The sequence below is a fragment of the Ensifer sp. CCNWLY38 genome, assembly GCF_037120565.1.
In the GTDB taxonomy this organism is placed as follows: Bacteria; Pseudomonadota; Alphaproteobacteria; order Rhizobiales; family Rhizobiaceae; genus Ensifer; species Ensifer adhaerens_H.
This window is the reverse complement of record NZ_JBBBBO010000001.1, coordinates 1-56,824: the sequence shown is the minus strand read 5'-3', so window position 1 is coordinate 56,824 and position 56,824 is coordinate 1. Positions and strand designations below refer to the sequence as shown.

Annotated in this window: 49 protein-coding genes and 1 tRNA gene; 28 read left to right on the top strand and 22 right to left on the bottom strand. The window is 61.6% G+C overall.

What is annotated here, in order from left to right; genetic code table 11:
* Window positions 1–116 precede the first annotated feature (116 nt).
* From V7S54_RS00255 to V7S54_RS00245, 3 genes are all read left to right on the top strand, one after another.
* Complete coding sequence (locus V7S54_RS00255; protein WP_065372494.1) at window positions 117–785, top strand: SH3 domain-containing protein; 669 nt, start codon at window positions 117–119, stop codon at window positions 783–785.
* A gap of 151 nt (window positions 786–936) precedes the next feature.
* Window positions 937–1,218 (top strand): hypothetical protein, encoded by a 282-nt coding sequence (locus tag V7S54_RS00250; RefSeq protein WP_065372493.1) that lies wholly within the window; start codon window positions 937–939, stop codon window positions 1,216–1,218.
* Between the two features lie 327 nt (window positions 1,219–1,545).
* A complete protein-coding gene (locus V7S54_RS00245; protein ID WP_176707512.1) occupies window positions 1,546–1,716 on the top strand; it encodes a hypothetical protein in 171 nt (56 codons plus the stop codon).
* A gap of 175 nt (window positions 1,717–1,891) precedes the next feature.
* On the opposite strand, the gene V7S54_RS00240 is transcribed toward V7S54_RS00245, so the two are convergent.
* From V7S54_RS00240 to V7S54_RS00230, 3 genes are all read right to left on the bottom strand, one after another.
* Entirely contained in the window at window positions 1,892–2,437 is a 546-nt protein-coding gene (locus V7S54_RS00240) for a DUF1254 domain-containing protein (protein ID WP_065372492.1), read from the bottom strand.
* On the bottom strand, window positions 2,430–3,017 hold the full coding sequence (locus tag V7S54_RS00235; protein ID WP_058325572.1) for a DUF1214 domain-containing protein: 588 nt from the start codon (window positions 3,015–3,017) through the stop codon (window positions 2,430–2,432). Before V7S54_RS00235 ends, V7S54_RS00240 begins: the two co-directional genes overlap by 8 nt.
* Window positions 3,018–3,164: 147 nt before the next feature.
* On the bottom strand, window positions 3,165–5,366 hold the full coding sequence (locus V7S54_RS00230) for a transglycosylase domain-containing protein (protein ID WP_065372491.1): 2,202 nt from the start codon (window positions 5,364–5,366) through the stop codon (window positions 3,165–3,167).
* A 163-nt stretch (window positions 5,367–5,529) separates the two neighbouring features.
* On the opposite strand from V7S54_RS00230, the gene V7S54_RS00225 reads away from it, so the two are divergent.
* Entirely contained in the window at window positions 5,530–5,997 is a 468-nt protein-coding gene (locus V7S54_RS00225; RefSeq protein ID WP_057251076.1) for a YcgN family cysteine cluster protein, read from the top strand.
* A gap of 85 nt (window positions 5,998–6,082) precedes the next feature.
* On the opposite strand, the gene V7S54_RS00220 is transcribed toward V7S54_RS00225, so the two are convergent.
* Both V7S54_RS00220 and V7S54_RS00215 read right to left on the bottom strand, forming a co-directional pair.
* Window positions 6,083–6,421, bottom strand: a complete 339-nt coding sequence (locus V7S54_RS00220) for an MmcQ/YjbR family DNA-binding protein (protein ID WP_065372490.1) — start codon at window positions 6,419–6,421, stop codon at window positions 6,083–6,085.
* 225 nt (window positions 6,422–6,646) lie between these two features.
* Window positions 6,647–6,787, bottom strand: a complete 141-nt coding sequence (locus tag V7S54_RS00215; RefSeq protein WP_173515957.1) for a hypothetical protein — start codon at window positions 6,785–6,787, stop codon at window positions 6,647–6,649.
* An 839-nt stretch (window positions 6,788–7,626) separates the two neighbouring features.
* On the opposite strand from V7S54_RS00215, the gene feuN reads away from it, so the two are divergent.
* From feuN to V7S54_RS00155, 12 genes are all read left to right on the top strand, one after another.
* Window positions 7,627–7,881: a two-component system FeuPQ modulator FeuN gene (feuN, locus tag V7S54_RS00210; RefSeq protein ID WP_057250394.1), complete on the top strand. Its 255-nt coding sequence runs from the start codon at window positions 7,627–7,629 to the stop codon at window positions 7,879–7,881.
* A gap of 142 nt (window positions 7,882–8,023) precedes the next feature.
* Entirely contained in the window at window positions 8,024–8,695 is a 672-nt protein-coding gene (gene feuP / locus V7S54_RS00205; protein ID WP_034789361.1) for a two-component system response regulator FeuP, read from the top strand.
* Window positions 8,685–10,070 (top strand): ATP-binding protein, encoded by a 1,386-nt coding sequence (locus V7S54_RS00200; RefSeq protein ID WP_065372489.1) that lies wholly within the window; start codon window positions 8,685–8,687, stop codon window positions 10,068–10,070. Before feuP ends, V7S54_RS00200 begins: the two co-directional genes overlap by 11 nt.
* Before the next feature lie 216 nt (window positions 10,071–10,286).
* Complete coding sequence (locus tag V7S54_RS00195) at window positions 10,287–10,730, top strand: hypothetical protein (protein ID WP_065372488.1); 444 nt, start codon at window positions 10,287–10,289, stop codon at window positions 10,728–10,730.
* Window positions 10,731–10,861: 131 nt separating this feature from the next.
* Entirely contained in the window at window positions 10,862–12,004 is a 1,143-nt protein-coding gene (gene ccmI, locus V7S54_RS00190; protein ID WP_065372487.1) for a c-type cytochrome biogenesis protein CcmI, read from the top strand.
* Window positions 12,001–12,453, top strand: coding sequence for a cytochrome c maturation protein CcmE (ccmE, locus tag V7S54_RS00185; RefSeq protein WP_065372486.1), 453 nt, complete (start codon window positions 12,001–12,003; stop codon window positions 12,451–12,453). The genes ccmI and ccmE overlap by 4 nt, the downstream gene beginning before the upstream one ends.
* Entirely contained in the window at window positions 12,450–14,438 is a 1,989-nt protein-coding gene (locus tag V7S54_RS00180) for a heme lyase CcmF/NrfE family subunit (protein ID WP_065372485.1), read from the top strand. Before ccmE ends, V7S54_RS00180 begins: the two co-directional genes overlap by 4 nt.
* Entirely contained in the window at window positions 14,435–14,890 is a 456-nt protein-coding gene (locus tag V7S54_RS00175) for a cytochrome c-type biogenesis protein (RefSeq protein WP_065372484.1), read from the top strand. The genes V7S54_RS00180 and V7S54_RS00175 overlap by 4 nt, the downstream gene beginning before the upstream one ends.
* 340 nt (window positions 14,891–15,230) lie before the next feature.
* Entirely contained in the window at window positions 15,231–16,790 is a 1,560-nt protein-coding gene (locus tag V7S54_RS00170) for a Do family serine endopeptidase (protein ID WP_065372483.1), read from the top strand.
* Between the two features lie 252 nt (window positions 16,791–17,042).
* Complete coding sequence (locus V7S54_RS00165) at window positions 17,043–17,741, top strand: response regulator transcription factor (RefSeq protein ID WP_065372482.1); 699 nt, start codon at window positions 17,043–17,045, stop codon at window positions 17,739–17,741.
* Window positions 17,738–19,144, top strand: a complete 1,407-nt coding sequence (locus tag V7S54_RS00160) for a sensor histidine kinase (RefSeq protein ID WP_065372481.1) — start codon at window positions 17,738–17,740, stop codon at window positions 19,142–19,144. The genes V7S54_RS00165 and V7S54_RS00160 overlap by 4 nt, the downstream gene beginning before the upstream one ends.
* Before the next feature lie 84 nt (window positions 19,145–19,228).
* The gene (locus tag V7S54_RS00155) at window positions 19,229–22,183 is read left to right on the top strand and encodes a bifunctional [glutamine synthetase] adenylyltransferase/[glutamine synthetase]-adenylyl-L-tyrosine phosphorylase (RefSeq protein ID WP_065372480.1); all 2,955 of its coding nucleotides are present in this window, start codon (window positions 19,229–19,231) and stop codon (window positions 22,181–22,183) included.
* Between the two features lie 80 nt (window positions 22,184–22,263).
* Here V7S54_RS00155 and V7S54_RS00150 read toward each other — a convergent pair whose 3' ends face one another.
* Together V7S54_RS00150 and pepN are read right to left on the bottom strand one after the other, a co-directional pair.
* Entirely contained in the window at window positions 22,264–24,594 is a 2,331-nt protein-coding gene (locus V7S54_RS00150; protein ID WP_065372479.1) for a PAS domain-containing sensor histidine kinase, read from the bottom strand.
* Between the two features lie 182 nt (window positions 24,595–24,776).
* Window positions 24,777–27,425, bottom strand: a complete 2,649-nt coding sequence (pepN, locus tag V7S54_RS00145; protein WP_065372478.1) for an aminopeptidase N — start codon at window positions 27,423–27,425, stop codon at window positions 24,777–24,779.
* A 428-nt stretch (window positions 27,426–27,853) separates the two neighbouring features.
* On the opposite strand from pepN, the gene V7S54_RS00140 reads away from it, so the two are divergent.
* Complete coding sequence (locus V7S54_RS00140; protein ID WP_057250367.1) at window positions 27,854–28,792, top strand: DMT family transporter; 939 nt, start codon at window positions 27,854–27,856, stop codon at window positions 28,790–28,792.
* 41 nt (window positions 28,793–28,833) lie between these two features.
* Here V7S54_RS00140 and V7S54_RS00135 read toward each other — a convergent pair whose 3' ends face one another.
* From V7S54_RS00135 to V7S54_RS00115, 5 genes are all read right to left on the bottom strand, one after another.
* Window positions 28,834–30,126 carry an MFS transporter gene (locus V7S54_RS00135; RefSeq protein WP_065372477.1) on the bottom strand — a complete coding sequence of 431 codons (1,293 nt, stop codon included), beginning with the start codon at window positions 30,124–30,126 and terminating at the stop codon, window positions 28,834–28,836.
* Window positions 30,127–30,324: 198 nt separating this feature from the next.
* Window positions 30,325–30,480: a hypothetical protein gene (locus V7S54_RS00130; protein WP_141679267.1), complete on the bottom strand. Its 156-nt coding sequence runs from the start codon at window positions 30,478–30,480 to the stop codon at window positions 30,325–30,327.
* A gap of 79 nt (window positions 30,481–30,559) precedes the next feature.
* On the bottom strand, window positions 30,560–30,736 hold the full coding sequence (locus tag V7S54_RS00125) for a hypothetical protein (protein WP_089043882.1): 177 nt from the start codon (window positions 30,734–30,736) through the stop codon (window positions 30,560–30,562).
* A gap of 176 nt (window positions 30,737–30,912) precedes the next feature.
* Window positions 30,913–31,809 carry a uracil-DNA glycosylase gene (locus V7S54_RS00120; RefSeq protein WP_336407958.1) on the bottom strand — a complete coding sequence of 299 codons (897 nt, stop codon included), beginning with the start codon at window positions 31,807–31,809 and terminating at the stop codon, window positions 30,913–30,915.
* A 97-nt stretch (window positions 31,810–31,906) separates the two neighbouring features.
* Complete coding sequence (locus tag V7S54_RS00115; RefSeq protein ID WP_336407957.1) at window positions 31,907–33,205, bottom strand: Hsp70 family protein; 1,299 nt, start codon at window positions 33,203–33,205, stop codon at window positions 31,907–31,909.
* A gap of 461 nt (window positions 33,206–33,666) precedes the next feature.
* Here V7S54_RS00115 and V7S54_RS00110 point away from each other — a divergent pair, with 461 nt between their 5' ends.
* The 4 genes from V7S54_RS00110 (at window position 33,667) to V7S54_RS00095 (ending at window position 40,341) form a co-directional block, all read left to right on the top strand.
* Window positions 33,667–35,328: an electron transfer flavoprotein-ubiquinone oxidoreductase gene (locus V7S54_RS00110; protein WP_065372475.1), complete on the top strand. Its 1,662-nt coding sequence runs from the start codon at window positions 33,667–33,669 to the stop codon at window positions 35,326–35,328.
* 267 nt (window positions 35,329–35,595) lie between these two features.
* Window positions 35,596–37,986, top strand: a complete 2,391-nt coding sequence (locus V7S54_RS00105; RefSeq protein ID WP_065372474.1) for an arylsulfatase — start codon at window positions 35,596–35,598, stop codon at window positions 37,984–37,986.
* A gap of 357 nt (window positions 37,987–38,343) precedes the next feature.
* The gene (locus V7S54_RS00100; protein ID WP_065372473.1) at window positions 38,344–39,342 is read left to right on the top strand and encodes an ABC transporter substrate-binding protein; all 999 of its coding nucleotides are present in this window, start codon (window positions 38,344–38,346) and stop codon (window positions 39,340–39,342) included.
* A 111-nt stretch (window positions 39,343–39,453) separates the two neighbouring features.
* A complete protein-coding gene (locus V7S54_RS00095) occupies window positions 39,454–40,341 on the top strand; it encodes an ABC transporter permease (protein WP_065372472.1) in 888 nt (295 codons plus the stop codon).
* 80 nt (window positions 40,342–40,421) lie between these two features.
* On the opposite strand, the gene V7S54_RS00090 is transcribed toward V7S54_RS00095, so the two are convergent.
* Entirely contained in the window at window positions 40,422–41,330 is a 909-nt protein-coding gene (locus tag V7S54_RS00090) for a DMT family transporter (RefSeq protein WP_065372471.1), read from the bottom strand.
* A 152-nt stretch (window positions 41,331–41,482) separates the two neighbouring features.
* Here V7S54_RS00090 and V7S54_RS00085 point away from each other — a divergent pair, with 152 nt between their 5' ends.
* Both V7S54_RS00085 and V7S54_RS00080 read left to right on the top strand, forming a co-directional pair.
* Window positions 41,483–41,956, top strand: a complete 474-nt coding sequence (locus V7S54_RS00085; protein ID WP_065372470.1) for an Lrp/AsnC family transcriptional regulator — start codon at window positions 41,483–41,485, stop codon at window positions 41,954–41,956.
* Between the two features lie 146 nt (window positions 41,957–42,102).
* Window positions 42,103–43,026 (top strand): diacylglycerol/lipid kinase family protein, encoded by a 924-nt coding sequence (locus V7S54_RS00080; protein WP_065372469.1) that lies wholly within the window; start codon window positions 42,103–42,105, stop codon window positions 43,024–43,026.
* Here the strand turns inward: V7S54_RS00080 and V7S54_RS00075 are convergent.
* Window positions 42,963–44,492: an ArnT family glycosyltransferase gene (locus tag V7S54_RS00075; RefSeq protein WP_065372468.1), complete on the bottom strand. Its 1,530-nt coding sequence runs from the start codon at window positions 44,490–44,492 to the stop codon at window positions 42,963–42,965. The genes V7S54_RS00080 and V7S54_RS00075 overlap by 64 nt on opposite strands.
* Window positions 44,485–45,462, bottom strand: a complete 978-nt coding sequence (locus V7S54_RS00070) for a glycosyltransferase family 2 protein (RefSeq protein ID WP_065372467.1) — start codon at window positions 45,460–45,462, stop codon at window positions 44,485–44,487. Before V7S54_RS00070 ends, V7S54_RS00075 begins: the two co-directional genes overlap by 8 nt.
* A gap of 133 nt (window positions 45,463–45,595) precedes the next feature.
* Between V7S54_RS00070 and V7S54_RS00065 the strand changes: the two genes are divergently transcribed.
* Window positions 45,596–46,549, top strand: a complete 954-nt coding sequence (locus V7S54_RS00065; protein ID WP_065372466.1) for a lysylphosphatidylglycerol synthase domain-containing protein — start codon at window positions 45,596–45,598, stop codon at window positions 46,547–46,549.
* A gap of 57 nt (window positions 46,550–46,606) precedes the next feature.
* Here the strand turns inward: V7S54_RS00065 and V7S54_RS00060 are convergent, their stop codons facing one another.
* The 4 genes from V7S54_RS00060 to V7S54_RS00045 all read right to left on the bottom strand — a co-directional run bounded on the left by V7S54_RS00060 (window position 46,607) and on the right by V7S54_RS00045 (window position 49,511).
* Complete coding sequence (locus tag V7S54_RS00060; protein ID WP_065372465.1) at window positions 46,607–48,109, bottom strand: AMP nucleosidase; 1,503 nt, start codon at window positions 48,107–48,109, stop codon at window positions 46,607–46,609.
* A gap of 327 nt (window positions 48,110–48,436) precedes the next feature.
* Window positions 48,437–48,613 (bottom strand): hypothetical protein, encoded by a 177-nt coding sequence (locus V7S54_RS00055; protein ID WP_176707511.1) that lies wholly within the window; start codon window positions 48,611–48,613, stop codon window positions 48,437–48,439.
* A gap of 77 nt (window positions 48,614–48,690) precedes the next feature.
* Window positions 48,691–48,864, bottom strand: coding sequence for a hypothetical protein (locus V7S54_RS00050; RefSeq protein ID WP_093232134.1), 174 nt, complete (start codon window positions 48,862–48,864; stop codon window positions 48,691–48,693).
* A gap of 305 nt (window positions 48,865–49,169) precedes the next feature.
* On the bottom strand, window positions 49,170–49,511 hold the full coding sequence (locus V7S54_RS00045) for a DUF2147 domain-containing protein (protein WP_065372463.1): 342 nt from the start codon (window positions 49,509–49,511) through the stop codon (window positions 49,170–49,172).
* A 596-nt stretch (window positions 49,512–50,107) separates the two neighbouring features.
* On the opposite strand from V7S54_RS00045, the gene V7S54_RS00040 reads away from it, so the two are divergent.
* Window positions 50,108–50,374 carry a sel1 repeat family protein gene (locus V7S54_RS00040; protein ID WP_057252835.1) on the top strand — a complete coding sequence of 89 codons (267 nt, stop codon included), beginning with the start codon at window positions 50,108–50,110 and terminating at the stop codon, window positions 50,372–50,374.
* Between the two features lie 57 nt (window positions 50,375–50,431).
* Here the strand turns inward: V7S54_RS00040 and V7S54_RS00035 are convergent, their stop codons facing one another.
* The 3 genes from V7S54_RS00035 to V7S54_RS00025 all read right to left on the bottom strand — a co-directional run bounded on the left by V7S54_RS00035 (window position 50,432) and on the right by V7S54_RS00025 (window position 52,607).
* A complete protein-coding gene (locus tag V7S54_RS00035) occupies window positions 50,432–51,547 on the bottom strand; it encodes a pyridoxal phosphate-dependent aminotransferase (protein ID WP_065372462.1) in 1,116 nt (371 codons plus the stop codon).
* Window positions 51,548–51,674: 127 nt separating this feature from the next.
* Window positions 51,675–52,052 (bottom strand): PilZ domain-containing protein, encoded by a 378-nt coding sequence (locus V7S54_RS00030; RefSeq protein WP_058320279.1) that lies wholly within the window; start codon window positions 52,050–52,052, stop codon window positions 51,675–51,677.
* Between the two features lie 198 nt (window positions 52,053–52,250).
* Entirely contained in the window at window positions 52,251–52,607 is a 357-nt protein-coding gene (locus V7S54_RS00025; RefSeq protein WP_065372461.1) for a hypothetical protein, read from the bottom strand.
* Between the two features lie 287 nt (window positions 52,608–52,894).
* Here V7S54_RS00025 and V7S54_RS00020 point away from each other — a divergent pair, with 287 nt between their 5' ends.
* The 3 genes from V7S54_RS00020 to V7S54_RS00005 all read left to right on the top strand — a co-directional run.
* Window positions 52,895–55,135, top strand: a complete 2,241-nt coding sequence (locus tag V7S54_RS00020) for a caspase family protein (protein WP_065372460.1) — start codon at window positions 52,895–52,897, stop codon at window positions 55,133–55,135.
* 236 nt (window positions 55,136–55,371) lie between these two features.
* Window positions 55,372–55,461, top strand: a tRNA-Ser gene (locus V7S54_RS00015).
* Window positions 55,462–56,678: 1,217 nt separating this feature from the next.
* On the top strand, window positions 56,679–56,824 hold a 146-nt coding region (locus V7S54_RS00005; RefSeq protein WP_336408056.1), incomplete at its 3' end, for a porin.

Below are 56,824 nucleotides of genomic sequence, written 5' to 3'. Positions count from 1 at the left end.
CCATAAAAAATCCACATGCGGTCACGAGTTATCGCGGCGACGGTCAAGGGCTCCGGACGCCCGCCGACGTTTGTAGGCCAAATGAAGAGGGGCCTCTCCATGGGAGATATGGAACTGTGAAGAAATTTATCCTGCGCGCAGCGGCGGTCTGCGCGCTCCTCGCGGCGCCGGTTATCGCCGAGGCTGCCGAAGGCTTCGCCACTGCCAATGTGAACATGCGCTCCGGTCCGAGCACCCGCTATCCGGCGGTATCGATGATCCCGGTCGGCGAATCGGTGGAAATCCACGGATGCCTTGCGGATCTGCCGTGGTGCGACGTCTCGTTCTACGGCGGGCGCGGCTGGGTCGCCGGGCGTTACGTTCAGGCCGACTATCGCCGCAATCGCGTTTATGTCGAGCCCCGCTATTACCGCCCGCTCGGAATTCCAACGGTCGTCTTCCAGTTCGACAACTATTGGGACCGCAACTACCGTGGCCGCGACTTCTATCGTGAGCGCGATCGCTGGCGCCGGGGACCGGATTGGGTCGACGACCGCCGGGATCGTCGCGACTGGGAACGGCAGCGCGAGCGCGACCGCCGCGACTGGGAAACCGGCCAGCGTGAAGAGGAGTGGCGCAGCCGTGACAGCGAATGGAGTCAGCGGACGGTACGTGAAGAGCGCCGCGAATGGGAACGTCGCAGCGACGGCGTGCGCGTTCGCCAGAACGATGACGGCATCTACGAAGGCGCCCGCCCGGCACCGTTTGTTCGGTGCCAGTTCGACGATCCAGACTGCGAGGACTGACGTGGAGCGCCTGAAACGGCGCTCTCCATTGAACGGGAAAACGGGCGGCTCTGGCCGCCCGTTTGCTTTTGAGGCCCCGGTTTTCTGCGGCTTCTGGCGGAACCAAACGCCATCCGGAGCGTTGAGACGGCGCAGACAAGGGAGCGTTGTAATGGTGGAAAAGAAACTGGAGGCCGTGCAGAGAGTCAGCGAAAATGTTTCGCAGGCGCAAGCGCGCGCTGAGGTTGATGTGCAAATCGCCGAACTGCGGGCGGAAATCGCCCGGCTGACCGAAGCCGTCTCTGCGATTGGCAGCGGCACGAGGGCAGTCGTGCAGGGCGAGGCGGAGTTGATGGTGGAACGCGTTCGCGAGCGCGTGCGCGAGGAGCCTCTGTCGACGCTGGTGGCTGTTGCCGGGGTGTCGTTTCTGTTTGGCCTGATATCGCGACGCTAACGAGAAGCCGCGGTTTGCGAACCGCCCCTCCGGGTTGTTACCTCGGATACATCTCGAGGGCTCGTCTGGCGAGATAATGAATTATAGGTTGGTGTCGCAGCGGTGTATTAGCATTCTGTTAACCAGCCTATGGCTCAATCGGGGCGGACCCGTTATCATCGGGCTGCATCGCGTGAACCAGAAGAGCAACATCCGGGCGACCGGAAGAAGGAGCAAACGAGAAAAGCGCGCCTGTCCAGGCAAGGCCTGGAAAAATGCGCTGGCCCGAGAGGGCAGGGTGAAATCTGTACGGTAGTTCATCCGTCTCAAGACTTTGTGGAGACGAGCATGGCAGACGTCATCAGAATTCAGGACCGAAAGGTTCGCGTACCGCCGCGTAGACCGCCTGCCATATCGGGCGGGGCCAAAGTGCTTCTGTTCACAGGTATCCGCTACGAACGCCTCGACCGCGACCCGCAGCCGACGGCACCCGATGGACGTCGGATCAAGAAGCAGTAGCGTTCGATTTCCCGCGTCTGCGGCCGGCTACGACCGGGCGCGCGTCCTTGGCCCGAAACATCAGGGCCCTTCACCATAATTCTTGAACTGAACTAGTCTTTGCGTGGCTGTCTGCCGCGCGCAACCGCGATTGCGCGGTCAAGCCTTCACGTCAAATGAACGCACTAAGGTCGCTCTAGCGCCGAAAAGGCTCGCAGCTTGATTCCGCGAGGAAATTGCGGACCTGCTCCTCGAAACTGTCGACTGGCGCCATCGCTCTCAGAACGGCATAGCCGTCCTGTTCCTTCATCTCCACCATGATCGATTGTGCCAGCGCCTCCGGCGGAGACTTGCGCAGTTCCACCAGCTGGATCGGCGTCGCGACGACAAGGTCGAGCTTGCCGTTGACCGCCGTGTGGTCGTTCATGCTGAAGACTTCGTTCGAATTGCTGTCGAAGACCGCGAGCGACCAGAACGGCACGCTGCCGCTGGCGAGGAAGCGCGCCGGCCCGTCCGAGATCGAAAAGCTGCAAACGGCCGTCCTGAGGTAGGGATCGTCATTGGCAAGGCCGGTCGACCCCGGCGTGCTCGTCAGCGCGAAGAAACTGTCCATCTCGAGCAGCCCCAGCACGCGGGTATAGGCGTCGCGGCCGGTAAACTGCGGCAGCGACAGGATGATGATGATGTGCAGCAGGGCGGCGCCGACGAGGCCGAGGACCGTGGCGAAGAGAACCTTACGCATCGCCGCACCCGGTCTTGGTGATAACAGGCATGGCGAGGTCTATCAGGCCGGAGGAACCCGCAGTCGGCGTGTCGAGCAGCGTCAGGACCAGCCGGAAGGTGCCCGCATGGCGCACGGCCAGCCAATTGTCCGGCTGGGCGTTCGGCGACACATGGATGGTGAAATTGCTGTTTTCGCTGCGCAGCACCGTCCAGGAGTTGAGGGCCGAGGGCAGATCTGAGCCTGGACGCAACGGCAGGCCGTCGGCATTCGCGGCATAGAGCGTCCAGAAGCGAGCCTGCGGCGTCAGCCCTGTGACGTCATAGGAGCAGGTCGCCTGGAGCTTCTGACCCTTGTCGTCGGTCTGCGCGCTGAACATCAATCCTTCGGCGCCACCGTACAGAAGTTCTCCCGCGCGCGCCCGGTGCGCCTTGGCATAGGGATCGGCATTGATCGTCTGTGCTTCCGGAAAAGCGACCCACGGGCCGATCGCGATCGATCCGAAACCGACGGTCGCCTTCAGCGCCCATACGGCCGAGGCAATGCCGCCGCCGAAGGCGATGGCAAGAGCGAGGGCGACGAGGAAGGGGATTCGAAACAAGGGCAGCTCTATCGGAAATCGTTCTGTGGCGGGGCAACATGGGGTTGCCTCCATATCTCGCCGAAATTGGCGCCCGGCGCAACGGCGACTGACGGGGCCTGCGCGACCTCACGATGAGATGGATGCCGCAGGCCTGGCCGGGAGACTTTAGTTGCTGGCGGCATTGGGGTCCGTCTGTCCGGAGCGTTTTTCTTCGGCAGCGCCGAGGGCGGCGAGCCTGCCGCCGGCCTTTTCTGGCGCTTTCAGTGCCGGGGCCTTTTCGAAGGTCTCGCCGATCGTGCGCAGCAGGCGGGTGACCTCGGCCGACAACGAGCGCGGGCGGACGAGTGGCGGCAGGGCGTTCTCGTCCGGCTTGGCCGTCGCGACCTCTGGCTGCTTCGCCGGCGCCGTCGGGGCGGTGACGCCGGGAATAGCGCGGTGCTCGATGCCTTGCTCGGCATAGTCCATCAGCCGCTTGAAGGTCATCGCCGGCAACGAGCCGCCGGTCATATTGTCGGTGGACGTGTAGTCGTCGTTGCCGAACCAGACGGCGGTCGTATAGTCGCCGGTGAAGCCGACGAACCAGGCGTCGCGATAGGCCTGTGTCGTGCCGGTCTTGCCGCCGACGACGATGCCGTTGTCGAGGGCGGCCTTGCGCGCGGTGCCGATAATCGGGATCTGCGTCAGCATCGAATTCATCGATGTATTTGCGGTTTCCGAAAGCACGCGCCGGGCCGGCGGTTCGTCACGCCCGAAGTCGTAAAGAATGTCGCCGTCATAGTTGAGAATCTGGCTGATGCCATGCCGACGCGACTGCATGCCTCCGGCCGGAAACACGGCATAGGCGGTCGCCTGATCGAGCACGGTCACTTCGGAGGTACCGAGCGGCATGGTCTTGTCGGTGCGCAGCGGTGTTTCGATGCCCATGTTCTTGGCGGTCTGAGCGATCAGATCGGTGCCGAGCTTGTCCTTGGCGAGGCGCACGGGGATGGTGTTGATCGACTTGGCGATCGCCGTCAGGATGGTGATACGTCCGGCATAGCTGCGGCCGTAGTTCTGCGGCGACCATCCGCGCCAGGTGATCGGCGCGTCGACGACGACCGTTTCCGGCGTCATGCCCTTCTCCATCGCCGCAGCGTAGGTGTAGACCTTGAAGGAGGAACCCGGCTGCCGCAGCGCGCGGGTCGCGCGGTTGAACTGGCTCTCGCCGTAGTCGCGGCCGCCGACCATGGCCCGCAACGCGCCGCCATTTTCGAGCATCACGAGCGCGCCCTGCTTCACATGGAAGCTCTCTCCATATTGGCGCAGGCTCGATTCCACCGAGTCCTCGGCAGCGTTCTGCAGGCCCATGTCGATCGTGGTGCGCACGATCAGCGAATGCTGCGCGAAGGGGCGGGCGATGCGCTGGACTTCGTCAAAGGCCCAGTCGAGGAAGAAGTCGGGCGCCTTTACCTGGGCGCGGTCGATAACGGTGGCGGGAGTGAGCCGCGCCGCAATCACCTGACCCTCGGTCATCAGCCCGCCCTGGACGAGGTTGCTCAGAACCTCGTTGGCGCGTCCGCGCGCGGCCGGCAGGTTGACGTGCGGCGCGTAACGCGCCGGCGCCTTGAAGAGGCCGGCGAGCATCGCCGATTCCGCCAGATTGACATCGGTGATCGCCTTGCCGAAATAGAACTGCGCGGCCGCTGCCGCGCCGAAGGTGCCGCCGCCCATATAGGCGCGGTCGAGATAGAGCCTCAGGATTTCCTTCTTCGAAAGGTTGCATTCGAGCCAGACCGCCAGGAAGGCTTCCTTGATCTTGCGCTCGATCGTGCGTTCGTTGGTGAGAAACAGGTTCTTGGCGAGCTGCTGGGTCAGTGTCGAGCCGCCCTGGACGACACCGCCAGCGCGGGCATTCTCGGTCATCGCGCGGGCAAGGCCGAGGAAGTCGATGCCCCAATGGTCGAAGAAGCGTCGGTCTTCGGTCGCGAGCACCGCCTTGATCAGATGGTCAGGCAGTTCGTCGATCGGCACGGAATCTTCGTGAATGATGCCGCGGTGGCCGATTTCATTGCCGTAGCGGTCGAGGAAGGTGACGGCGAAGTCGCTCTGGGCGCGCCAGTTGCCCTTTGTCTCCTCGAATGCGGGAAGCGCGAGCGCCAGCATCAGCACGGAGCCGACCGTACCCCAGTTCATGGCTTCGCCGAGCACCTCGAAGACGACCTTTTTCCAGCCCGTGACGCGGAAACGGCGGAAGAAGATGGTGGTATCTTCCCACCATTGCGATAGTTTGAAGCCGGCATTCCAGACCGTGGAATCGATCCAGGAGTCGACCCTGAGAAAGATGTGCCGTTTTTTCGGCCGGTTATCGTCTTTCCTCGGTTCCCGCACGTCTCAACGTCCTGAAGGCTTTGTGGCATCATGCCGGCGCCGGGCAATATTTGCACGACGTCAAATTCCAATCTACTTGCATATCGCGCCGCCGGCCTTAAAAAACCGGCAATTTTCTGCGAAATTTCTGTATCGCGGGCTATTTGACGAAAGTGTGATGACGATGGGCGAAATGCCTTTCTGGAAGGCGAAGAGCCTTGAGGACATGACCAATACGGAGTGGGAAAGCCTTTGCGACGGCTGCGGGCTCTGTTGTCTGAACAAGCTGGAGGATTGGGATACCGGCGAGATCGCCTGGACCTCGATCCGTTGCACCCTGCTCGATGGCGAGAGCTGTCGTTGCAAGGACTATGAAAACCGGCAGGCGACGGTGCCCGACTGCATCCAACTGACACCCAAGGCCGTGCGCGAGATCACCTGGTTGCCGCCGACGTGCGGTTACCGCCTCGTTGCCGAGGGGCGCGATCTCTATTGGTGGCACCCGCTGGTTTCAGGCGACCCGGACACGGTCCATGCTGCCGGCATTTCGGTGCGTGGCCGCACCGTCGCCGAGGATGGCATCGATATCGAAGATTACGAAGATTATCTCGTTACCTGGCCGCTGGAAGTGGGACAGGAAAGCGTCGATTGAGAAGCGACTGGCCGGCGTTTCGCTATCGCCGTGCAGACGGAGCGCTTCGCACTCAGGTGAGCCGGCTCGCTTTTCTCGATCCAGCCTAGTGGCTGCCACCGTTCTTCTTGACGAGGTTTTTCGGCGCGACGTTGCGCCAGGCGGTTTCCATCGACTGGCGCACGAGACCCTCGTCCGCTTCGACGAAGTAGAACGAGGTCCAGCCACGGTCTCCCCAGCCGCCGGGCACGGCAGCGCAGACCCCGGGCTCCATTTCCAAGAGCATACGCTGCTGGTCAGGCGTGAGTTTGAAGACCGCCCGACCCGCCTCGGGCAAGGTCATGAAAATGCGTTTGCCCACCCGGAAGTCCCGTGTGCCGAAATGCGCGTTTTCTTCCGTTCCCGGCAAGCTTAGCGCGAGTTTTTCCATCTCTTCGGTTAGCATTCGGGAAGAGTAACATGGTTTTTCCGAATGGCCAAAAGGCTGAAAATCGCCACAAAAATCGACGGGCCGCGGCACTTGCGACGGCGGCGATCCGGTCGGGCGACGACGGAACATGCGGCGTTGCAGGACGTGCTTCATCCCGACCCGAAGGTTCAACTCCGTGTTGCGTCTTCTCTATGTTGGGAGGGTCATGGCGCGCGACAATCGATGCGCCGTTGACAGGCGTTATTCAGCCGGTTGGATCGGCTTCGGGGTGCTTTCGCCAGCAGCGCGCATGGCGCGCCATTCGTTTTCGAAACGGTCGAGCAGCGATTGCGGTACTTTGGACTGCTGAGATGCGGGCTGGTTGTTCGCTAGCGTCTGCATCCGATCCTCCCGGGCCTATGACGGTTTCATGACGTTTGATGCGGCGGACAATTTCATATCGTAAAGGCTTTGTAAATCAGTGGCTTAAATCATTTAAACGATTGAAAAATATTTAAATCGATTAATTTTTCGTTGATCCACAGCCGTCCGTCAATTCGCAGATGTGGTAGTGCAGATGCGACTAAATTGGCTGTTCTTTTGAAGTAATTTTGCGAACGTGTTTTCTTGCGCGCGAACGCCAATCTTTACGTATTCAGGCACGAATAGGATATGCCGAAAGTCGGCACGCTTGCGCCCTAGGTGGCGAAAACCATCGCCATGAAATCGAAGGGTGTCAGGGGCTTAGTCAGGCTACTGGAATCCGGACGCGATCAACCTGACTCAACCTCGCAGGGTGTTGACTCAATTTTCAAATGATCGCCGCCAAGGGGTTCAAAGGAATCAGGAATCGCTTCCTGCTTGATGTGTTGCCTCAGCGATCGGGCTATGGCGGATGGCCTGGCCATCGCGACGCGCCATCCTATGACGACGTCTGAAGGCTAGCGAAACATACTTAACAAAAGGCTGCCACGACCAAGGCCTGAGAGCTTCAAGCTTTGTTCTCTCAGCAGCCGCACAGATGAAACCGTCGCATGAAGTGGCCATCGCTTGCCGAACGAGGGCCGTGGCCCGGGTTCCGTCAGGGACGGAATCGCTGCAATCTAGGGTCGGAATTCCGGTTGGGTCTGTGGGTTTTCCCAATGGGTGCCTGGCGGGTCGGAAGGCCGACATTCATTTGCCATTCAGCCTCATTCGGTTATTGCTTCTGCCATGATGCTTCCCAAGTCGAAAGTGCGTTCATGTCTTCACCAGTGATCATAGCCGCGCTTGCTGCAGGCCTCGCGGGCTTCAGCCCGCCTGCGATCAATGTGCCGTCGGATAATGTCGTCCGTGTGGCCGGCGATTGCAGCGCGGCCGCTGCACAGGTGGTCGCCGACACCGGCGGCGAGTTGTTGTCGGCACAACCGACGTCGGATGGCCAGTGCGTGATCACGGTGCTCGTTCCCGGTAACGGCGGGCGACCGAAAAAGGTGACGGTCAAGGTGCCGATGTAAGCGCTCTCTCCAGTGCCGTGCGTCTTGTCAGACGCGACAAGGTCGCTGTAGCGCTTTAAATGCCTGCATGTTTCTGTCCTTAAATCGGCTAGGATTTGACGAAACAAGCAGCGGGGATGGCCGCGAGAGGAAGTAGAGACGAATGCGCATTCTGATTGTCGAGGACGACGCCAACCTGAACCGGCAGCTCGCCGAGGTGCTGAAGGAGGCCGGCTATGTCGTCGACCAGGCCTATGACGGCGAGGAGGGGCACTATCTCGGCGATGCCGAGCCCTACGATGCCGTGATCCTCGATATCGGCCTGCCGGAGATGGATGGCATTACGGTTCTGGAGAAGTGGCGCGGCGACGGCAAGACCATGCCGGTGCTGATCCTGACGGCGCGCGATCGCTGGAGCGACAAGGTCGCGGGCATCGATGCCGGCGCCGATGACTATGTCGCCAAGCCCTTCCATGTCGAAGAGGTTCTCGCCCGCATCCGCGCCCTGATCCGCCGTGCTGCCGGCCATGCAAGCTCGGAGATCGTCTGCGGCCCGGTGCGCCTCGATACCAAGGGGTCCAAGGCAACCGTCGATGGCGTGGCCCTCAAACTGACGTCGCACGAGTTCCGGCTGCTCTCCTATCTCATGCACCACATGGGCCAGGTCGTTTCGCGCACGGAACTGGTCGAGCATATGTACGATCAGGATTTCGACCGCGATTCCAATACGATCGAAGTGTTCATCGGCCGGCTGCGCAAGAAGATCGGCAACGACCTGATCGAAACGGTGCGCGGTCTCGGATACCGAATGCAAGCGCCAGGCAATGGCAATTAGATCGCTCACAGCCCGCGTATTGGCGGTTTCCACCGTCTGGGCGGTCGTCGCCCTGGTGGTGATCGGCGTGGTCATTTCTGAACTCTATCGGCAGGGCTCCGAGCGCGGCTTCAAGGACCTTTTGCGCGCGCAGCTTTTCAACGTCGTCAATTCGATTTCGGTCAACGAGAGGACGGTGCTCTCTGGAAGCCCGCAGCTCGGCGATCTCCGCTTTTCGCAGCCGCAGACCGGTTGGTACTGGATCGTCGATCCGATCGGCGAATTCGACACACCGCCTTTGATCTCGACGTCGCTCGGCAACGGCAAGCTGCCGATCGCCAGCGTCGATGAGGTTCCGTTCGACACCGGCTACGTCCGGTTCTACACCACCAAGGATCCGTTCGGTAACGAGGTCGAGGTGTCCGAGACCGAGGTCGTGCTCGACATTCAAGGCCACACCGCGCGTTTTCGCGTGGCCGGCAACCGCGACGTGCTCGAAGCCGACATCAATCGCTTCACCCGCAACCTGACCATCGCACTCTCCATCTTCGGTCTCGGTGGTCTCGGGGTGAACGCGCTGACCATCCTCTTCGGCCTGCGTCCGCTCGATCAGGTCCGTCGCTCGCTGGAGAAGATCCGCACCGGCGAAAGCGAGAGGCTCGATGGAGCCTTCCCGCGCGAAATCCAGCCGCTGGCCAACGAAGTCAACGCACTGATCGACAGCAACCGCCGCATCGTCGAGCGTGCGCGCATGCAGGTCGGCAACCTCGCGCATTCCTTGAAGACCCCGATCGCCGTGCTCCTCAACGAGGCCCGGGTGCTCGATGCGTCGCATGGCGAACTGGTGCGGAACCAGGTCGATGCGATGCAGATGCAGGTTCAGTCCTATCTGAGCCGCGCGCGGATCGCGGCGCAGCGGGAATCCGTCCTGGCGAGGACCGAGGCGCAGCCGGCGCTTGAGCGTCTGGTTCGGGTGATGCGCAAGCTGAACCCGGAAAAGCAGGTCCATCTGTCGATCAATCCGCCGGCATTGGTGCTCGCGATGGAACTGCAGGACGTCGAGGAAACCGTTGGCAACCTGCTTGAAAATGCCGCCCGCCACGCCCGTGGCGAGGTGTGGCTGAACGTGCGGCCGGCGCCGATCGAACTGCACGCGAAGGAGCCCGGGAGGCAGTGGATCGTGCTCGACATCGATGATGACGGCCCGGGGCTCAATCCCGACCAGATCGCGCTGGCGATGAAGCGCGGCAAGCGGCTTGACGAAAGCAAGCCTGGAACCGGGCTCGGGCTTTCGATCGTCAGCGAGATCGTGCGGGAATATCAAGGCACCATTACGCTGTCTCGGCGGGACGAAGGGGGATTGCGGGCGCAGCTCCTGTTGCCGGCCGCAGCCTAGAGCAAGATGAGGATGGGCGTGCGCGGTTTCGTGATCTAGGTGTCACACCCGTGCTCGAAAATGTCACATCGGCAGGGCACGCCGTTGCCTCGGCAGGCGGGGAATGCCAAAAGAAAATCAAGGACAAGTCGTCATTTGACCCGAATGGATGGGTTCTTGAATGCGGCTTCGGATAGGGATTGTTGAGTGTCGCGGATCATGAGGAACCAGGCAGAAATGACACGGACTTTTGTCGTTGGCGGTAGGATCGTGGTGATCGCGTCGGCCGTGGCTCTTGCCGGTTGCGGCACGACCGCGGGCGGCAAGGGTGGTGTCGCCGGCCTCGGTTCGACCGCGACCCGCGGTGTCTCCTCGACTACCTACATCGCTGCGCTTCAGGGCGGCGTGATCGGTCGACTTGCCGATATCGATATCGGTACGTCCGACCGCCAGCGGGCGCTCGAGGCGGAGTATCGCGCGCTCGAGGCGGCACCGGGTGGCCAGCCGGTCACCTGGAACGGACGCGGCGTCAGCGGTTCCGTCGTTGCGGCCGCTCCCTATCAGGTCGGATCGCAGAACTGCCGCCAGTACAGCCATACCGTCACGATCAAGACCCAGGCGAAGACGGCCCGCGGTGCCGCCTGCCGCAATCCCGATGGCAGCTGGACGCCGCTGACCTGAGCGCAGCTTCTCTGAGGCGTCCGAGAGTTGCCAGGCGCGGCTTGGCCGGCTGTTGCGGCGAAACGCCTCAAATCTCCGTCATGACGGGTTTTCGAGTTGGAATGGCATGGACCTCATAGTATTGAGCGTCCATGTTGTTCTGGATCCTCGTCGCCACTTTGACGGCGGCCGTCGCCGCCGTGCTGATCCTCCCGCTGATGCGGGCAGGGGAAGCACCATCGTCTCCCCACAGCCATGATATCGAGGTCTATCGCGACCAGCTCGACGAACTGAAGCGCGATCAGGACAGCGGCCTGATCGGCAGCGATGATGCCGAGCTTGCGCGCGCCGAAGTGGCGCGCCGACTGCTGGCAGCGGGTGAGAGCGATCGCGATGTGGCGACGGCTGTTTCGCCGCGGCGCGGGGCCAATCGTCTGGCCCAGGTATTCGTGCTCCTCTGTCTTCCCGCAGTTGGGCTCTGTCTTTATTTGCTGACCGGCAGCCCGGGCGTGCCGGCGCAGCCGCTTGCCGCTCGTCTTGCTGATCCCAACGGCGACATCAATGTCCTGATCGCCAAGGCTGAAAACCACCTGGCGGTGAACCCCAACGACGGCGCCGGCTGGGATCTGCTCGCGCCGATCTACATGCGCAACGGTCGCATTGAGGAGGCGGTTGACGCCTATGATCGGGCGATCCGTTTGCTCGGGCCGACGCCGGCGCGTCTCGGCGGATACGCGGAGGCGCTCGTCGTGCAATCCGACGGCCTCGTGACGACGAAGGCGCAGGAGGCGCTCCGGCAGGCACTGACGCTCGACCCCAATGATCCGCGCTCGGAATTCTACCTTGCCCTCGGTCTCAAGCAGGAAGGCAAGAAGGAGGAGGCGCTGACTGCCTTCAACAGGCTGGTCGCGACGTCGCCTGCGGATGCGCCCTGGCTGCCGCTGGTCAAGCAGCATGTGGCAGAGCTGACGGGCGCCGGCACCAGCAGCGCTGCTGCACCGGGCAATCCGAGCGCCGAGGATGTCGCGGCCGCCGAGAGCATGGGCTCCGGCGATCGTCAGGAAATGATCCGCGGCATGGTCGAAAGCCTTGAAAGCCGCCTCAAGGAAAATCCAGATAACCTCGAAGGCTGGGCGCGACTGATCCGCTCCCATGTTGTCCTTGATCAACGAGACAAGGCTGCGGCGGCGCTAAAGGAGGGCCTGAAAACCTTCCCAGCCGGTGGCGATGGGGGCAAGCAGCTCCTGGCGCTGGCTCGTGAACTCGGGATTGCGACCGATGGAGTGACGCAATGACGCGCAAACAAAAAAGATTGGCGATCATCGGTGGCGGGGTCGGCTTCCTGGTTCTCGCGGCCTTTCTTGTCATGTTCGCCTTCAGCCAGGCGATCGCCTATTTCTACGTGCCGAGCGACCTCGCCAAGGCGAACGTTTCTCCGGGTACGCGCATCCGCCTCGGCGGTGTGGTCGAAGGAGGGTCGGTGAAGCGCGGCGACGGCAAGACGGTCACCTTCACCGTCACCGATACGCTTGCCGGCGTGCCGGTAACCTACACGGGCATCCTGCCCGACCTGTTCCGCGAAGGGCAGGGCGTGGTGACGGAGGGAGCCTTCGTTCAAGGGAGCTCCGTTTTCGTGGCGGATACGGTTCTTGCCAAGCATGACGAGACCTATATGCCGAAGGATGTCGCCGACCGCTTGAAGGCCCAGGGCGTTGAGCTCAGCGGGAAGGAAACCATTAAATGATCATCGAGCTCGGACATTACGCGCTGGTCCTGGCATTGGCGACGGCGGTCATCCAGGCCGCTTTGCCGATCCTCGGAGCGCGGCTGAACGATCGCGGCTTGATGGAATTGGCGTCGAGCGCAGCGGTCGCCTGTTTTCTGCTGGTCGCCTTCGCTTTCGTCGTGCTCACCTTCGCCTACGTGACCTCGGACTTCTCGGTTCGCAACGTCTGGGAAAACTCCCATTCGCTAAAGCCGCTGATCTACAAGATCTCGGGTGTGTGGGGGAACCACGAGGGATCGATGCTGCTGTGGCTGCTGATCCTGACGTTCTTCTCGGCGCTGGTCGCAGCCTTCGGGCGCAACCTGCCGGAAACGTTGAAGGCGAATGTGCTTGCGGTCCAGGCCTGGATCGCCATGGCCTTTGCGCTCTTCATTTTGCTGACGTCCAATCCGTTTGCGCGGTTGATCCCGGCGCCGGGTGAGGGCAAGGACCTGAACCCGATCCTGCAGGACGTCGGGCTCGCCATTCATCCGCCGTTGCTCTACCTCGGTTATGTCGGCTTCTCCGTCTGCTTCTCCTTTGCGATCGCGGCACTGATCGAGGGCCGCATCGATGCCGCCTGGGCGCGCTGGGTCCGCCCGTGGACACTTGCTGCCTGGACCTTCCTCACTGCCGGCATTTCCATGGGCTCCTACTGGGCCTACTATGAGCTCGGCTGGGGCGGCTGGTGGTTCTGGGATCCGGTGGAAAACGCGTCCTTCATGCCCTGGCTTGCGGGCACGGCGCTGCTGCATTCGGCCCTGGTCATGGAGAAGCGCGAGGCGCTGAAGATCTGGACAGTGCTGCTCGCGATCATGACCTTCTCGCTGTCGCTGCTCGGCACCTTCCTCGTACGTTCAGGCGTGCTGACCTCGGTTCATGCCTTCGCCACGGATCCGACCCGCGGCATCTTCATTCTCGCCATCCTCGTCTTCTTCATCGGCGGCGCCTTCACACTCTTCGCCTTGCGCGCCTCGCACCTGAAAGCCGGCGGCATCTTCGCGCCGATTTCGCGCGAGGGCGCGCTGGTCTTCAACAACCTGATCCTGACGACGGCAACGGCGACGGTGCTGACCGGCACGCTCTACCCGCTGGTGCTGGAGGCGCTCACCGGCGACAAGATCTCCGTCGGTCCGCCGTTCTTCAACATGACCTTCGGTCTCTTGATGCTGCCGCTGCTCTTCGCCGTGCCGTTCGGTCCATTGCTCGCCTGGAAGCGCGGTGACCTCGTCGGCGTCGCCCAGCGGCTCTTCGCTGCGGTTGCGATCGGTCTCGTCTTCGGTACCGGCTACTATTACGCAATGAATGGCGGCCCGGTCCTGGCGGTCTTCGGCATCGCTCTTGGCGTCTATCTGATCGCCGGTTCCCTGACGGATCTCGGCTTGCGCTCCGGTCTTGGCAAGGTCGCGGGCAACGTGGCCTGGCGGCGCTTCACCGGCCTGCCGCGCTCCGCCTTCGGCACGGCGCTTGCCCACATTGGCCTCGGCGTCACCCTGATCGGCATCGTCGCCGTCACGGCGTTCGAAACCGAGACCGTGGTCGAGATGAAGCCCGGCATGACGGTCGATGCCGGTGGCTACACCCTGCGCTTCGATGGCATGCGTAACGGTAGCGGCCCGAACTACACCGAAGAATCCGGTCACTTTACCATCAGCCGCGGCGGCGTTGCCGTGTCCGAAGTCTGGTCGTCGAAGCGCCTCTATCAGGCACGCCGCATGCCGACGACGGAGGCCGGCATCCGGACCTTCGGGCTCAGCCAGCTCTATGTTTCGCTCGGTGACCAGATCAGCGAAGGCGGTATCGTCGTGCGCATCTGGTGGAAGCCGATGATCCTTTGCATCTGGGGTGGAACCCTGTTCATGATATCAGGCGGTTTCGTGTCCTTGAGCGACCGTCGCCTGCGGGTCGGCGCGCCGGCCCGGGCCAAGCGGCCGAAGACAGTACCGGTGGGAGCCGCCGAATGACCCGTCTGCTGCTGGCGCTTCTGCTGCTCCTTTCGCCTGTTGGCTCGGCCTTCGCGGTCAATCCGGACGAAGTGCTTGCTGATCCGGCGCTTGAGGCGCGAGCGCGGGCGATCTCGGCCGAGCTCCGCTGCATGGTCTGCCAGAACCAGTCGATCGACGATTCCAATGCCGAGCTCGCCAAGGACCTGCGGGTGCTCGTGCGCGAGCGCTTGGCCAATGGCGACAGCGATGAAGCGGTGATCGATTATGTCGTGTCCCGTTACGGCGAATTCGTGCTGCTGAAGCCGCGCTTCGAGACAAAGACGCTGATCCTGTGGGGCATGCCGGCGACCCTGCTGCTCGTCGGGGCGATCACCCTTGTCATTGCGGCCCGCCGCCGCGGAGCCCAAGCAAAGGGAACACCGCTTTCCGAGGATGAAAAGGAAAAGCTGAAGAAACTGCTTCAGCCCTGACGTCTGCCAAAAGCGACGTGGCGCAATTTGCCGCTTCGCGCTCCTCGTCTCCAGGCCAACATGTTGAAACCGTTGGGGATCTCTCCGGTTGGAGAGCGGAGCCATTTGTGATGGCCCACGCTTTGGAACGGGCTTGAGCAGCGTCCATCTTCGCTGTCGCCGAACATTACCAAAAATTCATCTTCCGGACAGAACTCAGTAAGGTCCCATCCGTTACATCTTTCGTCATCGGCTGCCCCTCCAGTCAGCCAACCGAGCTCGTCTTCCCTGAGACGGGCATCGCAACCAGGTTTCGATGCAGCCGCTTAGGCCGCATCAAGGAAGAGAAAAGGCAAAACGGATGATTACGACCAAATCCCTGCGTCCCTCCCTCAAGACCGTTCTGAAGGCCTCGACGGTTGCCGGCCTTGCCGCCGTCATGCTGACCTCCGGCCTGCCGGCGCGCGTCTCCCAGTCCTTTGCGGAAGCGGTGAAGGTGGAAGCACCGTCGGTGCCGAGCTTTGCCAATGTCGTCGAGGCGGTTTCGCCGGCCGTCGTTTCGGTGCGCGTTCAGTCGCGCGTCAATCCGGTTTCCGAAGAGGGCAACAACTTCACCTTCGATTTCAATGGTCGCGGTTTCGACGATCTGCCTGATGACCACCCGCTGAAGCGCTTCTTCAAGGAATTCGGCCCGCGCGATGGTGACCGTGCTGAGCGCGGCGGCCCGGGTCGCCGTGGTCCGCATGGCGAAGGCCGCCTGCGTCCGACTTCGCAAGGCTCCGGCTTCTTCATCTCCGAAGACGGCTACCTCGTCACCAACAACCACGTCGTCTCAGACGGCGCAGCCTTCACCGTCATCCTCAATGATGGCACCGAGCTCGACGCCAAGCTGATCGGCAAGGACAGCCGCACCGACCTCGCCGTGCTCAAGGTCGACGACAAGCGCAAGTTCACCTATGTCAGCTGGGCTGACGACAGCAAGGTCCGCGTCGGCGATTGGGTCGTGGCCGTTGGCAATCCGTTCGGCCTCGGCGGCACCGTCACCTCGGGCATTATCTCCGCCCGTGGCCGTGACATCGGCTCCGGCCCCTATGATGACTACCTGCAGGTCGACGCGGCCGTGAACCGCGGCAACTCGGGCGGCCCGACCTTCAATCTCTCCGGTGAAGTGGTCGGTATCAACACCGCGATCTTTTCGCCGTCGGGCGGCAACGTCGGTATCGCCTTTGCTATCCCCGCAGCGACCGCCAAGGACGTCGTCGCCGACCTGATCAAGGATGGTTCGGTTTCCCGCGGCTGGCTGGGCGTGCAGATCCAGCCGGTGACCAAGGACATCGCCGAATCGCTCGGCCTGGCTGAGGCAAGCGGCGCGCTCGTCGTCGAGCCGCAGGCCGGCTCTCCCGGTGAAAAGGCTGGCATCAAGAAGGGCGATGTTGTCACCGCTCTGAATGGCGACACGGTCAAGGATCCGCGTGATCTTGCCCGCAAGGTGGCCGCAATCCGTCCGGGCACGACCGTCGACCTCGCGCTGTGGCGCAACGGCAAGTCCGAAAGCGTGAAGCTGGAAATCGGCACCCTGCCGAAGGATGACAAGGAAGCAGCCAAGAGCCAGGACGACCAGTCCGAAGAAACGCAGCCTTCGAGCGAACAGGCGCTGGCTGACCTCGGTGTTACCGTCTTGCCGTCCGACGACGGCAAGGGCGTCACCATCGCTTCGGTCGATGAGGACTCCGATGCCAGCGACCGTGGCCTGAAGACGGGCGAGAAGATCGTCTCCGTCAACAATCAGGAGGTGAAGTCTGCCGACGATATCCTCAAGGTCATCAACGCTGCCAAGAAGGACGGCCGCAGCAAGGCGCTCTTCCAGATAGAGGCCGAGAACGGTAGCCGCTTCGTGGCCCTCCCGATCGATCAGGGCTGATCGCGGCAGTCAAATGATTGACCGGAGCGCCGCGATTTCCAAGTGATTTCGCGGCGCTCGCCGTTTGGAGCGGGATGAGGAAAGGTGTGTGCGGTTTTCCACCCGCATCCCGCTCTCACTTACGAAAATCGATCACGATGATTTTGGGTCCATACGACCGATGCTTTCGCGATCGAGGGCATTCGCCAATCCGGTTGTCTGGCCGGTTGTCGGAAGGCCGAAACGGGTTGAGACAGATAGGGGTCCGGGACTATGGTCGCGCGTATGAAGATTCTCATCATTGAAGACGATCTCGAGGCGGCAGCCTATCTGGCGAAAGCCTTCCGTGAGGCAGGCATCGTTTCCGATCATGCCAGCGACGGCGAGAGCGGCCTCTTCATGGCCAGCGAGAACAGTTACGATGTTCTGGTGATAGATCGCATGCTGCCGCGCCGCGATGGCCTCTCTGTGATCACCGAGCTCAGGCGCAAGGATGTTCACACGCCGGTGCTGATCCTGTCTGCGCTCGGGCAGGTCGACGACCGCGTCACGGGCCTGCGGGCCGGCGGCGACGACTATCTCCCAAAGCCCTATGCCTTCAACGAGCTGCTGGCGCGTGTCGAGGTGCTTGGCCGCCGCAAGGGAACGCCCGAGCAGGACATGGTCTACCGCGTCGGCGATCTCGAACTCGACCGTCTGTCGCATTCCGTCCGCCGCCAGGGCAAGGAGATCCCGCTGCAGCCGCGTGAGTTTCGCTTGCTCGAATATCTCATGAAGAACGCCGGCCAGGTCGTCACCCGCACGATGCTGCTGGAAAACGTCTGGGACTATCACTTCGACCCGCAGACCAATGTCATCGACGTTCATGTGTCGCGGTTGCGCTCGAAGATCGAGAAGGACTTCGATGTACCTCTGCTGCGCACCGTGCGCGGCGCCGGCTACATGATCAAGGATGACCGGGCCCCCGCATGAGCAAGCTTCGCGTTCTCTTCAGAACGACCGCGGTTCGGCTTTCCGCCCTCTACCTCATCCTCTTTTCGCTCTGTGCGGCCTTCCTCGTCTTCTATGTCACCGGCATGTCCGAGCGGTTGCTGCAGCAGCAGACCCGCGATGCCGTGACTGCGGAAGTGGCGCAGATCGAGCAGGTCTACAACCGCGCCGGCATGAACGGTCTTCTGCGTTCGCTTGAACGCCGCGCGCGTCAGCCGGGCGCAAATCTCTATGTCATCGCCGGGCCGAGCGGCGAAATTCTTGCCGGCAACGTCGCGAGCCTCGAACCGGGACTGCTCGACAGCGAAGGCTGGACCGAACGCCCCTTTGCCTATCAGCGCTATACTGACGAGACGAAGAAGGACAGCCATGTAGCGCTCGCCCACGTGCTGGTGCTCGACAATGGTCTGCGCATTCTCGTCGGTCGCGATCTGCAGGAGCCGCAGAAGTTTCGCGCGCTGGTGCGTCAGGCGCTGATGGTGGCGCTCGGCGTCATGGGGCTTGGCGCGCTCGTCATCTGGTTCGGCATCGGCCGCAACGCCCTGAAGCGTATCGACCGTATGTCGGAAGCGAGCACCAAGATCATGGCCGGCGATCTCTCGCAGCGCCTGCCGATGAGCGGCTCCGGCGACGAGTTCGACCGACTGTCGGAATCGCTGAATGCCATGCTCGGCCGCATCGAGAAGTTGAACGAAGGGCTGCGCCAAGTCTCCGATAACATCGCCCATGACCTGAAGACACCGCTGACGCGGCTGCGCAACAAGGCGGAAGCCGCACTTGCCCGCAAGGGAACCAGCCAGCGCGGCGCGCTCGAAGAGATCATTGGCGAGTCCGATCAACTGATCCGGACCTTTAATGCGCTCCTGATGATTTCGCGGGTCGAGGCCGGCTCGTCCGCGGCCGAGATGAGCGAGGTCGACCTTTCTGAGATCGTTTCCGATTGCGTCGAATTGTACGAGCCCGTTGCAGAGGATGTCGGCTTGAAACTCGAAGCCGAGGTTATCAAGAACGTCGGGATCTCGGGCAACCGCGAACTGATCGGACAGGCCCTCGGCAACCTCATCGACAACGCCATCAAATATGCCGACGGTGCGGACAATCCGCTGATCAAGGTCTCGCTGGAAAAGCGCGATGGGTATGTGCTGCTGTCTGTCGCCGATCATGGCCCTGGCATACCTGCAGCAATGCATGACGAGGTGGTGAAGCGCTTCGTTCGCCTGGATGAGAGCCGGTCCAAGCCGGGCACGGGCCTCGGCCTGTCGCTGGTGGAGGCGGTCATGGAGACGCATCACGGCTCGCTGCGTCTTGCCGATACCGAGCCCGCGGCCCGCGACGGCGGCAAGGGTCTGACCGTGCAAATGGTTTTCCCGATGGCTGCAACCTGATAGACCGGTTCCCGGAGAAGAGGCGGAATGAGGAACGTGTGCGCGGTTGTTCCGCCACACCCGCTGCAGCGGAAGGGAGAGGGCATGCAGGAACAGGTGCAGCAGTGCTGGGAGATCGAGACGACGCCGATCCGTCCTGCAACCCAGGCCGATGCCAAGACAGCGCATTCGGTGCTGAAGGACATGGCTAAGGGCCACGACCAGATCGCAAAACTGCTCGCTTGCGAAAGCCCGTTCAAGACCTTTGTGGTTTCCGCTTTTGCGCTTTCGCCTTTCCTGCGCGACACTGGCGGCAGCCAGCCAGCCATTCTCGAAGAGCTGCTGTCCACAGATCTCCTGACCTTTCTGACCGAGCGGGTGCGGCGCGCCCGCGACGCCTGGAAGCCGAACGCCTCAGGCGCCGCTCTGCCGGACACGGAGATCATGGCGCGGCTGCGGAGAGCCAAACGCGAGCTTGCCTTCGCCGTGGCGCTTGCTGACCTCTCCCGGCATTTCGACGGCCGCGAAACCACGCGCTGGCTCAGCGAATTTGCCGGTGCTGCCGTGTCGGCGACGATCGATCACCTGCTGCTGAGCGCGCACGAGAGCGGCAAGCTGGTCGTCAAGGATGTCGCCTGCCCGAGTGTCGGTTCCGGCGTCGTCGTGCTCGGCATGGGCAAGCTCGGCGCCTTCGAGCTCAACTACTCCTCCGACATCGACCTCGTCGTCTTCTACGATCCGCAATCCGGCATCATCGTCGATCGCGATGATGCCTCGGAAACCTTCGGCCGCCTGCTGCGTCGCCTGATCCGCATCCTGCAGGAGCGCAGCGGCGACGGCTATGTCTTCCGAACCGACCTGCGCCTGCGGCCGGACCCGGGCTCGACGCCGCTCGCGATCCCGGTCGAAGCGGCGATGCTCTATTACGAGAGCAGGGGGCAGAACTGGGAACGGGCCGCCTTCATCAAGGCGCGGCCGGTGGCCGGTGATATCGAGGGCGGCGAGCGCTTCCTGCGCGAGCTGGTCCCCTTCGTCTTCCGCAAGTATCTCGACTATGCGGCGATCGCCGACATTCATTCGATCAAGCGGCAGATCCATGCGCACAAGGGGCATGGCGAGATCGCGGTCAAGGGGCACAACATCAAGCTTGGCCGTGGCGGCATCCGCGAGATCGAGTTCTTCGTGCAGACGCAGCAGTTGATCGCCGGCGGCCGCATGCCGGAGTTGCGCCAGCGCGCGACCGAGCCGATGCTGCGCGCGCTCGTCAAGGCCGGCTGGATCGACGAGGAGACTGCCGACGAACTTGTCGAGGCCTATTGGTTTCTGCGTGATGTCGAGCACCGGATCCAGATGGTGCGCGACGAGCAGACCCACGTCCTGCCCGAGACCGAGGCGGAGCTGAAGCGTATCGCCTATATGCTCGGCTTCGAGGACACGGCCGCTTTCTCCAAGGCGCTGTCGCGCGTGCTGAAAACCGTCGAGCGCCGCTACGCGCAGCTTTTCGAGCAGGAGGCCAAGCTCTCGACCGAGACCGGCAACCTCGTCTTCACTGGCCAGCGCGACGACCCCGATACGCTGGAGACATTGCGAAAGCTCGGCTTCCAGCGGCCGTCGGACATCTCCCATACGATCCGCACCTGGCATTACGGCCGCTACCGTGCGACGCAATCGGTGGAAGCGCGCGAACGGCTGACCGAGCTGACGCCGGAGCTTCTGCGCGTCTTCGGCGAGAGCCGCCGGGCCGACGAAGCGTTGCTGCGGTTCGATAATTTCATTTCCGGTCTGCCGGCGGGCATCCAGCTCTTTTCGCTGCTCGGCAACAATCCGGGCCTACTGTCACTGATCGTCAACGTCATGTCGTCGGCGCCGCGGCTTGCCGAAATCATCGCCGCGCGTCCCCATGTTTTCGACGGCATGCTCGATCCGGGCCTGCTCGCCGAACTGCCGACCCGGGACTACCTCGCGCCGCGCATCGCCAACTTCGTCGGCGGCGCGCGGCACTATGAGGAGGTGCTCGACCGCCTGCGCATCATCGCTGCCGAGCAGCGCTTCCTGATCGGCATCCGGCTTTTGACCGGCGCCATATCGGGCGCCCAGGCGGGCCGTGCCTTTACCGATCTCGCCGACCTGATCATCGCCGCGGCGGTGAAGGCGGTGCAGGACGAAGTCCGCTCCGTGCACGGCGATTTCCCCGGCGGTCGCATCGCCGTTGTCGGTATGGGAAAGCTCGGCAGCCACGAGCTGACCGCGGGCTCGGACGTCGACCTGATCCTGCTCTATGACTACGATGAGGCGGCAACCGAGTCCGACGGCACCAAGCCGCTGGACCCGACGCGCTATTTCACGAGGGTGACTCAGCGTCTGATCGCGGCACTTTCCGCGCCGACGGCCGAAGGCATTCTCTACGAGGTCGACATGCGGCTTCGCCCCTCCGGCAACAAGGGGCCGGTCGCGACCAGGATCAACGCCTTCGCCAAGTATCAGCGCGAAGAGGCCTGGACTTGGGAGCATCTGGCTCTGACCCGGGCGCGCTGCATCTGTGGCGACGACAAACTGATTGCCGAGGCCAATGCGATCTTCGCCGAAATCCTCGGCCGCCAGCGCGATGTTGCCAAGGTGAGTGCCGACGTGATCTCCATGCGCGAGATGATCGATAGTGAGAAGCCGCCGAGCGACATCTGGGATTTCAAGCTGATCCCGGGCGGTCTCGTCGATATCGAATTTATCAGCCAGTACCTGGCGCTCGTCGCGCCGGCGAAGGGCGTTCAGCCGCTGACCGCCGGCATCAATACCGGCGATGCGCTGAAGCTGCTCGGCGACGCCCTGATGAACCCAAACGACCTCGATGTCGCCCTGGAGGCACTGCACCTCTTTACCGAGTTGTCGCAGATCGTGCGGCTGTGCATTGAGGGAGAGTTCGAGCCGAAGGAGGCGCCGGCCGGGCTGATCGATCTCGTCTGCCGGGCAGGGGACTATCCGGACCTGAAAACCTTGGAGGGAGACATCCGCCGCCTGTCGAAGGCGGTGCGGCGCGTTTTCCAATCGGTGGTTTCAGGCTGAGCTTCACTGACGCGTTAAATCATCGCAATAAGCTGAGCGTGATACGAGCGGAGACCGCTCGCACTTCTCCTGATCCCACTTCAGGCGCGGTCGGGGATTCTAACCGAGATGATGGTGCCGACGTTTTCCGTCGAGTGTATTTTCATGCTGCCGCCGTGCAGGCGGGTGAGTGAGCGCGAGATCGCGAGCCCGAGGCCCGATCCGCCCTTGCTCTTGGCATATTGGCTCTGCACCTGTTCGAAGGGCTGGCCGATCTTCTGAAGTGCGTCGCGCGGAATACCGATGCCCGAATCGGCGATCGTCAGCGTCACGGCGCCGGTCACCTTGCGCGCTCGAAGCGAAATGCGCCCGCCCTCGTTGGTGAACTTCACCGCATTCGAAAGCAGGTTGAGCAGCACCTGTTTCATGGCGCGGCGATCGGCGACCATGGTGAGGCCCGACGAGATCTGCTGCACCACATGGATGCTCTTCTGCTCCGCCGGTATGGTGGTGAAGCGCAGCGTTTCTTCGATCAATGGCGCCAGATCGATCCTCTCGCGGCTGATGCGCATGTGCCCGGCCTCGATCTTCGACATGTCCAGGATGTCGTTGATGACGTTGAGGAGGTGCTTGCCGCTCTCGTGGATGTCACGTGAGTATTCGTTGTATTTCTCCGAGCCGAGCGGCCCGAACATCTGGTTCTGCAGGATTTCCGAGAAGCCGAGGATGGCATTGAGCGGCGTGCGCAGTTCATGCGACATGTTCGCCAGGAATTCCGACTTGGCGCGGTTCGCCGCTTCGGCGCGTTCCTTTTCCGCCTGGTAGTTGGAGTTGGCGACCGAAAGCTCGGTCTTCTGCCGCTCCAGCGTCATGCGTGACGCCGAAAGGTCGCCGATCGTCGCCATCAGCCGCCGCTCGGATTCGCGGAGGCGCACCTGGTGGCGTTTCAGAAGCGTGATGTCGGTGCCGACGGAAACGAGGCCGCCGTCGCGCGTGCGCCGCTCGTTGATCTGCAGCCAGCGTTCGTCGGCAAGCTGAACCTCGGTTGTCTGCGACTGGTTGCTGCGGTCAGGATCGGCGATGCGCCGTTCGACCACGGGGCGTGCTGCCGCGGTTTGCACGGCGATGCGCTCGGTGCCCGGAACAAGCACGTGATCGGGCAGCTTGTAGGCTTCCTGGAAGTGCGTGTTGCACATGACCAGGCGGTCATGCTTGTCCCAAAGGACGAAGGCCTCCGACGTACATTCGATCGCGTCGGCGAGCCTCTGGTCCGCTTCGGCATAGCGCTGGGCAAGCCGGTGCTGCTCGGTGACGTCCATGGCAATGCCGATCAGATGCGCCCGCCCGGAAACGGTACGGATGATTTCCGCGCGGGCGCGTAGCCACACATAGTGGCCATCCGCATGTCGCATGCGGAAAACCTGGTCGATCTGGCGCGCGTCGCCGCGCGCGATGGTGCGTGCCACGCCGTAGATGCCGCGATCATCGGGATGCATCAGCCGCGCGGCGTCGCCGAAGGAGAGCACGCTGCTTTCTCCGGGCATGCCGAGCATCTCGTACATCGACCGCGACCAGAACAGCCGACGGTTGGCGAGGTCGAAATCCCAGAGACCGCAACGGCCGCGTGACAGCGCCGTCTCGACACGCAGGTTGGATTCGACAAAGACCGAATCCGCGTCGCGGGCCCGCTTGGCCTGAATGTAATAGGCGTAGAGCACCATCAACAGGATGGCCGAAATGCCCGCAAAGAGCGTAACGTTGAGCGACACCTCGTCGCGCCAGGTCGTTTCGAGCTGGGTGATCGGCGTCGCGGCCAGCACGACTCCGGCCGCATCAGGCAGTTGCGCCAGTGCCACGATATGGTCGACACCGACAATCGGTGTTCTCATGACGCTGGAATGCTCGCCGAAATACTGCAGCGTCGCGATATCCGGCGCGACCGCTGCGAGCGTCCGGCCGATGAGCGGTCCGCCTTCCTGGGTGCTGGCGAAGATCCGGCCATCCTTGCGGACCGCAAGGATGAACGTGCCGGGATCGAGCATGCCGGTTGGCAGATACTGGCTGAAACGTTGCTCCGCGTCCGCGCGGCGGCCCTCGTCAAAAAGGGCTGCACCGTCCGTCTGGAAGGCCGCAACCGCGATGGCGGCCGCGAGCCCGACCGTCTGGCGCGAACTCTCTTCCATGCGGGCGTGCTCGTCCATGATGCTGGACATGCGCGAGACCGCGACGATGATCAGGAATGCGATGATGAGGATCGGAATGGAACGCTTGAGAATGGGCTCCGCGCTCGCCAGACGCCGCGAGGTCGGTCCGGCAAAGATCTTCGCCTGCGAGATAAACTCCTGCTCCAGGCGGCCGGCAAGCCCCGGAAACTTGAGTCGCAACCGCCCGTCGGCTGCGCTCGCTTGTCGCGCGTCCGCCATCTTTCCCAATCCGAAAACCCTCTGATGATTCGGCGCGCCGCTCGCCCGAATCTGACTCAATGAATCACAGGGCGATTCGCCTTGTCCAGAGGCGTTGGTAAAGATTTGTTAACCATTTCTTATCGTTGGGAAATAGTAGGCCGGGTCGCGTGAGCGGCCCGGCCCTAAACAAAATCAATATGTTCCAGGACTCAGGCCTTGAGCATCCGCTCGACGATGTCACCGACATCGGCCGAAAGCTTCGAGGCTCCGGCAATCTCCTTCAAGGCCTTGCGGGCATGACCGGCGCGCTTGTCCTCGAGCGAGCGCCAGGAGCGCATCGAGGTCAGGATTCGGGCCGCAAGCTGCGGGTTGCGCGGGTCGATGTCGAGGATCTGGCGCGCGAGGAAGCGGTAGCCCTCACCATCGGCGCGATTGAAGCCGGTGGGGTTGGCGAAGGCATAGGTGCCCACCAGCGAGCGTACGCGGTTCGGATTGTTGCCATTGAACAGCGGCTCGGCCATCAGCGCCTTGACGCGGTCGAGCGTTGCGGCGCCGGGGATCGTCGCCTGGACGGCGAACCACTTGTCGATGACGAGTGCGTTGTCGGCAAAACGCTTGCGGAAAGTCGCAAGCGCTTCCGCGGTCTCGGTAGCCTCGGGGAAGCGGTGCGCGAGCAGCGCCAGCGCATGGCTGAGATCGGTCATGTTGTTGGCGGCGGCAAAGGCCTTGGCGGCGCGCTCCGGCCCTTCATCGCCCTGGACGAGGTAGGTGAGGGCGCTGTTGCGCAGCGCCCGCCGGCCTGCGCTCGCAGCATCCGGGCTGAACGCGCCTGACGAAACGAGGTCGTCGGCCAACTTGAGGAAGGTGTCGCGTCCGGCGGCAGCAATGGCCACCAGGATCTGCTGACGTGCGGCGTGGATCGCGTCGGGATCGTTGTTCGTGCCGATCTCGCGGGCGATATCGGATTCGCTCGGCAGCGCCAGCGCCTGCGAGCGGAATGCGGGCTCCAGCGTGTCATCCGCGGCGGCGCGGATCAGGCCGTCGATGAGCGCCGTGTCGCAAACGACCGGCTTTCCGGCGCGGACGTTTGCCGTGGCCTCGACCAGGTTGCTGAGCGCGATGGCGTTGAGCGCCTGCCAGCGGGCGAAGAGGTCGCTTTCGTGAAGCGCGATCAGCGCGAGGTCCTCGGCGTTCTGCTCGATATGCAGATTGATCGGCGCGGAGAAGCCGCGGTTGAACGACGGCACCGGCCGCGACGGAATGCCGGAGAAGACGACTGTCTGCTTGCGCTGCGTGAGGTGCAGGACGTCGCCGGTCATGTCGGCGCCGGAAACCGAGGAGAGGTCGACTTCGCTGCCGCCTTCGAGCAGCAGACCCATGCGCAGTGGAATGTGCATCGCCTCCTTGGCACCCTGTCCGGGTGTGGCCGGCACGGTCTGCTCGAGCGACAGGGTGAAGGTCTGCTTGGCCGCGTCATAGGCGCCCGAAGCGGTGACCAGCGGCGTTCCGGCCTGGTGGTACCAGAGCGCGAACTGGCGGAGGTCGCGGCCGCTTGCCGCTTCGAAGCAGGCGACGAAATCCTCGATCGTCACCGCCTGGCCATCGTGCCGATCGAAATAGAGATCCATACCCTTCTTGAACAGATCGCGGCCGAGGATCGTGGCGATCATGCGAGTGACTTCCGAGCCCTTTTCGTAGACGGTCGTCGTATAGAAGTTGTTGATTTCGCGATACTTCGTCGGCCGCACCGGATGGGCCAGCGGGCCGGCGTCCTCGGGAAACTGCTCCGATTTCAGGTGCCGCACCTCGGCAATGCGCTTGACCGCGCGCGAGCGCATGTCGGCGGAGAATTCGTGGTCGCGGTAAACCGTCAGGCCCTCTTTGAGGCAAAGCTGGAACCAGTCGCGGCAGGTGATGCGGTTGCCGGTCCAGTTGTGGAAGTATTCGTGCGCGATGATCGCCTCGATATTGGCGTAGTCCGCATCGGTCGCCGTTTCCGGGTCGGCAAGCACGTACTTGTCGTTGAAGATGTTGAGACCCTTGTTCTCCATCGCGCCCATGTTGAAGTCGGAGACGGCGACGATCATGAAGATGTCGAGGTCGTATTCACGGCCGAAGGCGTCCTCGTCCCACTTCATCGAGCGCTTGAGCGCGTCCATGGCGTAGGAGGCGCGTGGCTCCTTGCCGTGTTCGACATAGATCTTCAGCGCGACGTCGCGACCGGACATCGTCGTGAACGTATCCTCGACAACGCCGAGGTCACCGGCGACGAGGGCGAAGAGGTAGCTCGGCTTCGGGTGTGGGTCGAACCAGGCAGCGAAATGGCGGCCGTCGCCCATGTCGGCGCCGCCGAGATAGTTGCCGTTCGACAGCAGGAGGGGAGCGGACGCCTTGTCGGCGATGATGTTAACCGTGTAGACGGCAAGCACATCCGGACGATCGGGGAAATAGGTGATGCGGCGGAAGCCTTCGGCCTCGCACTGGGTGCTGTAGATACCGTTGGTGCGGTAAAGCCCCATCAGCTGCGTATTCGTATCAGGCGAAAGCAGCGTGGTGATGGTGATTTCGAACGGGGCGGTTTCCGGCAGGCCGCGGATCGTCAGCGTATCGTCGGCAACGTCGTAGAGGGCTGTTGCGAGCTCTTCCTGGTCCAAGAGCAGGCCGGTCATCTTCAGCTCATCGCCGTCGAGCAGCAGAGGCGCCGAAGCGTCGACGCCTTCGCGACGATGGAAGATCAATCGGGCTTCGACCTTGGTTTCCTTCGGGTCGAGCTCGAAGGTCAGATCCACTCTCTCCAGAACGAAGTCGGTCGGCCGATAGTCTTCCAGATGAATGATCTGGCCAGTATTTGTCCGCATGGTCAGTCCCGCTTGCGCCGTTCTACTGGAGAATTTGTAGTGGGCGCCTGTGATGGTGAAAAGGCCAAGGGACGAAAAGTCGGATAATGCCACACGATTTTGATGCCGGCGACCGCACTTTCGACTGAAAAGGCATGGCGTCCGATGGTCTTCCCGCTCCCTTATCGCATTGACGTGTATCGAAGTGGGACTAACAAGACATGAATTGGAAAGGTTTTTTTCGTGGCAGCTAAAGAAAAGCCCGACGTCGTTTTGCTGAACGGCAATCGATCAAGAAAAAACGTCATTCATCACGAAGTTTGATCCGACTTTCTTGCCGAGCGTCGCTAAGGTGACGAAGTCCTGTGGCGGTTTCTCCGCCTAAAAATCTCCAAACCAGCCCTCGTGTCTGCTGATCGCCGGCGGAGGCTGTTCGAAAAGTGCCCTCAATGGATGCGGAAGTCGAAAGCCCGATGAAGGGGATCCTGCTCAAGGTCCTTTCCGTCGTCATTTTCGTTTGCATGTCGACGTTGATCAAGGCGGCCGGAAACGAGATGGCCACCGGCCAGATCACCTTCTACCGCTCGGCCTTCGCCATGGTGCCGATCCTCGGCTATCTCGCCTTCCGCGGACAGTTGCGCGATGCCTTCAAGACCGAGGATTTCACCGGCCACATCGCCCGCGGCTTCGTCGGCATTCTCGCGATGAGCTTCGGCTTCTACGGCCTCGTGCACCTGCCGCTGCCTGAAGCGATCGCCATCGGCTACGCCATGCCGCTGATCGCCGTCGCCTTCGCGGCACTTTTCCTTGGCGAGACGGTGCGGCTTTATCGCTGGTCGGCGGTGGTCATCGGCCTGGTCGGCGTGATGATCATCACCTGGCCGCGGCTGACCCTGTTCCGCGAAGGCGGTTTCGGTTCTCTCGAGGCACTGGGCGCCGCAGCGGTGCTGGTTTCGGCGGCTCTCGGCGCGGTGGCCATGGTGCTGGTGCGAAAACTCGTCAAGAACGAGCGGACCCATACGATCGTGCTCTATTTCTCGCTGTCGGCCTCGGTCTTCTCGCTGGCGACGCTGCCCTTCGGCTGGCCGTCGATCTCGCGCGAAGCCTTTCTGCTCTTGATGGTCGCCGGCTTCTGCGGCGGCGTCGCGCAGATACTCCTGACCGAGAGCTATCGTCATGCCGACATGTCGACGATCGCGCCGTTCGAATACACGTCGATCGTGCTCGGCTTGATCATCGGCTATTTTCTGTTCGACGATGTTCCGACGGCCACTATGCTGATCGGCACGGCCATCGTCGTCGGGGCCGGCATCTTCATCATCTTCCGCGAACATCGGCTCGGGCTGGAGCGCAGGGGCGCCCGCAAGCACGTGACGCCGCAGGGCTGAGAAAGCGCCAGGGAAAGCGCGACGTCCTTAGTTCCTGGGGATTACGAGCGTGGCTTTTCCCAGGCCGGAACCGTGTCGTCATCGATCAGCGGTTCCTGCGCCATCTGCTGGGCGATGGGGCTCGTTACGTCAGGTCCGGGTGTCGGCATCACGCTCGTTGCCTGGAAGTCGGTCTTGGTAACCAGGCCCTTGTGTTGCTCGCGCTGCAGGATGCGCCAGGCGGCGTAGCCGCCATAGAGGGCGAAATAGACGGCGAGAACGAGGAACAGCGCCGCCGGGCCGAAGCGATCCATGACCGGGCCGACCATCAGAGGACCGGAGATTGTGCCGAGCCCATAGGTGATCATCAGGCCGGACGATGTCTCGACATACTCTTTGGGTTTGGCCAGGTCGTTCGCATGCGCGACATTGAGCGCATAGATCGGAAACAGAACCGAACCGACGAGAGCGGCGATGGCGTAGAGAACGGTCGGCGAACTGCCGATTGCGGCCGACATCACCAGGCAGGAGACGACGCCGACGACGCCGCAGCCGATCATGACGATACGCCGGTCGATCTTGTCGGAGAGGCGGCCGATGGGGATCTGCGAGATCGCGCTGCCGGTCAAAAGCGAGGCGAGCAGGGTCGCACCTTCGGCGGTGGAAAGACCGATCTTCTGGGTGAAGACGCCGCCGAGATTGAGCCAGGCGCCGGAGAGCGCACCGGCCAGAAAGCCACCGACGACGGCGACCGGCGAGCGGCGGAAGAGCGTCGGGATGTCGAACTTGGCCTGCGCGGGCGGTGCGGGCATCGGCGAGGAGGAGAGGGCCGTCGGCAGAAGGGCGAGCGAAAACAGCACGGCGCAGAGCATGAACAGGGATGTGTTCGTCGGGTCGCCGAGCGGCACCATATATTGTCCGCCGATCGTGCCGACCATCGTGGTGATCAGATAGAGCGAAAACAGCAGGCCGCGGTTTTCGTTGGTGACGCGCTCGTTGAGCCAGCTTTCGATGACGAGGTAGCTTCCGGAAATCGCAAAGCCCGATATGGCGCGGAACGCGATCCAGGCGCGCCAGTCGACAATCAGCCCGCAAAGCAGGATCGCGATGGAAAGCAGCGTGATCAGCGCCGTGAAGACGCGGACATGTCCGACGCGCAGCACGAATTTCGGCGTAATGATGCAGGATAGCGTGAAGCCGACCGTATAACCGGTGGCGATGATCGAAACCGTCAGCGTCGACCAGTCCTCGGCGACCGAGCGCACCGGGATGACATAGCTCTGAAGGCCGAAGGCGACCATCATGAGCAGGGTCGACACCATCAGGCTGAAGACGGAAGCGAGGCTGGCCAGCATCGGCGCTCCTGAAAACAAGGCGCCCCTCCATCGACGGCGACGGCAGGCAAGCGCAGGTGGAGCGAGGACGGTCTGGCGGATACCGGACGAGCCCGACACTCCAAGGTCAAAGCGAGTGTGGCTCTATCCAGTTTTTCGGGCGCTGTCGATTGCGACAGGCGATGGCAAAAAGGCGGTAGGCCTCTTTGCCGGCAGCGATCAGTTCGGCAGCAGCGGGCTCACGACCACGCGATGGGCGCGGCGTGCATCCTTCTTGGTGCTGAGAATGGTGTATTCGCGCGAGGCGCGCACGGCAGTACCGATGTCGGAGATCGAATCGAACAGGACCTTGAGGCTAACGATGGGCTTGGTCATGGTTGCGTTCCTTTCTTCGTCGTCGGCCAATAATGGCCACTTGTGCACGCGATACGCGGTCAAGCGTATCGCGTGGGGATCAGCGCTGAATGAAATCGGCGAAAATCTGCGCCGGACGGGTGGTCCGGGCAAGGCCGATCGCGGTCATCTGCTCGTTGGCTGCCGTGCCGAAGCGGTTGAACGGCGTCCGGTAAGCAGCACCGGTGTGGCGGAGCGTCTCAAAGCTGCTGTGGATCGGACGAAAGCGGGCAGTCATGGTTCAATTCCTTATTCCATTCCTCCCGTGCGAGTATATTGCGCTGCAACATCTCATTTTGCAATGCGTCATAATGCGCCGCTGATATGCGCAAACCGCATGGCTTTCTTCATGCTTTGTTCATAAAGCGGGCAGGCAGGTTGGCGCCGCATGGGCGCAACGTTCTTCGGCGAGGATCAGCCTTGGATCCGGGCCTTGAAGGCAAGCAGGTCCTGCCAGGCAAAGCGCTTGTTGACGGGCGCCGTCATCAGATCCTGCGGGTGCAACGTTGCGAGCGTCGGCACCGTGATGCCGCCGATCGAAAGCTCCCGCCATTCGCCGCGAAGCTGGTGGATCGTGTCGTTGCCGCCGAAGAAGAAGCGGGCGGTGAAATTGCCGAGCAAAAGCAGATGTTTGGGCTCGGCAAGCGCGATTTGCCGTTCGATGAAGGGACGGCAGATGTCAGCTTCGCGCGCCGTCGGCACGCGGTTGCCAGGCGGGCGCCAGGGCACGACGTTGCTGAGCAGTACGCTTTCGCGCGCCAGGCCGATGCCGGCGAGCATGCGGGTCAGCATCTCGCCGAGGCGGCCTGCGAAGGGCTGGCCGTCGCGATCGTCATCGGCATAGGGCATCGGGCCGACGATCATGATGCCGCTGGCCGGGTCGCCCTCGGCAAAGACGAGGTTGCGGGCGCTGTTTCTGAGATTGCAGCCGGCAAAGCCCTCCATCGCAACCCTGAGCTCGGCGAGCGATCGGGCTGATTCGGCAGCAAAGCGCGCCTCTTCGATGGCCTGCGCATCGGGGATGGCAACGGCAGGGGCGCTCGCGGCCGGAGCGGGTGCACGGCTTTCGCGGGATGGAGTGGAAGCGGGGGCTGCCGCCGCTATCTGGCGCGCCGGCGCTTGCGAAGCGGGCGCCTCCGCACGGTTGTTGGCCGCCGGCGCGCGCGCGTTGCCGCGCGCCGCCTTCATTGCCTCGAACTCGGCGAAGCGGTCGACCGGCTCCTCTTCCAGCAGCCATTCGACGCCCGCATCCGCATGGAAGGCGAGGAGGGCGGCGAGCTGCGCCGGAGAGAGGTCGTGGGCGGAAATCATGGCCGCCAACCTAACCCATAAGCTGCCGGACCGGAACCGCTTTTCCGGCCCTCGGCATTCCTATCCAAGGTCATGCACATCAGGCTCGGGGCCTCGTTCAGGCCGCGTTGGCCGTCCAGTGGGCGATGTCCTCGTGCTCGCCGATCAGCGCCAGGCCGTGGGCGATCGACAGCAGTTCGCCGCCGCTTTCGATGCGGTCGGCCTCGAAGCGCCGCTCGAAGATGCCGCGCACCGCCGGAACGAAAGACGTGCCGCCGGTCAAGAACACCTTGTCGATCGACCCGGGCGCCGTCGCGGTCGACTGCAGCACGTCGTCGAGCGCGCCCTCGATGCGGGCCAACTCCGGCGCGATCCAGCCTTCGAAGTCGCAGCGGCGAACGGTGCGACGCGACATTTCGCCGAGCGGGGCGAAATAAAACTCGGTCTCGTCTTCTTGCGAGAGCCGCATCTTCGTCGCCGAGATCGCGTTGTAGAGCGGATAGCCCTCGTCATGCTCGATCAGGTCGACAAAGGCTTCGAGCTTTTCGGGCTCGAGGCTCTGGCGCACGAGCTTTTTCAGATCCGTGAAATCTTTCAACGTCTTGAAGATAGAAAGCTGATTCCAGCGGCCGAAATTCGCATAGTAGTTCGACGGGACTTCAAGCAGCTTGTCGAAGCTCTTGAAGAGACTCCCCTTTCCAATCAGCGGCGAGACGACGTTGTCGATGATGCGGAAGTCGAAATGGTCGCCGGCAATGCCCACACCCGAATGGCCGATCGGAGTTGCGGTCAGCCGCCCGGCCTTGGTCTCGAAGCGGATCAGCGAATAGTCGGTGGTGCCACCCCCGAAATCGGCGACCAGGACCGTGGCATCCTGCTTCAGGTTCTGCGCGAAGTAGAAGGCGGCTGCCACCGGCTCGTAGACGTAGTGCACCTCCGGGAAGCCGAATTCTGAGAGCGCTGCGCCATAGCGTTCAAGCGCGAGCGCCGGATCGGGGCTGGAGCCGGCGAAATGCACCGGTCGGCCGACGACGATGCGGCTATACTGATCCATCCAGCTGTCGCCGGCATAGTCGCGCAGCTTGGTCAGGAATACCCGCATCAGATCCTCGAAGCTGTGGCGCTTGGCAAAGACCTGCGTGCCCTGGAAGAGGGGGCTTGCGGCAAAGGTTTTGATCGATTGCAGGAAACGACAGTCGCCCGGATTGTCGATGAAGGCGCGGATCGCCGCCTGGCCGGCTTCGACCTTCAGTGCCTGTGCGCCAAGGTTGGTGTCCTTCATGAAGGAAAGCGCGGTGCGCATGGCGTCTGTCGTGCCGGCGAGACTGTCGAACTGCATCGAGTGGGTGGTGTCGCCGGCGGCAACGGCAAGCACGGTATTGGTGGTGCCGAAGTCGAAGCCCAGTGCCTTGGCCATATGGTGGTCTCCTTGCGTCTGGCGTCGCTCCGCCGCCCGGAGCAAGCCGGCGGCGCGCAACGCAACATGTTATTTTGTGGTGCCGTCTCCGCATGTTCAGGCGGCCGGCCCCGAAGTCGGCAAAAGACACGTCGTCCGGGCGCCAGAGGGGCGCCATCTCAAGTGCCGTTTGCGAATGGGATATGCCGGCGCGGACCGCCGGAAGGGTGCGGCGGCCTCGTGGCATGGCTCTTCGGCAAAAGCAAGGCCGAATGGCTCATAGCGTCGGCACGCGACAAAATGATGTATTTACGTTTACGTACACGTCATATAGACATTTGTCCTAAACTCATGACCTCATGCGCAAAAGCGGGCATCGTCTGTCGCATCCCGGCTCGACAAGCCAAACTGCATTTGCCATGACGGAATGATATGTCCTGGGAACTGAACCGGCAGAAGACCGGTGAGACTGGAGAGACGGTATGACCGAGCAAGATCTGCCCGAACGCGAGAGCATGGAGTTCGACGTTGTGATCGTCGGGGCGGGGCCCGCCGGTCTTGCGGCGGCGATCCGGCTGAAGCAGGTCAATCCGGAGCTTTCGGTCGTCGTGCTCGAGAAGGGCGCCGAAGTCGGCGCGCATATCCTCTCAGGCGCGGTCGTCGATCCGATCGGCATCGACCGGCTGCTGCCGGGCTGGCGCGAAGAGGCCGATCACCCGTTCAAGACCGAGGTCACTGACGACCACTTCCTGTTCTTGGGCCCGGCCGGCTCGATCCGCCTGCCGAATTTCATGATGCCGCCGCTGATGAACAATCACGGCAACTACATCGTCTCGCTCGGCAATGTCTGTCGCTGGCTGGCAAGCCATGCCGAAGCCCTCGGCGTCGAGATCTATCCGGGCTTTGCCGCAACCGAAGTGCTCTACAACGACGAAGGTGCCGTCATCGGTGTTGCCACCGGCGACATGGGCATCGAGCGCAATGGCGAGCCTGGACCGAACTTCGCCCGCGGCATGGCGCTCCTCGGCAAGTACACGCTGATCGGTGAGGGCGTACGCGGTTCGCTCGCCAAGCAGCTGATTGCGAAATTCGACCTCTCCAGGGACCGCGACGTCCAGAAATTCGGCATCGGCCTGAAGGAGCTCTGGCAGGTGAAGCCGGAGAACCACCGGCCCGGGCTGGTCCAGCACTCCTTCGGCTGGCCGCTTGGCATGAAAACTGGCGGCGGCTCGTTCCTCTATCATCTCGAAGACAACATGGTCGCCGTCGGCTTCGTCGTGCACCTGAACTACAAGAACCCCTATCTCTTCCCGTTCGAGGAGTTCCAGCGCTTCAAGACGCATCCGGCGATCCGCGGCACGTTCGAGGGTGGCAAGCGCCTTTCCTATGGCGCCCGCGCGATCACTGAGGGCGGCTACCAGTCGGTGCCGAAGCTTTCCTTCCCCGGCGGGGCGCTGATCGGCTGTTCGGCCGGTCTCGTCAACGTGCCGCGCATCAAGGGCAGCCACAACGCGGTGCTGTCGGGCATTCTCGCGGCCGAGAAGCTGGCGGCGGCGATTGCTGCCGGCCGCGCCAATGACGAGCCGATCGAGATCGAACGCGGCTGGCGCGACAGCGCCATCGGCCAGGACCTGAAGCGGGTCCGGAACGTCAAGCCGCTGTGGTCGAAGTTCGGCACGGCGATCGGCGTTGCGCTCGGCGGCCTCGACATGTGGACCAACCAGCTGTTCGGCTTCTCGTTCTTCGGCACGTTGAAGCACGGCAAGACCGATGCGCAGAGCCTCGAGCCGGCATCGCAGCACCAGAAGATCGACTATCCGAAGCCGGATGGGGTGCTGACCTTCGACCGGCTCTCGTCGGTGTTCCTGTCGAACACCAACCACGAGGAAGACCAGCCGATCCATCTGCAGGTGAAGGACCCGGAGCTGCAGAAGCGCTCCGAGTATGATGTCTATGCCGGCCCGTCGACGCGCTACTGTCCGGCCGGTGTCTACGAATGGGTGGAGAAGGACGGCAAGCCCACCTTCGTCATCAATGCGCAGAACTGCGTGCACTGCAAGACCTGCGACATCAAGGACCCGAACCAGAACATCAACTGGGTGCCGCCACAGGGCGGCGAAGGCCCGGTCTATCCGAACATGTAATGTTCGGATAGCGGCCGCAGGACCTCCGTGGTTTGCGGAAGGGAAATTGTTCGAGGCGCCGGAGGGAATTCTGAAAAGCAAGCAAACTCAGGCACTTCGAAAAATGTGGGACAAAAACCCGGCTTCTGGCAACGTTACGCGTTTCCCTCAGATTGTCCCACGCTGACACCCAACCCGCAGGGCCTGCGAAGCGGCTTCGTAACTGTTACAACCTTGCCTAATTTTAGCATTCTGTAATTCTCTTCATTTCACCGGAGGAGAAGCGACATGCTAAGACTTGGAACGCTCTTTCTTGCCGCCTTGAGTTTGACGGCAGCTTCGAATTTCAATGCCAATGCGCAGGAAACCACGGGTGAATTGGGTTCGCCCAGCGCAACAACGACGATCGACGGTCGGTATTTGCCGAACCCGCCAGCGGCGTTCGGTGGAGAAATCGGCCTCGATGCGAAAGCCTCAAAACCCTATTGGCCACCGCGGATCGTCCCCCGAAAGGGTGCCCCGAACATCCTTCTGATCATGACCGATGACGCTGGATACGGCGTTGCGGGCACTTTCGGCGGCGTGATCCCCACGCCGGCACTCGACCGCGTTGCAAACGCGGGGTTGCGCTTTACGCAGTTCCATTCCACCGCGCTCTGCTCCCCGTCGCGCGCCGCGCTTATCACCGGCCGCAATCACCATTCCACGGGTTTCGGCGTCATCTCCGAGCAGGCAACCGGTTATCCCGGCTATGACTCGATCATCGGCATAGAGAACGCTACGATCGGTCAGATCCTGAAGCAGAACGGCTACGCCACGTCCTGGTTCGGAAAGAACCACAACACGCCCGCTTTTCAGTACAGCGCCGCTGGTCCGTTCGATCAATGGCCGACGGGTATGGGCTTCGACTATTTTTATGGCTTCATGGGTGGCGATACCAATCAATGGGAACCGTACCTGTTCCAGAACACGACCCAGATTTTCCCCTGGACCGGTAAGCCCGGCTACAATCTCGTAACGGACACGGCCGACGATGCCATTGATCATATAAAGCAGCTAAATGCGGCAGCACCCGACAAGCCGTTCTTCGTTTACTACGTGCCCGGTGCCACTCATGCCCCCCATCATCCGACCAAGGAGTGGATCGACAAGTTCAAGGGCAAGTTTGACATGGGGTGGAACGAACTGCGCGAGCAAATTTTCGCCAATCAGAAAAAGCTCGGCGTGATTCCCGCCAACACGCAGCTAACCGAATGGCCAGATAGCCTGCCGAAATGGGATTCCCTCGACGCAGAAAGCAAGAAGCTGTTTGCGCACCAGGCCGAGGTATATGCTGCCTACGTTGCTTACTCGGACCATGAGATCGGGCGGGTTATCCAGGCCGTCGATGATCTGGGAAAGCTCGACAACACCCTTGTCATCTACATTGAAGGTGACAATGGAACCAGCGCCGAAGGAAGCGTGCTCGGAACTCCAAACGAACTGATCACGATCGAAGGCATGCAGATGCCGGTCGCAGAGCAGATGAAATTCTATGATGAATGGGGCTCCAACCAAACCTATCCGCATATGTCGGTTGCCTGGTCATGGGCGTTTGACACGCCGTTCAAGTGGACGAAGCAGGTTGCTTCACACTTCGGCGGTACACGCCAGGGCATGGCAATGTCCTGGCCAGCACGGATCAAGGAAGCCGGTGGAGTTCGCACTCAGTTCCACCACATGATCGATATCGTTCCTACGATCCTCGAAGCAACAGGCATAACGGCTCCAGTGATGGTCGATGGCGTTGCCCAAAAGCCGATCGAAGGTGTCAGCATGGCCTACAGCTGGGACAACGCTCAAGCTCCATCTGCCCGCAAAACCCAATACTTCGAAATGTTCGGTAATCGCGGCATCTACAGCGATGGATGGTATGCCTGCACGACACCGCCCGCAGCGCCGTGGTTGATGGGCACGACAGCGATGCCCGACGTCGTCGATGGCTATAAATGGGAACTGTACAACCTCACGGAGGACTATTCCCAGAACAACGACCTTGCTGCAAAAATGCCCGAAAAGTTGCACCAGATGCAGGAACTGTTTCTTATGGAAGCGGCGAAATACGACGTCTTCCCGTTGGACAACTCGATCCTGGAACGCCTTACCACGGCACGGCCGAGCGCCACCGCCGGACGGAAGGAGTTCAGCTACGCCGGCGTGATGTCAGGTATTCCGACAAGCAATGCACCCAGCGTCATCAACAAATCCTATACGATCACCGCAGAGGTAACCGTTCCTGAAAACGGCGGCGAAGGTATGCTCGTCACCACAGGGGGGCGCTTCGGTGGATACGGGTTCTATCTCCTCAAAGGCAAACCCGTATTTCTGTACAACTTCGTCGATATGGAGCGCTTCCGCTGGGAGGGGCAGGACACCCTTTCATCCGGCAAGCACACGCTGGTGTTCGATTTCAAATCTGACGGACCCGGCATGGGCAAGGGCGGCACTGGCGTCCTGATGGTGGACGGCAAGGAGGTCGCGAACGCGAAAATACCACACACGATCCCGGCGCTCATGCCCTGGGATGAGACTTTCGATGTGGGCGTCGATACTCGCACAGGTGTAGAAGAAACTGATTATCAGGTACCGTTCGCCTTTAACGGTGAAATCGCAAAGCTTACCGTCAATCTGCAGCCGTAACCTTAATCTGCGGGCTTTGGGATTTGCGTCCCAGAGCCCGCAGTTTCAGACTTCAGAGTTTACCACGCGGTGTGACGCATTGGTGGGCCCGGAGGGAACTCCGGCGCCTCTTTTTGTTTTCGCTCGCATCTGTCGAGCGGTCGCCCGATCATCGAAAAGGCAATCCGTGCCGCTATTGGGAAAGTCCTTACCGGAAAACCCCGTTAGCTTTCATGGTGTCATCGGCTCAAAGCCGACGAATCCGCAGGCCTTTCGGTCCCTGTTGTTTCGAGTTGGACTGAGCCCTGTAACGCTGTCGATCCCCGCGGTGAGATCGGCAGTGCGATGGGATGCACCGCCAGAACAAAGGGAACGGGAATGAAGAAGCTTCTTGCAACGACCTGCCTGGCTGCGGGTCTCCTTGGCCTCGCCGGTACGGCTTCGGCCGCCGAATGCGGCGACGTCACGATCGCCAACATGAACTGGCAGAGCGCCGAGGTGCTGGCGAGCGTCGACAAGATTATCCTTGCGGAAGGCTATGGCTGCAACGCCGAGCTCGTCGTTGGCGATACCGTGCCGTCCATCACCTCGATGATCGAAAAGGGCCAGCCCGATATTGCGCCGGAAGGCTGGGTGGATCTGCTGCCTGATGTCGTCAATCGCGGCCTTGAGGAAGGCAAGCTGGTCGGTGCCGCCATTGCGCTCTCCGATGGTGCCGTCCAGGGCTGGTGGGTGCCGAAATACATCGTTGACGCCAATCCCGACATCAAGACGATCGACGACGCGCTGAAGCACAAGGAGCTGTTCCCGGATCCGGAAGACGCCAGCAAGGGCGCCGTTTTCAACGGCCCGCAGGGCTGGGGCGGAACGGTGGTGACGACGCAGCTCTACAAGGCCTATGGCGGCGAAGCGGCCGGTTTCACGCTGGTCGACACCGGATCGGCCGCCGGCCTCGACGGCTCGATCGCCAAGGCCTATGAGCGCAAGCAGGGTTGGGTCGGCTACTATTGGGCGCCGACGGCTCTTCTCGGCAAATACGAGATGGTCAAGCTCGGGCATGGGGTCGCGGTGGACGCAGCCGAGTGGAAACGCTGCAACACGGTTGCCGACTGCCCGGACCCGAAGAAGAACGACTGGCCGAAGGACAAGGTCCAGACGCTGGTGACGAAGGCTTTTGCCGATCGCGCCGGCCCGGCCATGGACTACCTCAACAAGCGCGCCTGGACCAACGACACGGTCAACAAGCTGATGGCCTGGATGACCGACAACCAGGCAAGCGGTGAGGAGGGCGCCAAGCACTTTCTCCAGGAAAACCCTGATATCTGGACCCAGTGGGTCTCGCCTGAGGTCGCCGAAAAGGTCAAGGCCGCGCTCTGATTGCGACCGATTGAACCCATGGGCGGCGCGATCCTTGCGCCGCCTCTTTGTTTGACCCCCGGCAACAGCAAAACAACAATCGCGGCCGGTGAGATGTGAAGGGGAATTGGAATGGACTGGTTGACCCAGTTTCCGCATATGGACGACGAAAGCCTGCGGGCGCTGAAGAAGGCTATCGACGAGGGGTTCCGGTCGTTCACGCGCGCCTATGGCGACGCAATCGAAGGTTTCTTCGAACCGCTGCAGTTCTTCCTCATCCAGTCGGAGCGCTTCATGACGAAGACGCCCTGGCCGATCATCCTGATACTGATCGCGCTGATCGCCTGGGTGGCGAGTCGGAACTGGAAAATCGTCGCCGGCTGCATCGGCACGTTGCTGCTCATCGGCTATTTCGACATGTGGGACGATACGATGAAGACGATCTCGATGATCTTCGTCTGTACCGTTCTGTCGATCGCCATCGGCATTCCGCTCGGCATCGTCATGTCCCGTTCGGACCGGGTCCAGAACATCGTCAATCCGATCCTCGACGTGATGCAGACCATGCCGAGTTTCGTCTATCTGATCCCGGTCGTGATGCTGCTCGGCATCGGCAAGGTTCCGGGACTGATTGCCGTGGTCATCTACGCGATACCGCCGATGATCCGGCTCACCAATCTCGGCATCCGCCTGGTCGACAAGGACGTGCTGGAAGCGGCCGATGCATTCGGCTCGTCGGCTTGGCAGAAGCTCAAGAACGTGCAGATGCCGCTGGCCCTGCCGACGATCATGGCCGGCATCAACCAGACGATCATGATGGCGCTCGCCATGGTGGTCATCGCTTCGATGATCGGCGTTCAGGGTCTTGGCCAGCCGGTGCTGAAGGCAATTGCCAACCAGTATTTCACGCTCGGCATCTTCAACGGGCTCGCCATCGTCGGCATCGCGATCATTTTCGATCGTGTCAGCCAGGCCTATGGTCACCGCCTGCAGAAACATCGCGAGATCATCCACGGCTGAGCCGAGCGATCTCACGAAAAGAGAAGGCCCCGGAGCGAAAACGCGCCGGGGCCTTTGTCTTATGTGGGAACTTCTCGGGTTTAGGTGCGGACGGAAAGAATGCCCGTCGAAAGCGCCACGCCTCCAGCGGTGACGATGGCGGCCAGCATTTCGAACGGACCGATCTGCTCGCCGAGCAGGATCGCGCCGCCGATCATTGCGAGCACCGGGGTCAGCGCCGTAAAGGCAGCGGCCTGTGTGCCGCCCAGGCTCTTCACCGCAAAGCCATAGGCGACCATGGCAACGAGGCCGGAGAGGATGCCCTGGCTGGTGATCTGCAGGGCGATCTCCTTGACCGGAACGCTGGCAAGCGTGCTTCCGAAACAGGCGGCAAGCGCCAGATGGATCAGGAACGACCAGGCCGCAATCAAGGCGCTTCCCTGCAGCGGGCTCAGGCCCGATCGGCGGAAGGCGTGGGTGTAGATCGCCCAGAGCGTGGCCGCTGCAGGCAACAGCGCGTACCCGATCCACCCTGTGGACGCTGAGGCTGCAAGGTTGCGCGTCAGCAGGATGGCGACGCCGGCGACGATCGCGGCAAAACCCGCCATCCGCATCCGGTCAGGACGCTCGCCAAAGATCGTGATGCCGATCAGGGCGGTCGCAAGCGGCATCGAGCCGCCGAGAAGAATGCCGACGGAGGACGCGGGAACCGAGTGGATCGCGAAGGCGGAGACCTGGAAGAAGACCGCGCCGGAGCCCGCGACCATCAAGGCGAGGAGCAGGATCGGCAATTCGCGTGACCAGAGCCCGGTCTTCATCCAGACCGGCACGAGCAGGAGCGCCGGTACGCCGTAGCGGATCAGGCCAAGATCGATGGTGCTGAGTGCGGTGCCGGCCGAATGGCGAGTTGCGAGGATCCAGCCCGCCCAGATGAGGACGGTCACGAAGGCACCGGCATAGCCGGCGGCGGCAGGCGACGTATTGCCGCGAGCAAGCGTAAGCGCAACCATTTGAATTTCCTTCCCGATTTGGATATCTGAGGGGCTTTTGGGTCTGGAAGGAAGATTACGCCCAGAAGGCTGGGCATGTCCTTGCGATTTATGCCCGAAATAGACTACCATCAGCAATAATGTGCCAATTATAACCTCTGAAGTTTTTGAACATGCCAAATCTCGATAAATTCGATCTCGCTATCCTGAGGATACTTCAGGAGGATGCGCGCGCGACAAACGTCGAGATCGCCGAAAAGGTCAATCTTTCGCCGTCGCCTTGCCTGCGGCGCATCCGCAATCTGGAAAAATCCGGCATCCTGCGCGGTTATCGGGCCGATATCGACCGCAAGGAGGCCGGCCTCGGGCTCACCGTCTTCGTGGAGATCAAGGTGGGACGGCACAGCCGCGAGAATGCGCAACTGCAGCAAGAGGCGCTGCTCGCCATTCCCGAGGTGGTGTCCTGTTTCCTGATCTCGGGTAATGCCGACTTCCTCGCCGAGGTCGTCGTCGAGGATCTCCCGGCCTACGAGACGCTCTTGACCGAGACGCTGCTTGCCTTGCCGGGTGTGACCGACATCCGCTCGAACTTCGCGATCCGATCGATCAAGACGGGCGGGCCGCTGAAATTGCCCGAGCCGCGCTGAACGGTCGTCATTGCCGGTCTCCGAGCGCCGGCCGGCACACGCTCGATTCCCGTTAAGTTTCGGTAAGGTTCTGGAATTGGCCGCAATCGCGCTTATCTCATCGCGGTGAGCCGCTTTGCTGCGGCGATGGAGCCCGTGACTCATTCATGAAAATCAAGGCGATCTTCAATCGTGACGGCGGAACCTTCCGCACGACGGATATGGCGGCCTATGGCCGGAAGGTCGAGGAGGTCTTCCATTCGGCCGGCCACCAGATCGAAATTGCGGTGGTTTCCGGTAGCGAGATGCGCGAGACCTTGGAGCGCACATGCCGCCGCGATGACCTCGATGCGATGCTCGCCGGCGGCGGCGACGGCACGATCTCGGCTGCTGCCGGCGTCGCCTGGAAAAACCGCATGGCGCTCGGCGTTGTTCCCGCCGGGACGATGAACCTTTTTGCCCGCACGCTGAAGCTGCCGCTCGATATCTGGAAGGTTCCGGAGGTGCTGGCGAATGGCGTGATCATCGACGGTGACATCGGCAGCGCCAATGGCCGGGCCTTCGTGCATCAGTTTTCGATGGGCCTGCATGCCCGCATGGTGCGCTATCGCGAGTCCTTCAGCTTTCGTTCGAGGGCAGGCAAGATCGCTGCAAGTACCCGCGCAGCCGTCGGTGTGATTCTCAATCCGCCGGATTTCGAGATCGAGTTCGATGTCGACGGCCATAAGGAGAGCCGTCATGTTTCGGCGGTTTCAGTCTCGAACAATCCGTTCGGCCGCGATACGCTGATGTATGCCGACGATGTCACAGCCGGCCACCTCGGCTTCTACACGGCGCCGCCCATGAGCCCTCCGGGTGTCGCCAAGCTCGCCTTCGACATCATGCGCGGCAAGTTCCGCGACAGCCCGCTGATTACCTCCATGAGCGGCCATGCGCTCGATCTGCATTTCCCCAAGGTGGAGCGCAAGATCAACTGCGTCATCGACGGGGAGCTCCTGCCGATGGGCCGTGACGTCGCGCTTCGCATTCACCCCGGTGAACTTAAGTTGCTTGTCGGCGCCGACCGCGACGGGTCGTTAATCCAGAAATAACCGAAGCCATAGCGATCCGGCAGATTGCCGTGGAGATAGGGCAGGGCGAGTTGCTGCGGCTTCATCGCCGCCTCCGGCACGCCGAGCGACTTCAAGATGTCGAGAAGCCCTTCAGGTGGTTGAGCATCGAGCTTGCCGTTGTCGCTCCAGACCACGAGGAGCGGTCCGGCCAGATGCTCGATCGGAGAGCTGCTGCTGTTGCCGGGGACGAAGACCTTGGCGCCGTGCAGGCGGGTGCGCACGTTGCCCGCAAGCAGCTTGTCCGCGGCGATGACCATCGCCGGTTCGGCTCCCTCCTGTCGGACCACGGTATCGACAAGGGTGCTGTAGGGGATGCTCAGTCTCGACAATTTGCCAAACCAGGGGCGAACAACCGCGCGCGCGGAGACGACCACCAAAGTGGTGACGACGATGAAGGCGACGAGCAGCAGGAAGGGGCGAACGCTGCGTGTGGTGTCGACGCCGGAAGCCTCCACCTTGAGGGCCAGGTAAAGCGGCAGCAGGACGAGAAAGAGAACCAGCCATTTCTCGCGCATGTGGGTGGCGCCGACGGCGAGCATGATCAGCAGCACGGCGCCGAGGCACAGCAGCAACATGCGCCCGATGACACGTGTCCAGGGACTTTCGGCGCGCCAGATCGTCGGCAGGTCCCTGCGGAAGACGAGAGCGAAGACGATCAGGGGAAGTGCGGCGCCGCGAAGCGTGGCGGCGACCAGCGCAACGATCCCTTTGAGCGCTTTCGCCAGGTAGCTCGTCTGTTGGGCCGTTCCCATTTCATTGAGGGTATTGCGCGAGGCGGCGCCGAGATTCTCGAGAATCCAGTAGCCGTGCGGCAGCGCAATCAGCGTGCAGACGGCGACCGCAACCAGAATGCGCCAGTCGAAGAGCCGGGCGCGAAGCTTCGGCTCGGGCAGGACCGCAAGAATCGCGGCGGCTGGGATGAGTGCGAAGTTGTACTTCGAGATGACGCCGATGCCGACCGCCGCTCCAGTCAGGACGTAGGCGAACAGACTTGGCCGCGTCATCGTCCGGATGAAAGCGTAAAGGAACAGCGACACGGCAAACAGTGCCGCGACCGTATGCGAAAGGTCGCGCTGTGCGAGCAGGAAAATCGGCGGAAAGGTCAGCACGCCGACCGTTGCGATCGCGGTCAGGCGTCGATCGCTGAGGACCTCGCGTGCTGCGAGGCCGTAGAAGAGGCAACAGAGAAACAGAAGCCCGTTCTTCAGCACCGTCATCGTCGCAAGCGACGGCCCGAAGGCCGAGGTCAGCCCGTATTGCAGCCAATTGTAGAACGGGGGCTGCGAACCATAGCCGAGCATCAGGAACTGCGAGACGAAGGCCTGTTCCGACTCGTCGATTTCGAGCGATGTGGAAATGGCGAGGCGCAAGCCGATGCAGAGCAGAAAGTAACCGGCGATCAGCGCAACGACGGTGTTTGGCCGACGATTGACGACGTCAAGCATCGGCCGGATCCCGGACGAAGACCTGTCGCACGATGTAGTTGGTGGTGCCGTCGTCGCGGAAATAGGTTCGCGCCATCATCTCAGCGAGAATGCCTGTGGTGATGAGCTGAACGGACGAAAGGAACAGCATGACACCGACGATCAGCATCGGTCGCGTTCCGATATCGTTGCCGAGGATGAACTTGTCGAAACCGAGATAGACCAGGATCAGCGCGCTGAGCGCGCCGGTCGCTAGCCCGATCGATCCGAAGAAGTGCCCTGGGCGCGCCTTGTAACGCATGAAGAAGAGCACCGATAGCAGATCGAGAATCACGCGGAAGGTTCTGGAGATCCCATACTTGGATTGGCCGTGCTGCCGTGCGTGATGGGTAACGGGCATCTCGCCGATGCGGCTGCTCGGCACCACGCCGGCGACCCAGGCGGGGATGAAGCGGTGCATTTCGCCCATCAGCTTTACCTGCTTGATGACCGAGGTTCGATAGACCTTCAGGCTGCAGCCATAGTCATGCAGCCTGACGCCGGTGATCTTGCCGATCAGGCGGTTTGCGCACCAGGACGGAATCTTCCTGAGCAGGAGGCCATCCTGCCGGTTCTTCCGCCAGCCGACCAGCAGGTCGAGCTCGCGCTCCTCGATCGCCTTGACCATTTCGGGAATGTCGGCCGGATCGTTCTGCAGGTCGCCGTCAAGCGTGGCGATCAGGCGTCCGGTGGCAGCGTCGATGCCGGCCTGCATCGCCGCCGTTTGCCCGAAGTTCTTCTGCAATTCGACGATTTTGAGATCGAGGCCCGGATCGGAAAGAGCCATTCTTGCATTTGCAAGCGTTCGGTCGGTGCTGCCGTCGTCAACGAGGATCAGTTCCCACGGAGACGGAAAGTTCGCCAGCGCATCGCGGACACGTGTGATCAGCGGCTGGATGCTGTCCTCTTCGTTGAACACGGGAATGACGACGGATAGTTCGATGGGGTACATGGGAACAGCTCGTACATGCGGCGCTTACAAAACCGCAAGATTTGGAATGGGCCTTACATAACCGTTTTCTTGCACAGTTATCAGTGATAACCAACGTTCAATCTTGCGTTTCAACACGGGAAATCGAGACCTGATGACTTCGGATTGCGAGTCCGACCGGCGATCCTGGTTCGCCCGCAACCGGATGACATTGCTGTCGGCAGGTGCCATTGCGGCCTATGCGGCCTTCGTCGAATGGTTCTGGGGATGGCCGGCGCTGCTGCGGCAATGGTCCGAGATCGGCTTCAGTTCGGCAGTCTCGGCTCTGGTGCTGCTTGTCGCGACCTATTTCATTCGCTGCTATCGCATCTACGATTACTTCCCGAACGAAACGGCGGGGCGCTTCCTGCCGCTGTTTCGTGTCACCCAGGTTCATAATCTCCTGAACATCATGCTGCCGTTTCGCGCCGGCGAGACGAGCTTTCCGCTGCTGATGCGCTCGGAGTTTTCCGTGCCGCTTGCGCGCGGCACGTCCGCTCTTCTGGTGATGCGCCTGCTCGACCTGCACGCCCTTCTCGTCGTTGCGGCCGTCGGCCTCGTCATCGGCCGCGGATCGGCCGCCCTTTGGGTTGCGTGGCTTGCCGCGTTCGCCTCGCCGCTTCTCTTCTTCCTGCTGAAGGATCAAGTGATTGCGCTGGCGCGCCGGCTGTTGCCGACAAAGCTCGATGCCATCGTCGACGAATTGGAGGCGGGCGTCCCCGCCAACGTTGTCGCGTTCCTGCGCGTCTGGGGCATGACCATGCTCAACTGGGCGGTCAAGGTGCTTGTCCTTGCCTGGGTGCTGGCCTTCATGGGCGTTGCGCCGCTGGCTGCCTGTTTCGGCGGTGCCCTCGGCGGCGAACTCTCCTCGGTGCTGCCGATGCATGCGCCCGCTGGCGTCGGCACCTATCCGGCCGCGATCGCGGCCGGCGCAGTATCCTTCGGCGCTGGCGCCGATCGCGCCGGAGTGGAGCAACTCGCGGCCGCCGGCGTCAACGCACACCTTTTGATCATCGTGTCCGCGGTGGCGGGCACGATGCTGTCGATGGCGCTGGGGAGACGGCGCTGAGCAATTCCAGGAAAAGTGTGAAGCGGTTTTCGGTCCGGAATTGCGCAATTTCAATGGTTACTGGAACGAGGTTTCGTAGAAGCTTCTGAGCTTGCGGGAATGCAGCTTCTCCGGCGGCATGGCCGCAAGCTTCTGCAGCGCAAGGATGCCGATCTTCAGGTGCTGGCTGACCTGTGTTTTATAGAAGGCGGTCGCCATGCCCGGCAACTTCAACTCGCCATGCAGCGGCTTGTCCGACACGCAGAGCAGCGTTCCATAGGGCACGCGGAAGCGGAAGCCGTTGGCGGCGATCGTCGCCGATTCCATGTCGAGCGCAATGGCGCGGGCCTGCGACAGGCGCTTGACCGGGCCGCGCTGGTCACGAAGTTCCCAGTTGCGGTTGTCGATGGTTGCGACGGTTCCGGTGCGCATAATCTGTTTAAGATCGTAGTCGCGGTAGCCGGTGACCTCGGCAACGGCGTCCTGCAGCGCCACCTGCACTTCCGCGAGCGCCGGCAAGGGAATCCAGACCGGAAGGTCGTCGTCGAGAACGTGATCTTCGCGCATATAGGCATGCGCGAGCACGTAGTCACCAAGGCGCTGGCTGTTGCGAAGACCGGCGCAGTGGCCGAGCATCAGCCAGACATGCGGGCGCAGCACGGCGATATGGTCGGTGATCGTCTTGGCGTTGGACGGGCCGACGCCGATATTGACCATGGTAATGCCGCCGTGCCCTTTTTTCTTCAGGTGATAGGCGGGCATCTGCGGCAGCCGTGCGACTGTATAGTCGGTCTCCGGCTTGTCGGCGCCGGCGGGCGTGGTGATGTTGCCGGGCTCGACGAAGGCCGTGTAGCCGTTGCCGCCTTCGGCCATCTGCTGGCGGGCCCAGGCGCAGAACTCGTCGATATAGAACTGGTAGTTCGTGAAGAGCACGAAGTTCTGGAAGTGCGTGGCGCTCGTCGCGGTGTAATGGCTGAGCCGCGCCAGCGAATAGTCGATGCGCTGGGCCGTGAAGGGCGCTAGCGGCGAGGGTTCTCCGGGACCCGGCTCGTAGGAACCGTTGGCGATCTCGTCGTCGGTCGTCGTCAGGTCAGGCGCATCGAACAGATCGCGCAGCGGAATGTCGATGGTGTTTGCCACCGATGCCTCCACATGGGCGCCCTCGCCAAAGGCAAAATGCAGGGGGATCGGGGTCGCCGATTCCGAGACGGTGACGCCGAGGCCGTGGTTCCGTATCAGGTGCCCCAGCTGCTCCTTCAGATAGTGCCGGAAAAGCTTCGGCCGGGTGATCGTGGTCGTATAGACGCCCGGCGCGCTGACATAGCCAAAGGACAGACGGGAATCGACGTGTCCGAAGCTGCTCGTCTCGATGCTGACCTGCGGGTAGCAGGCACGATAGCGGGTGAGGGGCTCGTCGGTCTTGCCCAGGCCCTCGAACGCTTCGCAGAGGAACCGGGTATTGCGCTCGTAGAGCGCCTCGAGGCAATCGACGGCAGCCGCAGGATCGTCGAAGTATTGCGGCTCGAAAGGCTCAGGCGTTGCAACGGAAAGGACGGAGTGTGAAGAGATTCGCTTGTTCATGTCGCATTATAGGCTGCGACTTCTGACAAGCAAACGACAAGATGTTGGCGCGCGCAACTGCATCGCGATGGGTGTGTCGATGGGTTTAACGCCCTCCACCAGCCAGGGCCAGAGCAGCGAGGCGGCGATATCGACGCCGCCATCGGCGGGCATCGGTGCTGACAAGGGCCTGTTGTGGTGAAAGCCACTGCAGTGATCTTAGCGTATCTTAAAAGACGCGCCACGCTGCAGGTGCGAGAGGACGGGAAAGCGGCGCCAAGCACAAGTCGGAAAGAACAAAGGGGCGTGCGCGCCCCTTTCATGCAATCCGATCGGGTGGCCCCCGCCTCAGGTCATCGATTGACGCTGCAGGGTGACGAAGAGGACGAGGCCCGCGCCCTGTTTGCCGATGCCGGCACCGTTGGCCTTGGAGTAGGCAAGCGCTCCAACCGGTGCCATCAGCAGGCCGGCCAGTGCAAGCACGCGCAGCGAGAGAAACGCGGATGTCGAAAGAGCGTTCAGCATGTTCGTTTCTCCATCAGATCACGAGGTGATCGGTCTCACTTGGCGGCGGAGCAGGGCGTAGCCCGTCTCGTCCCGGGTTAGAGTTTGGCCTGGCAGTATTGCGCCGTATGCGCGGTGCAATCCGTCAGCGAACCGAGATAGGTGTTGGTGCGGCGACGTTCGGTGTCCGCGCTGACGGCAGCGGCGAGAGTTACAGCGAAAACGACCATCAGAAGGCTGATGATGGTGAGGCGCCGAGCAAGGATATCCATGGTTCTGTCCGTTGTTTGGAGGCAGGTTCAAATCGATTGAGTGTGTTTTCGCACACCCAAACTGAATTGATGCTGAGATGTCCGTTCATCTGGCGTTCATCTTCGGTTGCATGGGGAGCCGCGCTGCACGGACCGGGAGATCGAGACCGGTCGCGATCACAGTGGGTGCGCAAGGAAGAGCCAAGGGGGCGGCGCTGCGAGCGGTCGCGTGACAGCGCTAAGTCCATGGACCACACATGCAAAAAGGGCAGCCGATGGCCGCCCTTTCAATTCGTCAATCTGTCCGGTGCCGCCGTATCGCGCGCTTAGAGGCGCGTCCAGGTCTGTGACTTGCAGAGCACTTTCAGGACGCAGCCCTTCATCTTCAGCGAATTGCCGTTGACGGAGCCAGAACCGCTATAGGTCTTGTCGGTATCCGGATCGGTGATTTCGCCCGAATAGCTGCCGTCGGTACCGGCGAGGTTGCCGATGCGCTTGCCGGCATGCTTGCCGGTCTTCAGCGTCACGCAAAAGGCTCCGCCACAAGGCACAATCTCCGCGGTCGCGCCGCTTGCGGTTTTCCAGTTGCCGACGATCGGTTCTGCCGCTGCCGCCGTCCCGGCAATGCCAAGGGCGAGCGTCGCGGTCATGAGCAAGGTACGTAACATTCCAGTCCTCCAGATCGAGGCTGCCGGCGTGGTCCGCTCCGCCGGCAGCTTTAGATGTCCTCGTATGCAAAAAAGGCAGTCTCCTCACTGCCGCGCGCAAGATAGCTTACGCGCACGTAAAGGTAAACAAGCCAAACGGCGGCCTTTGCTGCTTTTTCTTGGCCGTTTCGAGCAGGACAAAATCTAGGAAATCCTGGCGGCTCTGCCACCGTCGATCTTTTCGTGGTTAGCGTTTGGTTGAAATCGGCAGTTGAATTTTTCGTAAATTTTGAAGCGAATGCGCCGGATTCCCGGACTTCCGATGTTTAACAAAAACTCAAGTTTACCAAGCGTTTGAACTTTGTTTGTCGCAAATTAAGCATGCATTTTAAGCGCGCATTGAAGCCCGTGCTGCATAGTGAAGCCATAAGACGAGCGGACAAAAACGCTCCGAAAAACCACCGAAGACGACGCCGCAAAAGACGGTGCGCTCCGGAAAGGCCCGCAAAGAGGCAAGGTCGAACAGGGACCAAAACAAGTGCTGATCTGGAGCATGGTCCGCCCCAAACGGGCGGGCCGCTTCGGAAGAACCAACCAGGCAAGACAGGGACAAGACAATGGCACGCTTTGATATGCAGATTGCTTCGGATGCCGCGATGGGTGGTGACAACCAGGCGGAAATCTTCTGTGAAATGGGCCTGGCCTATGCGACCGGCCACGGCCGCCCGGTCGATCTCGTCGCCGCCCACAAGTGGCTGAACATTGCCGCGATCAAGGGCTGCGACCGTGCCGTCGATCTGCGCGCCGATCTGGCGATGACCATGAGCAAGGCAGATCTCGCCGCAGCTCTGCGCGCCGCTCGCGAATGGATGACGGTTCACTGAACCAAATGAGCGGCACCCAGAGGGGCGCCGCCCAACAGCCGGACTCTGAAAGCTGGATCAGGCCAGCTTTTTCAGAACCTCGGGCAGGGCGGCCTCAAACAGGGCCATCTCCGCTTCCGGTCCGGTGCTGACACGGATGCAGCGGTTAAGGGGCGCCACTCCCGGCATCCGGATGAAGATGCCATGGTTGTTCATCAGGGTATCGACGATCGCGCGGGCATAGACCGCATCCCGGCCGCAGTCGATCGCCACGAAGTTCGTGGCCGAGGCGAGCGGCGACAAGCCGTTCTCTGTGCCGATCGCAGCGATACGCTGGCGAGAGGCCGCAATCTTAGCCGTCACTTCTTTCAGATACTCCTGGTCCGCAAGCGCGGCGATCGCCGCAGCGACACCAATCCGGTTCATGCCGAAGTGGTTGCGGATCTTGTCGAATGCCTGCGCCGTGCCCGGCGTGCTTATGACGTAGCCGACGCGCGATCCTGCAAGCCCGTAGGCCTTCGAGAAGGTGCGCGTGCGCACGACGTTCGGGCGATCGATCAAGGCATCGATGGCCGGCAGGGATTCGGCCGGCGCGGTCTCGCAATAGGCTTCATCCAGGATAAAGAGCGTTGTCTCCGGCAAAGCCTTGGCGAATTCGATGATGCGCTCGGCCGGCCACCAGCTTCCCATCGGATTGTCGGGATTGGCGAAATAGACGAGCGGCGCATTTTCCCTTTTCACGGCCGCAAGCAAGCCGTCGAGATCCTCCTGGTCGCCGGCATAGGGCACCGTGACCAGCCGGCCGCCATGACCGACAACATGATAGTTGAACGTGGGGTAGGCGCCAAGCGATGTGACGACCGGCATACCCGGCTCGATCACCATGCGGACGATCTGGCCGAGCAACCCGTCGATGCCTTCACCGATCGCGATGTTGGCCGGGCTGATGCCGAGGCGGGCCGCAAGTGCCTGCTTCAGGTCGTGGTTTTCCGGGTCGGCGTATTTCCAGGTTCCGCCGGCTGCTTCCCGGATCGCCGAAAGCACGCTTTCGGCGGGACCGAAGCCGCTTTCGTTGGCTCCGATTCGCGCGGCGATCGGGCGACCCCTCTGGCGTTCGATGGCCTCCGGCCCGACAAACGGAATTGTTGACGGCAGGGATTGGATGAGTGGCGTGAAGCGAGAGAATGCGGACATGCTGAATAATGGGCCCTGTTCGAATAACGTCACGGGGAACTTATCGCATGCTTTGACAATTCGGAATCATTCCCACGAGAAAAGCTGCCGGAATTCCGGTGCTCTTCGTTTCACGCCGATTGTCGGACTACAGCCGTGGCTTTGCGTTCTTGACCTGCCCGGTGAAGAACTCTTGCCGGATGATCTCGCGCAGCAAGGTCTGCTCGATCGGCTTGATGAACTGGACACCGATGCGTTCACCGTTGCGATAGACCTCGGCGCAACCGATCCTGAGCGGCGTGCCGACGATATGCAGATAATAGTGTTGCGGCAGGCCGATGTTGGTGTCGACGGCAAAGCTCGCGCCGCCACGCGATATGTCGATCATCCGACAGGACCGCACGGAGACGCTGCCGAGCCCCGGCTGCACAGCTGTCAGCGTGCCGGCGTGCCCGATGGAGAACCGCTCATAGCGCCGCTCGTAAAAAGGCGAGGGGACGCAGGAATACATCGTCTGGTTCTGCATGCGTCATTCTCCGCCAGTGCCGGGTCGGACGGTGCGATCACTTTCTGAACGCATTCCTTGACCCCGGACAATTCATTTGTCCCACATTGTATCGGTGGGCGATTTCCACCGATGCTAGAATCACTTTTACATGAGAAGCTTGCAATCCCCTGAAATCGATCACTAAAAATCTAATGTCGCGCGGCGTGCTTTGAAGGTTCAGATCCCGCCACTTGAAAATTGCATGCGGATCAGCCGGCGCAGGAAGTCCGGCGAGAGCAGCATATTGAAGCGCACACCAAGCTCTGCGCCTTCGCGATAGACCTGCGAACAGCCGATTTCCTCTTTGAACCCCTCGATTTCCAGGAAAAAATGTTTGGGTATCTGGATTGCCGCGTTGAAATCGAGCATCGCGCCGGCGATCGAGATATGGCGCAGCAGGCATTGATATTTGGTCTTCGCTTTCAGGTGCTGGCCGATGACGAGGATGCGGCAGGGCCGCTCGATGAAGTAGTGCTGATGGGTCGTCGCAAGCTGGCCGGGTTTTCCTTCCGCGACATGCATCTTCATGGACATGACAAGCTCCGAGACCGATAGCCTTTCGCAACTTCCGGCAACGTTGTCGTCGATGGAATCGACGGCCGTGCCGCTATCGTGTTTCAGCTAAGCGCATCGACTTGCTTCGACCTTGTGCCAGCCACACGCGTGTCACGGAATAAATTATGACGCGTGCGCACATTGAAAGCCCCCACCTCATACGTAATACTTTCGTCAGGCATGACCGGGACGCCCGATGTGGTGATTCCGCGGGACAGATGGGTGAGGGCAGCGTCCGTCGTTCAAGCCGGGCAAGGCGAAGAACGATGGTCGGTGCCGGAGGGAAGGGCGTGTTCATGGGGCATTTGCGGCATTGGCTGCCGATCTCTATTCTTTGTATGGCGTTGTTTGTGTCGGCGTCCGATGCATGGGCTGCCAAGCGCGTCGCACTGTTGATCGGCAACGAGAAATATGAAGCAACGTCGCCGCTCAACAACCCCGCAAATGACGTGGAACTGATGAAGGCCTCCTTCGAGGAGGCCGGTTTCGATTCCGTCACGACGGTGCACGACGTTAGTCGCCAGGACATGGTCAAGGCGTTGCGCGACTTCGAAGATCTCGCAACCGGCGCAGAAGTCGCGATCGTCTATTATTCCGGCCACGGCATGGAGATGAATGGCGAGAATTTCCTGCTTCCCGTCGATGTGCAATTGAAAACGGACAAGGACGTGGAGGACGAGGCGATCGGGCTCGACCGGGTTCAGCGTTCGCTCGAAGGCGCCACCAAGCTCAAGCTCGTCATTCTCGATGCCTGCCGCAACAATCCCTTTGAACAGAGCATGACACGCTCGATCTCGACCAGGGCGGTTTCGCGCGGGCTGGCGCGTGTCGAACCGGAATCAGCCGACCTGCTCGTCGCATTTGCCTCCAAGGCGGGCACGGTCGCGCTCGATGGGGAGGGCAAGAACAGCCCCTTCGCCACTGCACTCGCCAAATACCTGACCGAACCCGGTGTGGATGTCCGCATTGCGCTCGGTAAGGTACGCGATGAGGTAGTGTCGGTGACCAATCGCGGCCAGGAGCCGTTCGTCTATGGGTCGCTCGGTGGTGCGCAGATCTTCCTCAATATCAAAGAGGTGAACATCAACATCACCAACAATGGCGGCCAACTGTCGCCAAACAGCCAATCGGAGGCGGCCGCCGACTGGCAGAACATCCGCGACCTCGCCGACAAGGATCTGCTGACCGCTTTCCTGGCCAAGCATGGATCGGACCCGGTCTATAAGATGCTCGCCGAAAAGAAGCTGAAGCTTTTGACCGAAGCCGAGCAGACGTCGAGCGTGACGCCTGACGAAATTGCCTGGGAAGCCTTGAAACAGTCGACCGATGCGGCGGCGCTGACGCGCTTCATTGAGCGCTATCCTGACAGCAAGTACAAAGCCGAAGCCGAGCAGCAGATCGCGGCGCTCGAGCCGCAAAAGGGTCTCAATGTTTCGCCGACCGGTAAGGACACCCAGGCCTCGCGCGATTGTTATCTGCTGGCGGGCGAGCCGCAATCGATGCCGGGATTCCTCGGGGTCAACTTCCTGAAGCTCGATTCCGAGCGGGCTTTGACCGCCTGTGCTCAAGCGGTCAACGAGAACCCCGACGATATGATGCTCGTCAACATGCTGGGCCGGGCGCAGGATGCCGGCCGCAATTATGTCGACGCGCGGCGCAATTACCGGAAGGCGGCCGACGGCGGCAACATGTATGCGCTGACGAATCTGGCTTGGTTCTCAGTCTATGGGACCGATGGTCCGGTGGACGTAGACCAGGGCAAGCGCATGTTCGAGGAGGCGGCGAGAGGCGGCAACGCCTACGGCCAGGCGTCGCTCGGCTGGCTCTATCGCGAGGGTTACGGCGGCATCGCGCAGGACTATGCCGAGGCTGCCCGGTGGTATGAGCAGGCGGCCAATCAGGGCTATGCCAACGCCATGGCAACGATGGGTTGGTTCTATCGGGAAGGGCTCGGCCTACCCAAGGACCTGACGCAATCGCTGTCCTGGTACAAGAAAGCAGCTGAAAGCGGCGACACCAACGCCATGTCGTCACTCGGATGGGCCTATCAGAACGGGCTGGGGACGGAGCAGAACTACGGCGAGGCCAAGGTCTGGTATGAGAAGGCGGCCAATATGGGCGACGCCTACTCCATGGCATTGCTCGGCTGGTTCTATGATATCGGCAACGGCGTCGCACAGGACTACGTGCAGGCCCGTACCTGGTACGAGATGGCGGCGAATGCCGGCAGCGCCTACGCCATGGGCAATCTGAGCCGCCTTTATGATTACGGCCTCGGCACCAAGGCCGACGCAAAGGAGGCGGTTCGCTGGGCCGCAGCGAGCATCGAGGGCGGCGACCCGGCCAAGCTGGAAGAATTGCGAACGCAGCCCAACAACTTCACCCCGGCGTTCCGCAAGGAAATGCAGGCGCTGCTTAAGGACCGCGGCTACTATGGCGGACCGATTGACGGCGACTTCGGTGCCGCCACGCAGCAGGCGATCGAGCGCCTCGCCCGCAAATCGTAGGGCGTGAGAGGCAAGACTCGCGGGCTTCGGGTTTTGTTTCTCGCGCGTGTGAGAATCAGTGCGACGGCACGCGTCGAAACGGTCCCGGCGTTTCCGGCTTTGCTTAGGGAGTGGCTTGTTGCTACCCCATACGTTTGCGGCTTGCCGGCCAAGCCCACACGAAAATGAGAGGAATTGCCGGAAACCGACAAAAAAATCTTGCATTGGCCGCTGAGTGACACTAGTCAGGCGCTAACGGAGAGGTGGCCGAGTGGTCGAAGGCGCTCCCCTGCTAAGGGAGTATACCGGAAACGGTATCGAGGGTTCGAATCCCTTCTTCTCCGCCACTGTTCTTTTGGGTCACAGGCGGCCCCAACTTCTTCTAAGTTTTCAGTGATTTGCGGACAGCCCTAATGAGGGGGCTTGTTGCTGCTGTGACCCAGAAATGTTTTGGGACACCTTGGGCTAAGATTCCAGAAGACGATAAAGGCTGTCGGCCAGATGTCTGCCCTTCCGGGTTAGGGAGGCGACCTTTGACGTGAGTCCTCGCTGTACTCCTCCAGCCTGACCAATCCGCACCCAGGCACGTTTGCCCTTTCGAAGTCTTGCTCCGGTTTAGATCAATACCGGACCGAGTAGGCGTATGAGAGTGAATGGCGATTGGTTACGGGGGCAGGAAGGTCCTCCGGTAGGCCCACGAGGATTGCCCGTTTGGTGCAGAGGAACTCGATGGACTGATCTTCGGCCTAAAGACCTCGAAGGAACTCAGAGATGAACTGACTGCTCTAGCGGCGGCTTATCCCAACATCTCACTGATGGAGGCTCGCCGCGAGCCCTTCAGTTTCGTTCTGCATATTCACCCTACGCAGCCTCTTTCAGTATCCTAAAGACGCTCGCACGGCTTATTCCTACCGCGTTCACTATCTCGGCTGCTGTCTTACCCTCTGTTTTCAGCTTCAGCACCTCTCTCTCTGCCTGGCTGGCATCAACCGTCGCCCGAGATCTCTGCGGGCCGCGTCCGTCGATAGACGTTCTCTTCCTGCGGGTGCAGGCCACGATTCTCACTGAACCAGAATCAAGGATGCGTTTCGTTTGCGAATCTCGGCATTGATTCTGATGAATCTTTGGATTGCGAACGGTCCGTCCTGTTCTCATTTCCTGGAGCGAATGCTGTTTTAGCCGCGTGCTGCGGAGGTGGAGTCGGTGTTTGTGGCCATCCTTTCCCCTATTTTGGGCAGCTTTCTGCCTCTTTCTGAAACAGGCTGCGTCTGTTTCCCTTATGCTAAGCCCCTGCCACCAAAGGCTTTTCTTAATGCTTTGTTAATTTTCTTCCGGGGTCTGCGGCGATTTTGTGTCGTTTCAGCAACAGGGTTCGGCGAAGGGCGATGCAAAGCACATGATCTCGCTAGTTGGACATTGCGCCAATGATCCGGTCTTGTATTTTCAACTCCGGAAGCAAGGGCGGTTGATCGTCCGACTTCTTGAACGTTGGGGATGGGGCAGGGAAAGCTGTCCTTCAGCAAAATACCCAGACCCGTTTGAAACTTTTGACTGGAGGTCAGAAATGAACATCAAGAGCCTTCTTCTCGGCTCCGCTGCTGCTCTCGCAGCAGTTTCCGGCGCACAGGCAGCCGACGCAATCGTCGCAGCCGAGCCGGAGCCCATGGAATACGTTCGCGTTTGCGACGCTTTCGGCACTGGCTACTTCTA

What these genes read in the sequence shown, in the direction of transcription:
- V7S54_RS00250 (WP_065372493.1), top strand. Translation starts at nt 937, where the DNA reads ATGGTGGAAAAGAAACTGGAGGCCGTGCAGAGAGTCAGCGAAAATGTT.
- V7S54_RS00245 (WP_176707512.1), top strand. Translation starts at nt 1,546, where the DNA reads ATGGCAGACGTCATCAGAATTCAGGACCGAAAGGTTCGCGTACCGCCG.
- V7S54_RS00240 (WP_065372492.1), bottom strand. Translation starts at nt 2,437, where the DNA reads ATGCGTAAGGTTCTCTTCGCCACGGTCCTCGGCCTCGTCGGCGCCGCC.
- V7S54_RS00225 (WP_057251076.1), top strand. Translation starts at nt 5,530, where the DNA reads ATGGGCGAAATGCCTTTCTGGAAGGCGAAGAGCCTTGAGGACATGACC.
- V7S54_RS00220 (WP_065372490.1), bottom strand. Translation starts at nt 6,421, where the DNA reads ATGCTAACCGAAGAGATGGAAAAACTCGCGCTAAGCTTGCCGGGAACG.
- V7S54_RS00215 (WP_173515957.1), bottom strand. Translation starts at nt 6,787, where the DNA reads ATGCAGACGCTAGCGAACAACCAGCCCGCATCTCAGCAGTCCAAAGTA.
- feuN (WP_057250394.1), top strand. Translation starts at nt 7,627, where the DNA reads ATGTCTTCACCAGTGATCATAGCCGCGCTTGCTGCAGGCCTCGCGGGC.
- feuP (WP_034789361.1), top strand. Translation starts at nt 8,024, where the DNA reads ATGCGCATTCTGATTGTCGAGGACGACGCCAACCTGAACCGGCAGCTC.
- V7S54_RS00200 (WP_065372489.1), top strand. Translation starts at nt 8,685, where the DNA reads ATGGCAATTAGATCGCTCACAGCCCGCGTATTGGCGGTTTCCACCGTC.
- V7S54_RS00195 (WP_065372488.1), top strand. Translation starts at nt 10,287, where the DNA reads ATGACACGGACTTTTGTCGTTGGCGGTAGGATCGTGGTGATCGCGTCG.
- ccmI (WP_065372487.1), top strand. Translation starts at nt 10,862, where the DNA reads ATGTTGTTCTGGATCCTCGTCGCCACTTTGACGGCGGCCGTCGCCGCC.
- ccmE (WP_065372486.1), top strand. Translation starts at nt 12,001, where the DNA reads ATGACGCGCAAACAAAAAAGATTGGCGATCATCGGTGGCGGGGTCGGC.
- V7S54_RS00180 (WP_065372485.1), top strand. Translation starts at nt 12,450, where the DNA reads ATGATCATCGAGCTCGGACATTACGCGCTGGTCCTGGCATTGGCGACG.
- V7S54_RS00175 (WP_065372484.1), top strand. Translation starts at nt 14,435, where the DNA reads ATGACCCGTCTGCTGCTGGCGCTTCTGCTGCTCCTTTCGCCTGTTGGC.
- V7S54_RS00170 (WP_065372483.1), top strand. Translation starts at nt 15,231, where the DNA reads ATGATTACGACCAAATCCCTGCGTCCCTCCCTCAAGACCGTTCTGAAG.
- V7S54_RS00165 (WP_065372482.1), top strand. Translation starts at nt 17,043, where the DNA reads ATGGTCGCGCGTATGAAGATTCTCATCATTGAAGACGATCTCGAGGCG.
- V7S54_RS00160 (WP_065372481.1), top strand. Translation starts at nt 17,738, where the DNA reads ATGAGCAAGCTTCGCGTTCTCTTCAGAACGACCGCGGTTCGGCTTTCC.
- V7S54_RS00155 (WP_065372480.1), top strand. Translation starts at nt 19,229, where the DNA reads ATGCAGGAACAGGTGCAGCAGTGCTGGGAGATCGAGACGACGCCGATC.
- pepN (WP_065372478.1), bottom strand. Translation starts at nt 27,425, where the DNA reads ATGCGGACAAATACTGGCCAGATCATTCATCTGGAAGACTATCGGCCG.
- V7S54_RS00140 (WP_057250367.1), top strand. Translation starts at nt 27,854, where the DNA reads ATGGATGCGGAAGTCGAAAGCCCGATGAAGGGGATCCTGCTCAAGGTC.
- V7S54_RS00135 (WP_065372477.1), bottom strand. Translation starts at nt 30,126, where the DNA reads ATGCTGGCCAGCCTCGCTTCCGTCTTCAGCCTGATGGTGTCGACCCTG.
- V7S54_RS00130 (WP_141679267.1), bottom strand. Translation starts at nt 30,480, where the DNA reads ATGACCAAGCCCATCGTTAGCCTCAAGGTCCTGTTCGATTCGATCTCC.
- V7S54_RS00125 (WP_089043882.1), bottom strand. Translation starts at nt 30,736, where the DNA reads ATGACTGCCCGCTTTCGTCCGATCCACAGCAGCTTTGAGACGCTCCGC.
- V7S54_RS00120 (WP_336407958.1), bottom strand. Translation starts at nt 31,809, where the DNA reads ATGATTTCCGCCCACGACCTCTCTCCGGCGCAGCTCGCCGCCCTCCTC.
- V7S54_RS00115 (WP_336407957.1), bottom strand. Translation starts at nt 33,205, where the DNA reads ATGGCCAAGGCACTGGGCTTCGACTTCGGCACCACCAATACCGTGCTT.
- V7S54_RS00110 (WP_065372475.1), top strand. Translation starts at nt 33,667, where the DNA reads ATGACCGAGCAAGATCTGCCCGAACGCGAGAGCATGGAGTTCGACGTT.
- V7S54_RS00105 (WP_065372474.1), top strand. Translation starts at nt 35,596, where the DNA reads ATGCTAAGACTTGGAACGCTCTTTCTTGCCGCCTTGAGTTTGACGGCA.
- V7S54_RS00100 (WP_065372473.1), top strand. Translation starts at nt 38,344, where the DNA reads ATGAAGAAGCTTCTTGCAACGACCTGCCTGGCTGCGGGTCTCCTTGGC.
- V7S54_RS00095 (WP_065372472.1), top strand. Translation starts at nt 39,454, where the DNA reads ATGGACTGGTTGACCCAGTTTCCGCATATGGACGACGAAAGCCTGCGG.
- V7S54_RS00090 (WP_065372471.1), bottom strand. Translation starts at nt 41,330, where the DNA reads ATGGTTGCGCTTACGCTTGCTCGCGGCAATACGTCGCCTGCCGCCGCC.
- V7S54_RS00085 (WP_065372470.1), top strand. Translation starts at nt 41,483, where the DNA reads ATGCCAAATCTCGATAAATTCGATCTCGCTATCCTGAGGATACTTCAG.
- V7S54_RS00080 (WP_065372469.1), top strand. Translation starts at nt 42,103, where the DNA reads ATGAAAATCAAGGCGATCTTCAATCGTGACGGCGGAACCTTCCGCACG.
- V7S54_RS00075 (WP_065372468.1), bottom strand. Translation starts at nt 44,492, where the DNA reads ATGCTTGACGTCGTCAATCGTCGGCCAAACACCGTCGTTGCGCTGATC.
- V7S54_RS00070 (WP_065372467.1), bottom strand. Translation starts at nt 45,462, where the DNA reads ATGTACCCCATCGAACTATCCGTCGTCATTCCCGTGTTCAACGAAGAG.
- V7S54_RS00065 (WP_065372466.1), top strand. Translation starts at nt 45,596, where the DNA reads ATGACTTCGGATTGCGAGTCCGACCGGCGATCCTGGTTCGCCCGCAAC.
- V7S54_RS00060 (WP_065372465.1), bottom strand. Translation starts at nt 48,109, where the DNA reads ATGAACAAGCGAATCTCTTCACACTCCGTCCTTTCCGTTGCAACGCCT.
- V7S54_RS00055 (WP_176707511.1), bottom strand. Translation starts at nt 48,613, where the DNA reads ATGCTGAACGCTCTTTCGACATCCGCGTTTCTCTCGCTGCGCGTGCTT.
- V7S54_RS00050 (WP_093232134.1), bottom strand. Translation starts at nt 48,864, where the DNA reads ATGGATATCCTTGCTCGGCGCCTCACCATCATCAGCCTTCTGATGGTC.
- V7S54_RS00045 (WP_065372463.1), bottom strand. Translation starts at nt 49,511, where the DNA reads ATGTTACGTACCTTGCTCATGACCGCGACGCTCGCCCTTGGCATTGCC.
- V7S54_RS00040 (WP_057252835.1), top strand. Translation starts at nt 50,108, where the DNA reads ATGGCACGCTTTGATATGCAGATTGCTTCGGATGCCGCGATGGGTGGT.
- V7S54_RS00035 (WP_065372462.1), bottom strand. Translation starts at nt 51,547, where the DNA reads ATGTCCGCATTCTCTCGCTTCACGCCACTCATCCAATCCCTGCCGTCA.
- V7S54_RS00030 (WP_058320279.1), bottom strand. Translation starts at nt 52,052, where the DNA reads ATGCAGAACCAGACGATGTATTCCTGCGTCCCCTCGCCTTTTTACGAG.
- V7S54_RS00025 (WP_065372461.1), bottom strand. Translation starts at nt 52,607, where the DNA reads ATGTCCATGAAGATGCATGTCGCGGAAGGAAAACCCGGCCAGCTTGCG.
- V7S54_RS00020 (WP_065372460.1), top strand. Translation starts at nt 52,895, where the DNA reads ATGGTCGGTGCCGGAGGGAAGGGCGTGTTCATGGGGCATTTGCGGCAT.